Consider the following 55,831-nt stretch of genomic DNA (forward strand, 5'->3'; position numbering starts at 1 on the left):
CCAGGGCATCCCCGGCACCGAGTCGGCCGTGCCGGCGCAGGGCGAGCCCGCGTAATCCCGCCCGACTTTGCGCGCGAGTCGCAACGAGATGTCGGCGCCCGACCACCATCGGCGCCACCGTCACTAGGATGATGACTGTCCGCTCGGATCGCAGCGTGCGATGCCGAGAAACCGGCACGAAAGAGAAAGCGACTTATGGCTAAGTACACGCTTCCCGAACTCACCTACGACTACGCCGCGCTCGAGCCCCACATCAGCGCGCAGATCATGGAGCTTCACCACTCGAAGCACCACGCGACGTACGTCGCCGGCGCGAACACCGCGCTCGAGCAGATGGCGGAGGCCCGCGAGTCCGGCAACTTCGGTTCGATCAACAAGCTCGAGAAGGACCTCGCGTTCAACCTCGGCGGCCACACGAACCACTCCATCTTCTGGACGAACCTCACCCCCGAGGGCCAGGAGCGTCCCGAGGGCGAGATCGCCGCGGCGATCGACGAGCACTTCGGCTCCTTCGAGGGCTTCCAGGGCCAGTTCACCGCCGCCGCGCTGGGCATCCAGGGCTCCGGCTGGGCGGGCGTGTTCTGGGACTCGATCGGCAAGAACCTCGTCATCCAGCAGTTCTTCGACCAGCAGTCGCAGTTTGCGGCGGGCACGGTTCCCGTGCTGCTGCTCGACATGTGGGAGCACGCCTTCTACCTGGACTACAAGAACGTCAAGGCGGACTACGTCAAGGCGTTCTGGAACATTGTCAACTGGGACAACGTGAAGCTTCGCTTCGACACGGCGCGCGAGAAGACCGCGGGCCTGCTCGTCGCGAACTAAGTCCCCGGTCGGGCCGGTGGAGTGCGGATCCGCCGGCCCGACGCCCCCCACTTTTCTTCCAGACCCACCAATCGCCCCTCGGGGCATGCACATGAGGAGACACACAGTGTCCGCACGGATCGGTATCAACGGCTTCGGCCGCATCGGACGCAACTTCCTTCGGGCCGCCCTCGCCCAGGGCGCCGACATCGAGGTTGTCGCGGTAAACGACCTCACCGACAACAAGACGCTCGCGCAGCTGCTGAAGTTCGACTCGGTCGGAGGCCCCCTTGGCCGCGACGTCACGTTCGATGACGAGTCGATCACGGTGGACGGCACGCGGATCAAGGCGTTCGCGGAGCGCGACCCCGCCAACCTCCCGTGGGGCGACCTCGGCGTGGACATCGTCATCGAGTCGACCGGCTTCTTCACGAAGCCCGAGGCCGCCGAGAAGCACATCCAGGCCGGCGCGAAGAAGGTCATCATCTCCGCCCCGGCGAGCGGCCCGGCCCCGACGTTCGTCATGGGCGTCAACCACACGGACTACAACCCCGAGACCGACCACGTGATCTCGAACGCGTCGTGCACGACGAACGCGCTCGCCCCGCTGGCCAAGGTCTTCAACGACGCGTTCGGCATCGAGCGCGGCTTCATGATGACCGCGCACGCCTACACGGCCGACCAGAACCTGCAGGACGGCCCGCACAAGGACCTCCGCCGCGCGCGCGGCGCCGCGATCAACATCGTCCCGACCTCGACGGGCGCGGCGAAGGCGATCGGCCTCGTCCTCCCCGAGCTCAACGGCAAGCTGGACGGCACGAGCTACCGCGTTCCGGTCCCGACCGGCTCGATCGTCGACCTCACGCTCGTCACGAAGGACGGTCTGACCGCCGACGAGATCAACGCCGCCTACCAGGCCGCCGCGGAGGGCCCCCTCAAGGGTGTTCTGCAGTACTCGGACGACCCGCTGGTCTCGAGCGACATCCAGCTCAACGCGCACTCGTCGATCTTCGACTCTGGCCTCACGAGCGTCAGCGGCAACCTCGCCAAGGTGTCGTCCTGGTACGACAACGAGTGGGGCTACTCGAACCGCCTCGTCGATCTCGCCGTGTACGTCGGCGGGCAGCTCTGACCCAGACGCCCTCACGGCTCGCATCCCCGAGATGACCGGACGCCCGTCCGCCGCGCACACCGTGCGCGTGCGGGCGGGCGTTCGCGGTAGATTGGCGAACGATGACACTTCGAACTCTTGATTCCCTGGGCGACCTCGCGGGTAAGCGCGTCTTCGTCCGTTGCGACTTCAACGTTCCGCTCTCCGACGGGCGGATCACGGACGACGGGCGCGTGCGCGCGGCCCTCCCGACGCTGAAGGCCCTGCTCGACGCGGGCGCACGCGTCGTGACGTCCTCCCACCTCGGCCGCCCGAAGGGCGCGCCCGACCCCCAGTTCTCCCTCGCGCCGGTCGCCGAGCGCCTCGGCGAGCTCCTCGGGCGCCCCGTCGCGTTCGCGAGCGACACCGTGGGATCCGCCGCCCAGGAGGCCGTCGACGCGCTCGAGGACGGTCAGATCGCGGTCCTCGAGAACCTGCGTTTTAACGCGGGAGAGACGGCGAAGGACGACGCCGAGCGCCGCGCCTTCGCGGAGCAGCTCGCGGCCTTCGCCGACGTGATGGTGTCGGACGGCTTCGGCGTCGTCCACCGCAAGCAGGCGAGCGTCTACGACCTCGCACAGATCCTCCCGAGCGCCGCCGGAACGCTCGTCGCGCACGAGGTGTCCGTGCTCGAGCGCCTGCTGGAGGCCCCCGAGCGTCCCTACACGGTGGTTCTCGGCGGGTCGAAGGTGAGCGATAAGCTCGGCGTCATCGACAGCCTCCTGCCGCGCGTGAACAAGCTGCTCATCGGCGGCGGCATGGCCTACACCTTCCTCGCGGCCCAGGGGCACGCGATCGGGAAGAGCCTCGTGGAGACCGATCAGATCGAGACGGCCCGCGGCTACATCCAGGCGGCGAAGGAGAAGGGCGTCGAGCTCATCCTCCCCGTCGACTCCGAGATGGCCGCATCGTTCTCGGCCGATGCCGGGCACGCAGTCGCCCCGAGCGACGCGCTCGAGGGCACGGAGTTCGGCGCCGACGCGCTCGGCCTCGACATCGGGCCCGAGACGGCGCGCCTGTTCGCCGACGCGATCGCGTCGTCGACGACCGTGTTCTGGAACGGTCCGATGGGCGTGTTCGAGTTCCCGGCCTTCGCGGAGGGCACGCGCGCCGTGGCCGACGCCCTCACCCGCGCGAGCGGCCTCACGGTCGTCGGGGGCGGCGACTCGGCCGCGGCCGCGCGCACCCTCGGATTCGCCGACGACCAGTTCGGCCACGTGTCGACCGGCGGCGGCGCCAGCCTCGAGTTCCTCGAGGGCAAGAAGCTTCCCGGACTGGAGGTCCTCGGATGGGCGTGAGCCGTACCCCGCTGATTGCGGGCAACTGGAAGATGAACCTCGACCACCTGCAGGCGGTCGCGCTCGTGCAGAAGCTCCACTGGAGCCTCAAGGACGCCGGGCACGAGGCCGACTCGGTCGACGTCACGGTGTTCCCGCCGTTCACCGACCTGCGCAGCGTGCAGACGCTCCTCGACGCCGACAAGATCCCCTTCGGGCTCGGCGCCCAGGACCTGTCGACGCACGACTCCGGCGCGTACACGGGCGAGATCTCGGGCGAGTTCCTCGCGAAGCTGAACTGCGGATCCGTCATCATCGGGCACTCGGAGCGGCGCGAGTACCACGCGGAGGACGACGCGGTCGTCGCCGCGAAGGTGGCGCAGGCCCTGAAGCACGCGCTCGTCCCGGTCATCTGCGTGGGGGAGACGAGCGAGGACCTCGAGAAGTTCGGCGCGAGCGCCGTGCCGGTCGCGCAGCTCGAGAAGGCGCTGGAGTCGGCGTCGGCGACGTCCGAGATCGTCGTCGCATACGAGCCGGTCTGGGCGATCGGGTCCGGCCAGGCCGCGACGCCCGAGCAGGCGCAGGAGGTCTGCCAGAAGCTGCGCGACGTGATTCGGGAGAAGCTCGGCGCGGATGCGGCGGAGCGCACGCGCGTGCTCTACGGCGGATCCGTGAAGTCGGGCAACATCGCCGCCTTCATGCGCGAGCCCGACATCGACGGCGCGCTCGTCGGCGGGGGCAGCCTCAAGGTCGACGAGTTCAGCGCGATCATTCGCTACCAGAAGCACGTCGGCGTGTGAGGATCCGGCGGGGCGCGCCGCCGAGGCGCGCCCCGCCGGGCCCTTCCCGCCCCGTATACTGTTTGCTTGTGTGCGCCGACTGGCGGGCACGAAGGAAAGGCCACACCGTGCAGATTCTCGAGATCGTTCTGCAGGTCCTGCTCGGCATCACGAGCCTCCTGCTGACGCTGTTCATCCTCATGCACAAGGGCCGCGGCGGCGGCCTCTCCGACATGTTCGGGGGCGGCATGACGCAGGCGGTCAGCTCGTCCGGATCCGCCGAGCGCATGCTCAACTACCTGACGATCGTCCTCGCGCTCGTGTGGTTCCTCTCGATCGTCGGCCTCGGCCTGATCACGAAGTTCCAGGTCCTCTGATGGCCGGCGGCGCGAGCGCGATCCGCGGGACCCGCGTCGGGTCCGGCCCGATGGGGGAGCAGGACCACGGCCACCAGGCCGAGCGGGTGGCGATCACCTACTGGGACGGCCTGGGCAACGAGGTCGTGAAGTACTACTCGGCGGACATCCCCGACGAGGAGATCCCCGCGATCGTCGACCACCCCAAGAGCGGCCTCCCGGCCGGGCGCGACAAGGACAACCCGCCCGCGCCCGAGAAGAACGAGCCGTACAAGACGCACCTCGCCTACGTGAAGGAGCGCCGCACCGACGAGGAGGCCGACGGCCTGCTCGAGGAGGCCCTCCAGAAGCTCCGCGACAAGCGCGGGGCGTAGACCCGGCACACACACGACGACGCGGCCCCGCGGTATCCTCATCGGATCCGCGGGGCCGCGTCGTCGCGTCTCGTGGCCTACAGCGCGTCGCGCGCGACGAACATCACCGTCTCCGCGGTGCCGCGCACGGCCGCGGCGGGGGCGTCGGAGGCGTCGGCGCCCGAACGGACCTGCGCGACCGCCTCGGCCTTGTCCGCGCCCGAGACGACCAGCCAGACGCGAGCGGACGCGTTGATGACCGGCAGCGTGAACGTCACGCGCTCCGGCGGCGGCTTGGGGGAGTTCCGGACGGGGAGCACGGTCGCTCCCGTGACGTGGACCTCGTCGCGGCCGGGGAAGAGCGACGCGACGTGCGCGTCGGGCCCCATGCCGAGCAGGCACACGTCGAACGCGGGCGCCTGGGCCCCCTCGGCGGCGTGCGCCGCGAGCTCGTCCGCGTAGGCGCGGGCGGCGTCGTCGAGCGTGCCGTCCTCGGTCGCCCACGGCTCGTGCACGTTCACGTCGGGCAGATCGAGTGCGTCGAGCAACGCCACGCGGGCCTGGCGCGAATTGCGCTCGGCGTCGAAGCGGGGCACGAACCGCTCGTCGCTCCACCACAGGTGCACGCGCGACCAGGCGACGTCGGCTCGCTCGGGAAGGTCCGCGATGGCCTCGAGCGTGGCGATCCCGAGGGATCCGCCCGTCAGCGCGACGTGCGCCACGTTCTCGCTGGCGGTCAGCGGGATGAGCTCCGCGACGAGGCGCTCGGCCGCACGCTGCGCGACGTCGGCCTTGGTCGGCAGCTCGACGAACTCCACCTCGGCGCTCACTCTGCTGACTCCGCGTGGTCACTCGGGATCGTCGGGACCGCCGCGGTGCCGTGCGTCTCGGCGGGCGCGCGGAGCGCGTCCCATCCGTCGGTGATGACGCGGCCGTAGAGCCGGTCGGGGTCGAGGCGGCGCAGCTCCTCGGCGAGGCACTCGCGCAGCGAGCGGCGCGGCAGGAGGAGGTCGTGATCGGGCTGGCCCGGCTGCGTCAGCGTGGCGTGCGTCGGCGAGTGCCGCTCGAGGAGGATGTCGCCGCTCGGGCGCGCCAGGCGCACCGAGTGGATCCCGTGATCCCACGTGCTCGGGCGCTCGTACTGCCACGCGACCGGCACCTCGAGCGCGAGGCCGAGCCAGGCGGCCAGGAGCGCGGTCGACGGCGACGTGCTCGCGCCGCGCACCTCGACGGCCGTGACGTCCTCGTACGGGGGCTGGTCGAGCACGGAGGCCAGCTGCTCGCGCCACCTGGTCAGGCGGGTCCACGCGAGGTCCGTGTCGCCCGGGCGATACGTCTCGTCGAGGCGCTGCAGGCGATCCGCCGCCTCCGGCGAGGTCGACGAGTCGGTGATGCGGCGGTGGGCGATGCGACCGAGCGGATCGAGCGCGGGCGCGGCCGGCGGAGAATCGGGCCACCACACGACGACGGGAGCGTCGGGGAGCAGGAGGCCCGTCACGAGCGACTCGGGGTTGCTGCCCGCGTCGCCGTGGGCGCGGAGGATGACGACCTCGCTCGCACCGGCGTCGCCGCCCACGCGGATCTGCGCGTCGAGGCGCGAGGCGTCCTCGGGATGCGTCACGAGGACGATGACGCGCATGGGGTGCTCGCGCGAGGCGTCGTTCGCGGCCTCGATCGCCTCCTCGACAGGGCGGTAGTCGCTCTTGATGATGAGGGTCAGCACGCGGCCGAGGGCGACCGCGCCGCCCTCCTCGCGCACGCTGACGAGCTTGCGGGCCACCGTGCTGACGGTGGTCTCGTTGAGATCGATGATCACGGGCGCCTCCAGACGCGTCCATCCTGCTGCAGCAGGGCATCGGCCGACTGGGGACCCCAGGAGCCCGGCTCGTACTGTTCGAGGGGCTCGTTTAGCGAGGCCCAATATTTCTCGATCGGGTCGAGGATCCGCCAGGACAGCTCGACCTCCTCGTGGCGCGGGAAGAGCGGGGGGTCGCCCAGGAGGACGTCGAGGATGAGGCGCTCGTATGCCTCGGGGCTCGCCTCGGTGAACGCGTGCCCGTAGCCGAAGTCCATCGTCACGTCGCGCACGTGCGTGCCGTTGCCCGGGACCTTGGAGCCGAAGCGCAGCGTCACGCCCTCGTCGGGCTGCACGCGGATGACGAGCGCGTTCTGACCGAGCTCGGAGCGGTCGCGGCCGCGCGAGAAGAGGTGCTCGGGCGCGCGCTTGAACACGACGGCGATCTCGGTGACGCGGCGGCCGAGGCGCTTGCCCGTGCGGAGGTAGAACGGGACGCCGGCCCAGCGGCGCGTCTCGATGCCCACCTTGATGGCGGCGTAGGTCTCGGTCGTCGAGCGCGGGTTCATCCCGTCCTCGTCGAGGAACCCCGTGACCTCCTCGCCGCCCTGCCAGCCGCCGGCGTACTGCCCGCGCGCCGTGGCGGTCGAGAGGTCCTCTGGCAGGCGCACGGCGGCGAGCACCTTCTCCTTCTCGGCGCGCAGGTGCTCGGCCGAGAGGCTGATGGGCTCCTCCATCGCCGTGAGGGCGAGGAGCTGAAGGAGGTGGTTCTGGATGACGTCGCGGGCCGCGCCCACGCCGTCGTAGTACCCCGCGCGCCCGCCGACGCCGATGTCCTCGGCCATCGTGATCTGCACGTGGTCGATGTGGTTGCGATTCCACAGCGGCTCGTACAGCTCGTTCGCGAAGCGCATCGCGAGGATGTTCTGCACCGTCTCCTTGCCGAGGTAGTGGTCGATGCGGAAGATCGAATCGCTCGGGAAGGCGGCCTCGAGGGCGTCGTTCAGCTCGCGCGCCGACTCGAGGTCGTGGCCGAAGGGCTTCTCGATGACGACGCGTCGCCAGCGGTCCCCGCTCTCCGCGGACTCGTCGACGAGTCCGGAGTTCAGTAGCTGCTGGGCGACGTCGGGGAACGACTTCGGCGGGATCGAGAGGTAGAACGCGTGGTTCCCCATCGTGCCGCGCTCGCGGTCGAGCGTGTCGATCGTCTCGCGCAGGCGCGCGAACGCCGCGGCATCGTTGAACTCGCCCTGTACGAAGCGGATTCCCTGCACGAGCTGCTGCCAGGTCTCCTCGCGGAACTCGGTGCGCGAGTGCTGCTTGACGGCGTCGTGCACGACCTGCGCGAAGTCCTGGTCGTCCCAGTCGCGGCGGGCGAACCCCACGAGCGCGAAGCCCGGGGGGAGGAGCCCGCGGTTGGCGAGGTCGTAGACGGCGGGCATGAGCTTCTTGCGCGACAGGTCGCCCGTCACGCCGAAGATGACGAGGGCGCTCGGGCCGGCGATGCGGCTGAGGCGGCGATCGTCGCTGTCACGCAGCGGGTTCACGCCGCGCTGGATGGGAGCAGACATATTTCCCTTGAGAGGCGAGGTTAGGAAGCGGCTTCGAAGAGCGGGAGCACTTCGGCCTGGGGGTCGGTCAGGGTCAGCGTGACGACGGGGCGGCCGAGGCCGGCGAGGACGCCCGCGTCTCCGGCGGCCTGCGCCTCGATGAGCTGCCCAAACGTGAAGGGACGCCCGGGGATCTCGAGGTCCTTCTCGGAGCGCTCCGTCAGCTGGAGGAACACTCCCGTCCGGGGCCCGCCCTTGTGGAGCTGCCCCGTCGAGTGCAGAAAGCGCGGGCCCCACCCGAACGTTGTGGGGCGGCCCGAGTCGGCGGCCACCATCTCGCGCAGTCCGGCCAGGTGCGGCACGTCCGTGCGGTCGAGGTAGGCCTGGATGGCGACGTAGCCGTCCTCCCCGAGGCGCGCCCAGAGCGCGTCGAGGACGCCGGCGATCGTGCCGGACTCCGCGAGCAGCGGATCCGAGACGCGCACCTCGATGCCGCCCTCCGTGAAGGCGGGGGCCGCGAGCTCGGGGCGATCGTCCAGCAGCGCGCGCGTGGCGGCCTTGGCCGACTCGACGTCGGGCTGGTCGAACGGGTTGATGCCGAGGATCCGGCCCGCGATGGCGGTCGCGTGCTCCCAGACGAGGAACTGCGCGCCCAGCGTGCCGCTGACGAGGATCTCGCCGTGGTGGCGGCCCGCCGACTCGTGGGCGTCGTCGACGAGGCGGCACACGACGAGGTCGGCGGGCGGGTTCTCGACTTCGGGAGAGACGTCGAGGAGCGGCACGGGCAGGATCCCGGTGCCCTCCTTGCCGGTGGACTCGGCGATCAGCTGCTCGATCCAGGCGGGCAGTCCCACGATGTGCGTGCCGGCCTCGACGAGCGCGAGCTTGTCGCGACGCGGGGACGTGCCCGCGATCGCCGCGGCGAGGACGAGCGCCGGGTTGTCCGGGCTGTCGATGGCGACCTGCAGCATGCTCGCCTCGGCCTCGTCGAGGAGCTCGCCGATGTCGGCGCCCGCGAGGCCCGCGGGGACGAGCCCGAACGCCGTGAGCGCGGAGTAGCGGCCGCCGACGTTCGGGTCGGCGTGGAAAACCCGGTAGCCCTCCGCAGCCGCCGTCTCCTCCAGCGGGGAGCCGGGGTCGGTCACGACGACGATCCGGGTGGCGGGGTCGATGCCGAGGTCGCGGAAGGCGGCGGCGAAGGCCCGCCGCTGCGCGTCGGTCTCGACCGTCGAGCCGGACTTGGAGGACACCACCAGCACGGTGCGGGTGAGGTCGTCGTCGACCGCGTCGAGCACCTGGCTCGGCGCGGTCGAGTCGAGGACCGTGAGGTCGATGCCCGACGTCTGGGCAATCACCTCGGGGGCGAGTGAGGATCCGCCCATGCCGGCCAGCACGACGCGCGTCACGCCGTCGGCCGCGAGATCCTCGCGCAGCGCGAGGATCTGCGGCACGAGCGGACGCGACGTCGTGACGGCGTCGACCCAGCCGAGGCGCACGGTCGCCTCGGCCTTGGCGGCGGGGCCCCACAGGGTGGGGTCGCCCGCCGTGATCCCCGACGCCACGAGCTCGCTCGTGAGCGTCGGGAGCCACTGGTCGACGGCGCCGGCGACGGCGCCCGAGACATGGACGGAGAAGGTCACTTCGCGGCCTTGAGCGCCTGCTCGACCGTGGCCTGGAGCTCGTGCCAGGACGCGATGAACTTCTCGACGCCCTCGTCCTCGAGCACCTGCGTGACGTCCGCGAAGTCCACGCCGACGGCGGCCAGCGCCTCGAAGACGCCGTGCGCGTCCGCGTACTGCGTGGTAACGGTGTCGCCCGTGACCTCGGCGTGGTCGAACGTTGCCTCGAGCGTCTTCTCCGGCATGGTGTTGACGGTGCCGGGCGCGACGAGCTCCGTCACGTACAGCGTGTCGGGCAGCGCGGGGTCCTTCACGCCCGTCGATGCCCAGAGCGGACGCTGCGCGTTCGCGCCCGCCGCCACGAGGCCACGGGCGCGCTCGCCCGCGAACTTCTCCTCGTAGAGCTCGAACGCGAGCCGCGCGTTCGCGACGCCCGCCTTCGACTTGAGGGCGAGGGCCTCGTCCGTGCCGATGGCCGCGAGGCGCTTGTCGACCTCCGTGTCGACGCGCGACACGAAGAACGAGGCGACCGAGTGGATCCCGGCGAGGTCGATGCCCGCCTCGCGCGCCTTCTCGAGGCCCGCCAGGTATGCGTCGATGACCTCGGCGTAGCGCTCGAGGCTGAAGATCAGCGTGACGTTGACGCTGATGCCGGCGCCGATCACTTCGGTGATCGCGGGCAGGCCGGCCTTGGTAGCCGGGATCTTGATGAGCACGTTCTCGCGGTCGACGCGCGCGAACAGGTCCTTCGCCTGGGCGATCGTCGCCTCGGTGTCGTGCGCGAGGTCGGGGGAGACCTCGATCGACACGCGGCCGTCGAGCGAGCCCGTGGCGTCGTAGACCGGGCGGAAGATGTCGCAGGCGTCGCGCACGTCCTCCGTCGTGATCGAGAAGATCGCCTCGTCGATCGACGCGTCGGCGGACGCGAGGGCCGCGACCTTGCTCTCGTAGGAGGCGCCGTTGGACAGCGCGCCCGCGAAGATCGTCGGGTTCGTCGTGACGCCCGTGACGGTGCGCGACTCGATGAGCTCGGCGAGGTTCCCGGACGAGATGCGCTCGCGGGAGAGGTCGTCGAGCCAGATGCTGACGCCGGCGGCGGCGAGCTGGGCGGTGGGGGAGGTCATGCGTTCTCCTTGAGGGTCTCGCGTGCGGCCTCGACGACCGCGTCGGTGGTGACACCGAACTTCTCGAACAGGGTCTGGTAGTCGGCGGACGCGCCGAAGTGATCGATCGACACCGAGCGGCCCGTGTCGCCCACGATGGCGCGCCACGGCATCGCGATGCCCGCCTCGACGGAGACGCGCGCCCGCACGGCGGCCGGCAGGACGCTCTCGCGGTACTCCTCGCTCTGCTCGGCGAACCACTCGAGCGACGGGGCGGAGACCACGCGGGCGGAGACGCCCTCGGCCGCGAGCTTCTCGCGCGCCTCGACGGCGAGCTGGACCTCGGATCCCGTGGCGATGAGGATGACGTCGGGCGTGCCGCCCGGGGCCTCCTGCAGCACGTACGCGCCGCGCGCCGCGAGCGACGCCGACGCGAAGCCGTCCCCGGTCGCCTCGCCCTCGCCGCGCTCGAACGTCGGAACGCCCTGACGGGTGAGCGCGAGTCCGGCCGGCCCGCTGCGGCGGGCGAGGATCTCGAGCCACACGGCCGCGGTCTCGTTCGCGTCGGCGGGGCGCACGACGGCCAGGTTCGGGATCGCGCGGAGCGCCGCGAGGTGCTCAATCGGCTGGTGCGTCGGGCCGTCCTCGCCCAGCGCGACCGAGTCGTGCGTCCAGACGAAGATGGTCGGGATGTTCATGAGCGCGGCGAGGCGCACGGCCGGACGCATGTAGTCGGCGAACTGCAGGAAGGTGCCGCCGTAGGAGCGCGTCTTGCCGTGCAGCGTGATGCCGTTCAGGATCGCCGCCATGGCGTGCTCGCGGATGCCGAAGTGCAGCACGCGGCCGTAGGGGTTTCCGGCGAACTTCGCGGTCGAGCGCGCGGCCGGGATGAAGGACGCGGCGCCGTCGATCGTCGTGTTGTTGCTGCCCGCGAGGTCGGCGGATCCGCCCCACAGCTCGGGCAGCTCGGCGGCGAGGGCGTTCAGGACCTTGCCGGAGGCGGCGCGGGTCGCGATGCCCTTGCCCGCCTCGAACCGCGGCAGCGCGTCGGCGATGTTCTCCGGGAGCTCGCCGGCCTCGAGCCGGTCCCACAGCGCCTTGCGCTCGGGGTTGGCCGCGGCCCAGGCGTCGAACTTCTCCTGCCACGCGGCGTGCGCCGCGGCGCCCCGCTCGGCCAGCGAGCGGGTGTGCGCGATCACGTCGTCCGCGACGTCGAAGGACTTCTCGGGGTCGAAGCCCATGACGGACTTCGTCGCCGCAAGCTCGTCGCCGCCGAGGGCGGATCCGTGGATCCCGCCCGTGTTCTGCTTGCCGGGGGCCGGCCAGCCGATGATCGTCTTGAGCACGATGAGCGAGGGCTTGCCGGTCTCGGCCTTCGCGGCCTCGATCGCGGCGAACAGGGCGGCGGCGTCCTCGACATACTCGCCGGTCTTCTTCCAGTCGACCTCCTGGACGTGCCAGCCGTACGCCTCATAGCGGGCGGCGACGTCCTCGGTGAACGCCACGTCGGTGTCGTCCTCGATCGAGATCTGGTTGGCGTCGTAGAGGACGACAAGGTTGCCGAGCTCCTGGTGGCCGGCGAGCGACGAGGCCTCGCTCGTCACGCCCTCCTGCACGTCGCCGTCCGAGGCGATGACGTACACGAAGTGGTCAAAGGGGCTCTCGCCCGCGGGGGCCTCGGGGTCGAACAGCCCACGCTCGTAGCGCTGGGCGTAGGCGAAGCCGACGGAGGAGGCGAGGCCCTGCCCGAGCGGGCCCGTGGTGATCTCGACGCCGTCGGTCTCGCCGAACTCGGGGTGCCCGGGGGTCTTGGAGCCCCACGTGCGCAGCGCCTTCAGGTCGTCGAGCTCAAGCCCGAAGCCGCCGAGGTACAGCTGCACGTACTGGGTCAGCGAGGAGTGCCCCGCCGACAGGATGAAGCGGTCGCGTCCCGGCCAGTGGGTGTCGGCGGGGTCGTGGTTCATGACGCGCTGGTAGAGCAGATACGCCGCCGGCGCCAGGCTCATGGCGGTTCCCGGGTGCCCGTTGCCCACCTTCTCGACGGCGTCAGCCGCCAGCACTCGCGCCGTGTCGACAGCACGTCGATCAATCTCGTCCCAACGCAGTTCCGTCACCGGGTGCCTTTCTTGAGGGGGTGAATGCGCCGCGGTCCGTGTGACCTTCCGCCGGAGTCTCGGGCGAGGGCCCGCGAGCGTCGACGCGCTTTCCGGCCCCAGCATAGTGACTCGCCGGGGTACCCGCTCCAGGGTGTCGACCGATGACGACGGGGCGGTTCCCCGCGCGAGTCGGGGCCGTTTCGGGCTGCTCATCCCGCGGTGGGCGGTCACGTGAGGTTGTGAGGACGCTGGTCGTCTCGGCCGTGGGGCCTGGCCTAGACTGGGGTGGTTACGCGCAGAGTGAACAACCGGGAGGCCACAGCCGTGTCGACGACGTCTCGCCCCGATGCCGTGCCCGCGGGCGCCGAGCAGACTGGGCGGACCCGCGACATCCGCCGGACGATTGCGGCGTACGTCGCGCTGACGAAGCCGCGCGTGATGGAGCTCCTGCTCGTCTCAACGGTTCCCGTGATGTTCCTCGCGGCCGGGGGCGTGCCCAACCTGTGGCTCGTCGCGGCGACCGTCCTCGGCGGCGCGATGAGCGCGGGATCCGCGGCGGCCTTCAACATGTACATCGACCGCGACATCGACGCGAAGATGCGGCGCACGCGGAATCGCCCCATCGTGACGGGCGATGTGACGCCGCGCCAGGCCCTCGTGTTCGCCTGGTCGCTCGCCGTGATCCAGGCCGTGTGGTTCCTCGCCTTCACGAACCTGCTGACGACCGTCCTCTCCGTCGTCGCGATTTTCTTCTACGCCGTCATCTACACGATCCTGCTCAAGCGCCACACCGAGCAGAACATCGTGTGGGGCGGGATCGCCGGGTGCTTCCCCGTGCTCATCGGCTGGGCCGCCGTGACGAACTCGCTCGACTGGGCGGCCTTTGTGCTCTTCGCGCTCGTGTTCCTCTGGACGCCGCCGCACTACTGGCCACTGTCGATCAAGTACGCCGCCGATTACGACGAGACCGACGTGCCGATGCTCGGCGCGACGCGGTCCGGCGCGCAGGTCGGCCTGCAGGTCGTGCTGTATGCGTGGGCGACGGTCGCCTGCTCGCTCCTGCTGATCCCCGTGGCCGGCATGGGGCTCGTGTACACCGCGTGCGCGCTCGTGTTCGGCGCGTGGTTCCTCTACGAGTCCCACCGGATGTACACGATGTCGGTGCGCGCGGCGGCGGGCGTGGAGCAGGGATCCGAGGCGCGCCCCATGCGCGTCTTCCACGCGTCCATCACGTACCTCACGCTTGTGTTCCTCGCCGTGGCCGTGGATCCGCTCCTGCCGTTCTGACCCGGCCGGCTAGCCTGGTCACATCATGACGAGCGCCGGCGAACCCCCTCAGACCCGCGCGATCGACCTCGACCACGCCGGGCGCTGGCGCGCCTTCTGGGTGTGCGTCTCGGTCGCCGCGCTCACGATCCTCGACATCTCGAAGGTCAACGTCGGTCTCGCCTCGATCGAGAGCGCGCTCGGCGGCGGATCCACGGAGCTGCAGCTCGTCGTGTCGGGCTACATCCTCGCCTTCGGCCTGACGCTCGTGCCCTTCGGGCGCATCGGCGACCAGCGTTCGCGCCGCACGCTCATGATCGTGGGCCTGTCGTCCTTCATGGTGACGAGCATCGTGTGCGCGCTCGCGCCGAACATCTGGGTCCTCGTCATCGGGCGCTTCCTGCAGGGCATCGCCGCGGGAATCCAGATGCCCCAGGTGATGGGCACGATTCAGCAGGTGTTCCAGGGCAAGGAGCGCGGTGCCGCGTTCGGGCTGTTCGGCGCGGTCATCGGACTCTCGACGGCGTTCGGCCCGACCCTCGGCGGCCTCCTCATCGCGCTCGGCGGTCCCGAGGACGGCTGGCGCTGGATCTTCTGGATGAACGTGCCGCTGTGCCTCGCCGTGCTCATCCTCGCGGCGCGCGCGCTGCCCGAGGTGCGGCGCCCCAGCACCGCAGCCCTCACCCTCGACCCGGTCGGGCTCGCCCTGTTCGCGCTGGTCGTAGCGACGCTGATGCTGCCCTTCCTCTTCACGACCGGATCCCCGAGCGACGCCCCCGAGCGCTGGTGGCTGCTCGTGCCGTGCACGCTGTTCGCTGCGGCGTTCGTCGCGTGGGAGCGCCGATACGCCGCACGCGGTCGCTCGCCGCTCGTGCCGCTGCGGCTGTTCCGGATCATGTCCTGGCGCAACGGCACGGCGCTCCAGACCCTCTACTTCGCCGCCCTGCCGTCGGTTTTCCTGCTCACGGCGCTCTACCTTCAGGCCGGGCTGGGCCTCGAGGCGGTGTTCGCGGGCATGGTCACGATCGGCTTCGCCCTGATGAGCGCCGTCACCTCGTGGTACGGCGGGCGCATCGTCGCGCGGTACGGCCGCGCCCTGGTCGTGTTCGGCCTCGCGGTCGTCCTCGTCGCGATCGTCGCCCTCGTCGCCATCGCCCGGCTCGCCTCCGACGAGGTGACGCCCTGGCTCATGGTCGTGGCGCTCGCGCTCGGCGGCGTCGGCGGCGGGTTCGTCATCTCGCCGAACCAGACGCTGACGCTCGCGGAGATCCCGCCCTCGGAGGGCGGCCTGGCCGGATCCGTCGGTCAGCTGGGCCAGCGCGTGGGCAACGCCATCGGGGCGGCGATCGCGCTGTCGATGTTCTACTCGACGATTTACCGCGAGGACGGCACCCGCAGCGGGAGCGCGGTGTTCCACGACGCGTATGGGACGGGGCTCCTCGCGGCCGCCCTGTTCGTCGCGGCCGCGCTCGCGGTGTCCCTCGTCGACCTCGGCGCGCGCCGGCGGCGCGAGCGGTCGGGGGCGGGGGAGGCCTGAGGTTACGCCCGGGCGGGGCGCTTCAGTCGCAGGACGACGACGACGTACGCGGCGGACGTGAGGGCCGCGAGGACCATGTGGATCCCCACCAGCAGCGGTGGGAGAGCCGTGTTGGCCTGCCAGACGCCGACGAAGATCTGCACGGCGAGCGCGCCGAGGAACGCGAGCGACCAGCGCCGCGTCGGGAGCCGGCGCGCCCAGGCGATCCCGGCGATCGCGAGGGTCAGCGCGAGCAGGATGTATCCGGGCCAGGCGTGCACGTGGGCGAGGATCGTCGCGTCGAAGCCGTTGCGCACGACGTCGGCGTCCCCCGAGTGCGGGCCGTTGCTCGTCGTGAGCACGCCGAAGGCGATCGTGACGGCGAGCACGAGGGATGTCGCGTGCACGAGGGCGGCGTAGCCCCGCGGCACCGCGCGCTCGCGGGGGCCCGCGGGCTCGTACAGGCGTACGAGGAACGCGGCGGCCACGCACACGAGGACGAGGGACGCCGTGTAGTGGAACGCGACGAGAAAGGCGTTCAGGCCCGTCCAGACGGTCACGCCGCCCGCGACGGCCTGGGCGAGCACGCCGCCGAGGACGATCCAGGCCAGCACGAACAGGTCGCGCCGCTCGGCCCGCCGGCGCCACACCAGCACGAGCACGACCAGGGCGAGTACGCCCACGACCGTCGACATGAGCCGGTTGCTGAACTCGATGACGCCGTGGACGCCCATCGCCTCCGTCGGCACGAGCGAATCGGGGGTGCACAGCGGCCACTCGGTGCAGCCGAGCCCGGATCCGGTCAGGCGCACGGTCCCCCCGGTCGCGATGATGATGACCTCGGCGAGGAACGACAGCCACGCGAAGACGTACAACGCCGTCGAAAAGCGGGTGGGAGCGGACGTGACGGCGGTCATGGCGGGGCGCCTCCTCGGCCGCGGGCGCACATCGTCAGAGCCGACGACGGTCCGGGCGAAACCTGTAGAATCTGTGGTGAAGGATGCGGGCCCCATGGGCTCGAGTCGCATCCGAAAACAGTCTAGGCGCGAAACCTGCGCCGCCATGCAGGGTCCACCCACGCCGCCAGGTGCTCCGAGGCGGTGGGACAGATGACACTGGTCGAGACCCCTGAGGAGAGTGTGAGCCGTCATGTCTGAAGTGCTGATCGACCGCCCCGAACTCGAAGGGCTGGGGGTGTACGAGTTCGGCTGGCACGACTCCGACGTCGCCGGCGCGAGCGCCCAGCGCGGACTCAGCGAGGCCGTCGTCCGCGACATCTCCCGCCTCAAGAACGAGCCCGAATGGATGCTGAAGACGCGCCTGAAGGCGCTGAAGCTCTTCGGGAAGAAGCCGATGCCGACGTGGGGTGCCGACCTCAGCGACATTGACTTCGACAACATCAAGTACTTCGTCCGGACGACGGAGAAGCAGGCCCAGACCTGGGATGACCTGCCCGAGGACATTAAGAACACCTACGAGCGGCTCGGCATCCCCGAGGCCGAGCGCCAGCGCCTGGTCGCGGGCGTCGCGGCCCAGTACGAGTCCGAGGTGGTCTACCACCAGATTCGCGAGGACCTCGAGAGCCAGGGTGTCATCTTCATGGACACCGACACGGCCCTGCGCGAGCACCCCGAGTTCTTCGAGGAGTACTTCGGCACGGTGATCCCCGCGGGCGACAACAAGTTCGCCGCGCTCAACACCGCCGTGTGGTCCGGCGGATCCTTCGTCTACGTCCCGAAGGGCGTCCACGTCGAGATCCCGCTGCAGGCCTACTTCCGGATCAACACCGAGAACATGGGCCAGTTCGAGCGGACGCTCATCATCGCCGACGAGGGCAGCTACGTCCACTACATCGAGGGCTGCACGGCCCCGATCTACAAGAGCGACTCGCTGCACTCGGCCGTCGTCGAGATCATCGTGAAGAAGAACGCCCGCGTGCGCTACACGACGATCCAGAACTGGTCGAACAACGTCTACAACCTCGTCACGAAGCGCGCGATCGCCGAAGAGGGCGCGACGATGGAGTGGGTCGACGGCAACATCGGATCCAAGGTCACGATGAAGTACCCGTCGATCTTCCTTATGGGCGAGCACGCCAAGGGCGAGACGCTCTCGGTCGCGTTCGCGGGCCCGGGCCAGCACCAGGACGCGGGCGCGAAGATGATCCACATGGCGCCGTACACGCAGTCGTCGATCGTCTCGAAGTCGATCGCCCGCGGCGGCGGTCGCGCCGGCTACCGCGGCGAGGTGCGCGTCGACGAGAAGGCCCACCACTCGGCCAACTCGGTCGTCTGCGACGCGCTGCTCGTGGACACGCAGTCGCGCTCGGACACCTACCCGGCGATCGATATCCGCGTCGACGACGTCGTCCTCGGTCACGAGGCCACGGTGTCGAAGGTCAGCGAGGAGCAGCTCTTCTACCTGATGAGCCGCGGCCTCGAGGAGACCGAGGCGATGTCGATGATCGTGCGCGGCTTCATCGAGCCGATCGCGCGCGAGCTGCCGATGGAATACGCCCTGGAACTCAACAAGCTCATCGAAATGGGCATGGAAGGATCGGTCGGCTAGGAATGACGACCCACACCCAGGCGCCCGTCGAGGCGCAGGACGCGCACGCCCACGTGGACCCCGTGCGAGCCCTCATCGGCTCGCAGGAGGGATCCGCCGCCCCCATCCAGACCCGCTCCGAGCGGCCGCGCTCGGCGTCGCCCGCCGATTTCGGCGTGCCGACGGGGCGCGAGGTGAACTGGAAGCACACGCCGATCTCGCGGATCTCGTCGCTGTTCGAGCCGGCCGGTGACGAAGGTGGCGTCTCCTACTCCTTCGCCTCGGGCGGGGAGTACGGGCAGGCGACGCTCGCGGCGGGCGAGGCCCCGCGCGGGGAGTTCTTCGAGCCGGAGGACATCACGGCCGCGGTCGCCGGCCAGGGCGCGCGCGAGGCGTTGCACATTCGCCTCCCGCGCGAGGCGGAGATCGCCGAGCCCATCGTGCTCGACATCGCCGGGCTCGGCGCCGGGCGCCGGGCTGACGGCTACATCGTCATCGAGGCCGAGGCGATGTCGAAGGGCACGGTCGTGCTGCAGCACACCGGATCCGCCGACTACGCCCAGAACGTCGAGATCCTCGCGCGCGACGGATCCCAGCTCACGGTCATCTCGGTGCAGAAGTGGGCGGACGACGCGAACCACGCGGCGGCGCACCAGGCGCGCGTGGACCGCGACGCGTCGCTGACCCACTTCGTCATCACCTTCGGCGGCGGCGTCGTCCGCGTGAACCCGACGCTCGAGCTGTCGGGACAGGGCGCGAACGGCGAGATGTTCGGCCTGTCCTATAGCGACTCGGGCCAGCACTTCGAGAGCCAGGTCTACCTCTTCCACAAGGGTGCCGACACCACGGGCGACGTGCTCTACAAGAGCGCCCTGCAGGGCGAGTCGGCGCGCAGCGTGTGGATCGGCGACGTGCTCATCGGGCCGGACGCGACCGGAACCGACTCCTACGAGGCCAACCGCAACCTCGTGCTCACGAACGGCGCGCGCGCGGATTCGATCCCGAACCTCGAGATCAAGACGGGCGACATCAAGGGCGCGGGGCACGCCTCCGCGACCGGCCGGTTCGACGACGAGCAGCTCTTCTACCTGCAGGCCCGCGGCATCAGCGAGGAGGAGGCCCGTCGACTCATCGTCCTCGGCTTCCTCGCCGAGATCCCGCAGCGGATCCAGGTGCCCGAGCTGCAGGCGACGCTCATCGCCGACATCGAGCGCGAGATCGCCGAAGGGGTCCGGTCGTGAGCGCGACGCGCGTGTGTGCGCGCGGAGAGCTCGTCCAGGACGAGCCGATGCGCGTCGAGGTCGACGGCGTTCCGATCGCCCTCGTCCTCGACAGCAACGACGAGATCCACGCGATCGGCGACACCTGCACGCACGGCGACATCTCCCTCTCGGAGGGTTTCGTGGAGGGCGAGACGCTCGAGTGCTGGGCGCACGGATCCGCGTTCTCGCTCAAGACGGGCAAGCCCCTCAACCTCCCCGCTTACGAGCCCGTCCCGGTCTACGCCGTCGAGATCGACGGCGACGACGTGCTCATTGACATCAACGTGAAGAAGGAAAACTGACATGGCTGTTCTCGAGATCCGCGACCTGCACGTCACGGTCGAGACCGATGAGGGCACGACGCCGATCCTTAACGGCGTGAACCTCACGATCCGCAGCGGCGAGACGCACGCGATCATGGGCCCGAACGGTTCGGGCAAGTCCACGCTCGCGTCGACCATCGCCGGTCACCCGAAGTACACCGTCACGGGCGGATCCATCACGCTCGACGGCGAGGACGTCCTCGAGATGAGCGTCGACGAGCGCGCCCGCGCGGGCCTGTTCCTCGCGATGCAGTACCCCGTCGAGATCCCCGGCGTGACGGTGACGAACTTCCTGCGCACCGCGAAGACGGCGATCGACGGCGAAGCGCCCTCGATCCGCACGTGGACGAAGGACGTCAAGGAGGGCATGAAGAACCTCCGCATGGACCCGAAGTTCGCGCAGCGCAATGTCAACGAGGGCTTCTCGGGCGGCGAGAAGAAGCGCCACGAGATCCTTCAGCTCGAGCTCCTGAAGCCGCAGATCGCGATCCTCGACGAGACCGACTCGGGCCTCGACGTCGACGCGCTGAAGATCGTCTCCGAGGGCGTCAATCGCGCGAAGGACACGTCGGGGCTCGGCGTGCTGCTCATCACGCACTACACGCGGATCCTGCGGTACATCACCCCCGAGTTCGTGCACGTCATGGTCGCGGGCCAGGTCGTCGAGGAGGGCGGCCCGGAGCTCGCCGAGCGGCTCGAGAGCGAGGGCTACGCCGCGTACCTGCCGGCGGACGCCCCGCTCGAGGCGTAAGGTCGCACCCATGACCGCCACCCTCACGTCGGAGAAATACGACGAGGTCACGGAGGCGCTCAAGGACGTCATGGACCCCGAGCTCGGGGTGAACGTGGTCGACCTGGGGCTCATCTACGACCTCGCGTGGGACGAGGAGAACGACGCGCTCGTCATTCACATGACGCTGACGAGCGCCGGGTGCCCGCTCACGGACGTCCTCGAGGAGCAGACCGCCCAGTCGCTCGACGGCGTCGTGGAGCGCTTCCGCATCAACTGGGTGTGGATGCCGCCGTGGGGCCCCGAGCGCATCACGGACGACGGGCGCGACCAGATGCGCGCGCTCGGCTTCGCGATCTGAGCCCCTGCCGCGGGCCCCGGGATTCCTCCCGGGGCCCGCGGTGCGTTGTCGGGGAGGGGTATTAGGGTCGAAACCGTGACCACGCCGCTCGACGCCCTGCCCCTCGATGTCCTCCGCACCCGCACGAGCACGAAGTGGGCGACGCACGACGCCGACGTCCTGCCGTTGTTCGTCGCCGAGACCGACTTCGCGCTCGCCGAGCCCATCGAGCGGGTCCTCGCGGAGGCCCTGCGGGTGGGCGATACGGGCTACGTGCCCCCGCGCACGCGCTATCCGGAGGCCTTCGCGGGCTTCGCCGCCCGGCGGTTTGGCTGGGACGTGGATCCGGCCGACGTGCGCACGACGTGCGACGTGATGATGGGCGTCGCGGAGCTTGTGCGCGCCGTCGCGGCGCCGGGCGACCGGGTCGTCGTGACGCCCCCGGTGTATCCGCCGTTCTTCATGGTGCACGACGAGGCACACACCCAGGCCGTCGAGGTCCCTCTCCTGGAGGAGGGCGGGGTGTGGCGGCTTGATCTCGGCGGCATCGAGCGCGCGTTCGCGGACGGCGCCGTCGCGATGCTGCTGTGCAACCCGCACAACCCGACCGGTACGGCGCACTCCGCCGCCGACCTCGCCGAGCTCGCGCGCATCGCCGAGCGGCACGGCGCGACGGTCATCAGCGACGAGATCCACGCGCCCCTCGGTATGCCGGGCACGGAGATCACCCCCTTCCTCTCGGTCTCCCCGGAGGCGGCCGAGGTCGGCGTCGCCGTGCTCTCTGCCTCGAAGGCCTTCAACCTCGCCGGCCTGAAGTGCGCCCACATGGTCTCGGCCTCGCCCGCGAAGCGGGAGCTCGTGCGGGCCATCCCCGCGGAGGTCGAGTGGCGCACGGGGCTGTTCGGCATCAGGGCCGGGATCGCGGCCTTCGAGGAGGGCGACGCGTGGCTCGACGCGCTCATCGCGCGCCTCGCGCTGAACCAGCGCCTCCTCGTCGATCTCCTGGCGGAGCACGTGCCGGGCGCGCGGTACACGCCGGGCGACGCCGGATTCCTCGCGTGGGTCGACCTGGCGGGCGCGGGATTCGGACACGACGCGGCGGCGCGGATCCTCGCGGGCGCGCGCGTCGCGCTTAACCCGGGGCCGTCGTTCGGCGCGCCGGGCGCCGGCCACGTGCGCATCAACTACGGCACGGGCCCCGAGATCCTCACCGAGGCTGTGCGCCGCATCGGCCGGGTCGCGTCCTCGTGACCCACGCCGACCCCGGGAGCTACTCGGGGCCGCTGCCCATTCAGCCGCCGCGGCAGGGCGCCTCGATCTGGGGCCGCGCGTACGTGTGGACGACGGCCGGCGCGATCGCGCTGGTGTTCCTCGCGGCGATCCAGTCGCTCGCGGTCACGACGGTCATGCCGGCCGTGGCCGACGACCTGGACGGCCACGCGCTCTACGCCGTCGCGTTCTCCGGGATGTTCGCGACGAGCGTCGTGGGCATGGTCGTCGCCGGCGCGTGGTCCGACCGGCGCGGCCCCGTGTGGCCCCTGCTCCTCGCGACCGCGGCCTTCGTCGCCGGGCTCGTGATCGACGCGGCGGCCGGATCCATGGAGGTTCTCGTGGCGGGTCGCCTCGTGATGGGGCTCGGGTCGGGCGGGCAGATCGTCTCGCTGTACGTCGTCGTCGCGCGCGTGTTCCCCGCGAACCTGCACGGCCGCGTCATGGGCGCGTTCTCGGCCGCGTGGGTCGTGCCGTCGCTCGTCGGCCCCGCGCTCGCGGGCGCCGTGACGGAGTTCTTCCACTGGCGGTGGGTGTTCGGCGGCGTCGCGGCCCTGGCGGTCGTCGCGATCGCCATGCTCGCCCCGGCGCTCCGCAGTCTCGACCCCGGAACGCCGGGAGAGAAGACCGGCGGGATCGGCCAGCGGGTGGGGCTCGCGATCGCCGTCGCCGCGGGCGCGCTCGTGCTCAGCATCGCGGGGGAGGGCGCGGGGGAGTCGGCCGGCTCGGGTCCGGCGGGCGTGCTCGTCGCCGCCGTCGCGCTCGCGGTCGTGCTCCTCGCCATGCGTCCGCTCCTGCCGCGGGGCGCCTACCGCCTCGGGCGCGGGCTCCCGAGCGTGATCGTGGCGCGGGGTCTCGTCGCCGGCAGCGTCTTCGGCGCCGAGATCTACGTGCCCTACCTGCTCCGAGAGCATTACGGCTTCGGCCCAACGTGGGCGGGCCTCGGGCTGACCGTGTCCGCCCTGACCTGGGCCGTCAGCGCGAATCTCATCGGCGCGCGGGGCGACCGCCTCGGGAACGCGCGGATCGCCGTCGGCGGCGCGGTGCTTCTGATCCTCGCCTGCGCGATCGTCGGGGCCTCCGCCGTGCTCGACGTCCCGGCGTGGGTGCCGATCCTCTCCTGGGGTTTCGCGGGGCTCGGCGCGGGGGCGGTCTACCCGCGCCTGACCGTCCTCTCGCTCGCGTACTCCACCCGGCAGAACCAGGGCTTCAACTCGGCCGCCCTGCAGATCGCGGACGCCGTCGGCACGGCCTCGACGATGGCCATCATGGGGCTCGTGTTCGTCGCGCTGGGCGGCATGACGAGCGCGGGCGCCTTCGTCGCGATGTTCGCGCTCGCCGCCGGGCTCGCGGCGCTCTCCGTCGTGCCGGGGCTCCGGCTGGGGCACGCCGCCGAGCTGCGCGGCTGAGCTAGTCCGCGCCGCGGTGACCGCCCCCGCGCAGCGCGCGGATCCCGGCGTCGAAATCCGCGAGCGCCTCTCGATCGATCGCGCCCGGATCCTGGTCGTACGCGCCGATCACGGCGGCCTGCATGCGCTGCTGCACGAGCGAGGCGTGCCCGAGGAGGAACTGCGCGAGAACCGTCGCCCCGCGCTCCGGATCCGGATGCGCCTCCCGCGCCAGCGCGTCGCGGAGCAGCCCGTGCACCGCGTTCTCGCCGAGCGCGAGGGCGGCCGAGGAAAGGACGACCTCGGCGCCGTCGCGGTGGGCGAGCAGCGCCCGGCGCACGGCGCGCGCGGTGTCGGCGAGGCCGCCCGCGGAGCCGGCCTCGGACACGATGCGGTCGGCGACCGCGGCGAGCAGGGACTGCTTGTTCTCGACGTGCCAGTACAGCGCGCTGGGGCGCACGCCGAGGTCGGCGGCGAGACGGCGCATCGACAGGTCGGGCAGGCCGTACTCATCGAGGAGCCGGAGGGCTGCGGTCACGATCTCCGCGCGCCCGAGTCCGCGTTCGCTCATGTGTATGACTATACTGAACGGCGTTCAATGAACGGTGTTCAGGAGGAGTAGACGTGGCGGAAGAACGGCAGTGGGAGGCGCGCGATATCGCGCGGATCGCGGTGTTTGCGGGCATCATCGTCGCGCTCGGGTTCGTCGCGCCCATCCCGGTACCGGGGCTCGTCCCCATCACCGCCCAGACCCTCGGCGTCATGCTGGCCGGAACCGTGCTGGGCGCGCGCCGCGCGGGCGCCGCCGTCGGTGTCGTGTTCCTGCTCGCCGCCATCGGGCTCCCCGTGCTGTCCGGCGGGCGCGGCGGGCTCGGGGTGTTCCTGGGCCCGGCGTCGGGGTACCTCATCGGGTGGCTCCCCGGCGCCATGGTCGTCGGCCTCATCGTGCACGCCGGCGCCCGCCGTATCACCTGGTGGCGCACGGCGCTCGGCGCCGTCGTGGGCGGCATCGCGGTGGTCTATGCATTCGGGATTCCCGTTCAGGCCGTCTCGACGGGCCTCGGCCTGGGGGAGACGGCGCTGACCTCCCTGGCGTTCCTGCCGGGCGACGTGATCAAGGCGGCCGTCGCGACCGCGCTCACCCTCGGGCTGTACCGCGCCTACCCGCCCGCCTTCCCCGCGCCCGTGCGCCGCGCGCGGGCCGTCGCACCGTGATCGAGGCGCACGGCCTGGGCGTCGAGATCGACGGTGCGACGATCCTCGCGGACGTCACGGTCGCCCTCTCCGAGCCGCGCGTCGCGGTCATCGGGCGCAATGGTTCCGGCAAGTCCACCTTCGCGCGCACGCTCAACGGCCTCGTGCGCCCCACCGCGGGGCGCGTGGAGGTGGACGGGGTGGACGTCGGGCGCGCGCCGAAGCGCGCCCGCGAGCGGGTCGGTTTCCTCTTCACCCAGCCCGAGGCTCAGATCCTCATGCCCACCCCCGCCGAGGACCTCGCGCTGTCGGCCCGCGCCGCCGGGGTCCCGCGCGCGGAGGTCGCGGGCCGCGTCGCGGCGCACCTCGAGGCGTTCGGCCTCGCCGCGCACGCGAACCAGCCGGCTTACAGTCTGTCGGGCGGCCAGAAGCAGCTCTTGGCGCTCGCCGCGGTCCTCCTGGGCGCGCCGCGGATCCTCGTCGCGGACGAGCCGACGACACTCCTCGACCTCCACAACGCCCGGCGGATCGGGGACCTCCTGCTGTCCGGCGCCGGCGCCCGACAGGTCGTCCTCGTCACCCACGACCTCGACCTCGCCGCGCGGTGCGACGTCGCGCTCCGGTTCGACGAGGGGCGCCTCGCGGCGGTCGGCGCGCCGGACGAGATCATCGCCGCCTATCGCGCGGAGGCCGCGTGATCGGGCTCTACCGCCCGGGAACGAGCGCGCTCCACCGCGCGCCCGCCGGCGCGAAGGTTGCGGCGCTCGCGGTCCTCGCGGTCGCCGCGACCCTCCTCGTCCGCACGCCCCTCGCCGGGGCCGCGGCCCTCGCGGCGACCCTCGTCGCCTTCGCCGCCGGGGCGCTCGGCGTCGCCGCGTGGGCCGCGCAGGTCTGGGCGATGCGGTGGCTCGTGGTCCTCGTCGCCGGATCCCAGTGGATCTTCCTCGGCCCCGCGGAGGCGGCCGCCGGCACCGCGCGGGTGGTCACGGTGCTCCTGCTCGCCGCCGTCGTCACGATGACGACGCCGACCAGCGAGATGATCGACGCCCTCGAGCGCGCGCTCGCGCCGCTCGCCCGCGTCGGCGTGGATCCGTGGCGCGTGGCGTTCGTCGTGCAGCTGACCATCGCCGTCGTCCCCGTCGTCGGGTCGCTGTGGCACCGCGTCGCGGAGGCGCGGCGGGCGCGCGGGGTCCGGCTCGGGCCGCGCGCCGTGGTCACGCTCCTCGTGCTCGCGCTGCGGTACGCCGACGAGGTCGGCGACGCGCTCACCGCTCGCGGGATCGCCCCAGCCGCGCGGCGATAGGATGGGGGGTTGGCGCGCCCCGCGCCGACAGCCGTGAGAGAGGGATCCCGATTCGTGCTTGCCGTCAGTGACCTCGAGATCCGCGTGGGCGCACGCCTCCTCATGAGCGGCGTCAGCTTCCGCGTGGGCGACGGCGACAAGGTGGGTCTCGTCGGGCGCAACGGCGCCGGGAAGACCACGCTCACGAAGGTGCTCTCGGGGGATCTCCCGCCGGCCGACGGCACGGTGACGCTCTCCGGCGAGCTCGGGTATCTGCCCCAGGATCCGCGATCCGGGGATCCGGAGGAGCTCGCGCGCACGCGGATCCTCAACGCGCGCGACCTGGGCGACCTGCAGGCGGGCATCGCGCAGGCGACCGAGGAGATGGGATCCGCGGATCCCGCCATCGCCGAGAAGGCCATGCGGCGCTTCGGGCGCCTCACGGAGCGCTTCGAGGCCATCGGCGGCTACGCGGCCGAGGCGGAGGCCGCGACGATCGCGCACAACCTCTCGCTGCCGGACCGGATCCTGGACCAGCCCCTCAAGACGCTGTCGGGCGGCCAGCGCCGCCGCATCGAGCTCGCGCGGATCCTCTTCAGCGACGCCGACACGATGATTCTCGACGAGCCGACCAACCACCTCGACGCCGACAGCGTCGTGTGGCTGCGGGAGTTCCTGAAGACCTATCGCGGCGGGCTCATCGTCATCAGCCACGACGTCGATCTCGTCGGCGAGACGGTCAACCGGGTGTTCTACCTCGACGCCAACCGCCAGGTCATCGACACCTACAACATGGGCTGGAAGCACTACCTCCGCCAGCGTGTGGCGGACGAGGAGCGACGCAAGAAGGAGCGCGCGAACGCCGAAAAGAAGGCCAGCGCGCTCCAGCAGCAGGCCGCGAAGTTCGGCGCGAAGGCGACCAAGGCCGCGGCCGCCCACCAGATGCAGGCGCGGGCGGAGAAGCTGCTCGCCGGCCTGGACGAGGTGCGGCAGGAGGACAAGGTCGCGAGCATCCGGTTCCCGAAGCCGGCCGCCTGCGGCAAGACGCCGCTCATGGCCTCCAGCCTCTCGAAGTCCTACGGCGCGCTCGAGATCTTCGCGGGCGTCGACCTCGCCATCGACCGCGGCTCGAAAGTCGTCGTGCTGGGGCTGAACGGCGCCGGCAAGACCACGCTGCTGCGGATCCTCGCGGGCGTCGACGCCTCCGACACGGGCCAGATCGAGCCGGGCCACGGGCTCAAGATCGGCTACTACGCCCAGGAGCACGAGAACCTCGACGTCGATCGCAGTGTGCTCCAGAACATGATGTCGTCGGCGCCCAACCTGAACGAGACCGAGGCGCGCAAGGTGCTCGGATCCTTCCTCTTCACGGGCGACGACGTGCACAAGCCGGCCGGCGTGCTCTCGGGCGGCGAGAAGACGCGGCTCTCGCTCGCGACGCTCGTCGTCTCCAGCGCGAACGTGCTGCTCCTGGACGAGCCGACCAACAACCTCGATCCCGCCAGCCGCGACGAGATCCTCGGCGCGCTCGCGCACTACGAGGGCGCCGTCGTTCTCGTCTCGCACGACGAGGGCGCGGTCCAGGCGCTGAACCCCGAGCGGGTGCTCCTGCTGCCGGACGGCGTCGAGGACATCTGGAACAAGAGCTACATCGACCTCATCACCCTCGCCTGAGAAGGCTCAGGCGCGCGCGTCGAGCAGCGCGTCCTCCGCGTCCGCATCGGCGTCGCGACGGCGGCGCCGACGCGGGGGAGCCGGCTCGTCGTCCTCGTCCTCGTCCGGCCGCTCGTCCTCGCTCCGCGCGCGGATCTCCGTCCGGATCATGTACCCGATGAACACGAACCCCATCACCGCGAACAGGATCCACTGGATCGCATACGACAGGTGGGGGCCGGGATCCTCCTCGGGCGCCGCGAGCGCCGCGGGCGCCTCGGCGGGTGCGGGATCCTCGCTCACCATGAGGGCGTAGGCCGTCGTGATCGTGCCCTCGCCCGCGACCTCGGCGACGCTCGGTGCGTGGATCGTCGGCAGCTGCCCCTCGGGCGCGCTGCGCCCCGACGTGGGGAGCGCCTCGCTCGGCCGGAGCCGCGCGACGACCGTGACGGTGCCCGTCGGCGCCTCGGGCACGGCCTCCGCGCCGCCGTCGTACGCGGGGGGCACCCAGCCGCGGTCGACCGCGAGGATCCGCCCGTCGGTGAGCTGGAAGGGCACGATCACCTCGTAGGCGCTCGTGCCGCCCTGGGCGCGGTTGCGCGCGAGGAGCTGGTCGTCCGTCAGGTACGTGCCTTCGAGGATCACGGGGCGCCACTCGTCGCCCGCGTCGAAGTCGTCCGTGCCCGCGACGAGGTCCGCGAGCGGCACGGGGGCGGCGTCGTAGTTGTCCGCGATGAGCTGGTTGGCGGCCTCGCGCTGTTCGTTCCGCTCGAACTGCCAGTGCGAGAGGAACCCGCACACGGCCGCGAACGCGATCGCGACGACGACGTACGCCGACCACCGCCCGGCGCGCGGCCACCGCTTCACGCCGCCGCCTCGGGCAGCTCGACGTCGGCGCCGTCGGTGAGGCCCTCGCGGACCACCACGGGGAAACCGCGGGACGCGAGAAAATCGCGCAGGTACGGGGCGTGCTCCGCGCAGGCGAGCCAGACCTTGCGGCGCTCGGCGGTGTGGATCCGCGGGTTGCGCCACACCACGCTCGAGGCCGCCTCCTCGCGGCACCCCGCGCGCGAGCACTGCGGTGTGGCCGGATCCATTCCGAGGATCACGGGCGCTCCTCGACGCGGCCGCTCTCGTTCATGCGGAAGACGGCCGGATCCTCGTCGCTCGCCGTGGGCTCGGCGGGCCGCGCGGCCTCGATCGCGATCTCGGGACGCTCGGCGGCGGGGGAGAGCGCGGACTGCGCCTGGTTGGCGATCACGACGGCGAAATAGGGCAGGAAGATCGCGCCGATGCCGAGGACGGCCGTATGCCACCCCCAGGGCTGGATCGCGAACATCAGCACGACGCAGACGGTGCGGATCGCCATCGTAATGACGTACTGCCGCATCCGCGCGGTCTCGTCGGCCTCGGGAGAGGCGGGGATCGAGGTCGCGGTCTGCGAGCGGGTGTGGCGGGTCTTCACGATCGTCCCATTCTACGCCACGGATCCGCCGCGATAGGCTGGCCGGCGGCCGTTTCGTCGACACAGGAGATCCCATGAGCACAGCCGCAGCAGACCGCGTCGCCCTCGTGACGGGAGGCAACCGCGGTATCGGCCGCGCGATCGCCGAGCGCCTTGTCGCCGACGGCTATCGCGTCGCGGTGACGGCGCGATCCGGATCCGGCCCCGCGAACACCCTGACCGTCACGGCCGACGTCACGGATGGGGCGTCGCTCGACGAGGCCGTGCGCACCGTCGAGGCCGAGCTCGGGCCCGTCACGACCGTGGTCGCGAACGCCGGGATCACGAAGGACACGCTCCTCATGCGCATGAGCGACGACGACTTCTCCGCCGTCGTCGACACGAACCTCGGCGGCGCCTTCCGCACCGTCAAGCGTGCGATCAAGTCGATGATCAAGGCCCGTCGCGGCCGCATCATCCTCGTCTCGAGCGTCTCCGGGCTGTTCGGCGTGGCGGGCCAGGCGAACTACTCGGCGTCCAAGGCCGGGCTGGTCGGATTCGCGCGCGCGATCACGCGCGAACTCGGCGGGCGCGGCATCACGGCCAACGTCGTCGCGCCCGGCTTCATCGAGAGCGACATGACCGCGGAGCTCGACGACGCGACCCAGGCCACGTACAGGAAGCAGATCCCCGCGGGCCGCTACGGCTCGCCGGAGGAGATCGCCGCGGTCGTCTCCTGGCTCGCGAGCGATGAGGCGGCGTACATCTCGGGTGCCGTGATCCCCGTCGACGGCGGCCTCGGCATGGGCCACTGACCCCACGTCCACTGACCGCAAGTCCACATTTCTCCGGTAAGTCTCCCCGCTCCGCGGGGAGACTTACCGGAGAAATGTGGACTTAGGGGGTTAGGGGAGCAGCGGGATGAGCTGCGCGAGGTCGACCGGGCCGATCGCGAGCGGGGCCGCGGCGCGCACGCGGGGCTTCGCGTTGAACGCCACGCCGAGGCCCGCCGCCGCGATCATGCGCAGGTCGTTCGCGCCGTCGCCGATCGCGAGGGTGCGCGACATCGGCACGCTCCGCTCACCCGCCCACTCGGCGAGTTGCGCGGCCTTGGCCTCGGCGTCGACGATGGGCCCGGACACCCGCCCGGTCAGCGCGCCGCCTTCGACCTCGAGCCGGTTCGCGCGCCACACGTCGACGCCGAGCGACGGGGCGAGGTCGTCGAGGATCTCGTGGAATCCGCCCGAGACGACGCCGACCTCGCCGCCGCGGTCGTGCACGGCGTCGATGAGTGCGGTCACGCCCGGGGTCGGCTCGATCCGCGCGCGGACCCGCGCGAACGCCGCGACCGGCACGCCGGCCAGGGCCTCGACGCGCGAGCGCAGGCTCGCGGCGAAGTCGACCTCGCCGCGCATGGCCGCCTCGGTCGCCCGGGCGACCTCGGCGCCGCGGCCGGCCTCATCGGCGATCAGCTCGATGACCTCGTTGCGGATGAGGGTGGAGTCGGCGTCGAGCACGACGAGAAAACGCGCAGTCACGTTCACCGACCCTACTGACTCCGCTCGGTAGGCTCATACCCATGACCACCGTGCTCGAGATGACCGACGTCGTCGTGCGTCGAAACGGCCGCAACATCGTCGATGGCGTCACGTGGAAGGTGGGCGCGGACGAGCGGTGGGTGGTGCTCGGCCCGAACGGGGCCGGCAAGACGACGCTCCTCCAGATGGCGGATACGCTGCTGCACCCCACGGCGGGCACGGTCGACATCCTGGGCGAGCGCCTCGGGAAGACCGACGTTTTCGGCCTTCGCCCCCTGATCGGATTCGCGTCCACGGCCCTCGGGCGGCGGATCCCCGCCGACGAGACGGTGCGCAACGTGGTCATGACCGCCGCCTACGCGGTCACGGGGCGCTGGAACGAGGAGTACGAGAGCATCGACGAGCGCCGCGCGCTGCGGGTGCTCGAGCAGTGGCAGCTCGCGCACCTCGCGGATCGCACCTTCGGCACGCTGAGCGACGGCGAGCGCAAGCGCGTCGAGATCGCCCGCGCCGTCATGACGGATCCGGAGCTCCTCCTACTCGACGAGCCCACGGCGAGCCTCGACCTCGGCTCCCGCGAGGTCCTCCTCCAGCTGCTCGGCGGTTTCGCCCAGTCGGCGGCGACGCCCGCCATGGTGATGGTCACGCACCACGTCGAGGAGATTCCCGTCGGATTCACGCACGTCCTGCTCGTCCGCGACGGTCGCGCGGTCGCGCAAGGGCCGCTGGCGGCGACGCTCACGCGGGAGAATCTCCGGGCGACGTTCGGGATCCCGATCGCCGTGGCGGAATTCGGCGGTCGCTGGGTGGCGCGCGCGGAGTCTCCGACACCCGCGTGACGCGGTCTGGTAGAATAGTCCGCTGGCGCTCGAGGTGCGCCGGCGCGGATCCGATCCGCGCGCTTCCCTCCTCACACGATCTTCCCGCAAGGACATCCCATGAAGACTGACATCCACCCCACGTACCAGGCGATCGTTTTCCGTGACCTCGGCTCGGGCGAGACGTTCCTCACGCGCTCGACCGCGACGAGCGACAAGACGATCGAGCTCGACGGCGTCACGTACCCCGTCATCGACGTCGAGATCTCGTCCGCATCGCACCCGTTCTACACGGGCAAGCAGCGCATCATGGACTCGGCCGGTCGCGTCGAGAAGTTCAACCAGCGGTTCAAGAACTTCGGCAAGTAAGCCCGTTCACGACGAAAGCCCCCGCCGCGGCGGGGGCTTTCGTCGTGTCAGCGCACGGGCCAGGCTCCGTCGATCGTCTCGCCGGGCTGCAGCCGGCCGATCCGCAGGAAGTACTCCTCGAGGCTCGCGGCCTGATCGGCCGACCAGCCGACCTGGGCGGCGTGGAGCGCGGACACGTCCGCGGGCAGCTCCGAACGGAAGCGCTCGGCTTGCACGAGCGCGACGCGGCCCGCGGCGATCGCGTCGGCCGATGCCTCATGGGCGTCGGTGAGCGGGACCCCGTAGTGTGCGGCCACGGCGTCGAGCGTGCGCTTCCCGCGCCGGAACCGGTCGTGCTGCTTGTCGATCACGAGCGGGTCGATCACGGGCGAGGGGCCGTCCAGCGGCGCGAGTTTGTGCCGCGCGAGTTCGTGGCGCAGGACGGAGAAGTCGAAGGCCGCGTTGTACGCGACGACGGGGATCCCGGCGGAAAGCAGCGTGCCGAGCGCGTGGGCGATCTCCGCGACCACCTCGCGGGCCGGGCGCCCCTCCGCGCGGGCGCGCGCCGTGGTGAAGCCGTGGACGGCGGCCGCGCCGCGGGGAATCTCGATCCCGGGATCCGCAACCCACGCGCGGGAGAGGAGCACCTCGCCGGCGGCGTCGAGCACCGCGACGCAGGCCGTCACGATGCGGTCCTGACCGACGTCGACTCCGGTCGTCTCGAGGTCGAAGACCCCGACACGCGTCAAAAGGCGGCTCCGGTCCGGCGCGAAGCCGGCGGCGATGTCGGAGAAGGTCATGCGAGAATCCTCGAGGTCCAGGGGGAGGGGCGTGGCGTCGGCGAAGGCGGGGCGAGGCCGCGGGCCGGCGGCGGCGGAGCGTCGGCGGGTCACTCGGGGGACCCAGCTCGGGCGCTCGCCCGGCTGTTCGAGCTCCGCGAGCCCGAACAGCGGCGGCGGATCCGGCCACGACGTCTTCATAGACCCGACGGTAAGGGTCGTCGCGGCGCGGCCCCGGGTGCCACGCCACATACACTCGGATGGTGCCCGCATCCTCGCCCTACAACGCGCTGCTCGCCCGGGTCCCCGTGGCGCGACGGGCGCACGACGGCGCCCAGGCCCGCACGGCGTACTGGGAGTACGGCGACGCCGCGGCGCCGGTGACGATCCTCGCGGTGCACGGCTTCCGAGGGGATCACCACGGCCTCGAGCCCGTCGTCGCGCACCTGCCGGAGGTGCGCTGGATCATGCCGGACCTGCCCGGCTTCGGCGAGACGCCCGCCCTCGCCTCCGGCGCGCACGACCTCGCGACGTACGCGGCGTGGCTGCGGGAGTTCGCCGCCGCGGTCGCCCCCGGCGCCGTCGTGCTGGGACACTCGTTCGGCTCGATCGTCGCGGCGGGCGCCGTCGCCGACGGGCTCGACACGCCCCGCCTCATCCTCGTGAACCCCATCGGGGCCCCCGCGCTGGAGGGGCCACGCGGCGTCCTGACGCGGCTCGCCGTGGCGTACTACGCCGCGAGCGCGTGGCTCCCGCGCCGCCTGGGGTCCTGGCTCCTGCGCTCGCGCGCCATCGTGCGCGTGATGAGCATCGTGATGGCGTACACGCGCGACCGCACCCTGCGCCGGTTCATCCACGACCAGCACGACCGATACTTCTCACTCTTCAGCGACCGCGACACGCTTCGGCAGGCGTTCGTCACGAGCGTCGCGAACGACGTCCGCGCGTCGGCGCCGCGCATCGCGCAGCCGACGCTCCTGATCGCCGCGGTGCAGGACGACATCACGCCGATCGCGGCCGAGCGCCGGCTCGCGACCCTGTTCCCCGACGCGCGGCTCGTGGAAATCGACGGGGTCGGGCACCTCATCCACTACGAAAAGCCCGCCGAGGCCGCGGACGCGATCCGGGAGTTCCTCGGCGCGTGACGCGCTCTCAGCGGCGCGGTTCGCGGCGGGCGAGCTCGAGCAGCCCCGACACCCGGTAGGGGATCGAGTCGCTCATAACGAGCTGCGTCTCCGTGCGGACGACCCCGCCGATCGCGAGGATTCGGGCGTCGACGTCGAACAGGTGGCGGGCATCGCGGCAGGCGACGAGCGCGAGCAGGTCCACCTGCCCGGAGACGCCGTGCACCTGGATGACCTCGGGCACCCGTCGCAATTCGTCCGTGATCGACGGCAGGGAGGCCTGGCTGACGCCGATGGAGACGAACGCCTGGAGCGGAAAGCCGAGCGCCGCCGGCGAGATCGATCGCTCGAACGACTGAAACACGCCCGACTTCTCGAGTCGGCTCATGCGCGCCTGCACGGTGTTCCGCGACATGCCCAGCTTCTCCGCGAGCGCGACGACGGTCGCGCGCGGATCGGCGGAGAGCGCCGCGATCAGCTCGAGGTCGACGTGGTCCAGGGATGCCATAGTGCCCGAGGTTACCAGCGTCGATCGCGGCGTGTGGTCAATATGCTCAATTGTTACGGGGGGCACTGCGCGTCGTGCCGAGGGGGTGGAAATCCCGCCCGCGGGCCCGGTAAAGGGGATGGCGCACGGGTCAGGATCCGATGTAGGACACGACCCGGATGCCGGATCCCGTGACCTCGATCACCTGCTGCGACCCGTTGCCGATGCGCTCGCCCGCGCGCGGGTAGCGGCCGTCCGAGACGTGCCGGAGCAGCCGCGAGATGAGCCCCCCGTGGGTGACGGCGATGAGCGGATCCTCGCTTTCCGCGGCGAGGTCGGCGACGACGTCGAGCGCGCGCTGAACGACCTCGTCGTCGGTCTCCGCGCCGGGGATCGCGATCCCTCCCGGGAAGCGCTCGAGGTACTCGGCCTGCTGCATGCCCTCCGCCTCGCCGTACGCGCGCTCCCGGAGCCGGGCGTCGACGGCCGGGGCGCCGAGCCCCAGCGAGGCCCCGATGATCTCGGCGGTCTCGGCCGCGCGCGAGAGGGGGCTCGCGACGAGCCGGGCGTAGTCGCCGCCGCGGAGCGCCGCCGCCGCCGCGCGGGCCTGCGCGCGACCCGTGTCGTTGAGGGGGATGTCGCTGCGTCCCTGGATCCGCCCGTCGCGGTTCCAATCGGTCTGTCCGTGCCGTACGAGGGCGATAATCGTCACCCGTCGACCCTAGCGCGGGGATCTACGCCAGGCGCTCCGCGAGGTGGGCGAGCGCCTCGCTCGTGCCCCCGTCGATCTTCACGGTCGCGCGCGCGTCACCCTTGGTGGCGCCCCGATTGACGATCACGACGGGAAGACGTCGGCGCCGCGCCCGTTCGACGAGCCGGATCCCGCTGTTCACGACGAGCGACGAGCCCGCGATGAGGAGCGCCTCGGCCGAGGCCACGATCTGCTCCGCCTCGCGAAATCGCTCGGCCGGGATGAACTCGCCGAAGAACACGACGTCGGGCTTCAGCATGCCCCCGCAGACGGTGCAGTCGGGGATCGCGAGCGGGGCGGCTGCGTCGGGCTCGACGTCCCCGTCCGGGCCGAGGGGCACCTCGTCCGGAACAGCGAGCCACGGATTCTCGCGCTCGAGGCGCGCGCCGATGTCGCGCCGGTCGAAGACCTGGCCGCAGGCGGTGCACAGGACGCGCCGCATCGTGCCATGCAGCTCGACGACCCGCGAGGAGCCCGCCCGCAGGTGCAGGCCGTCCACGTTCTGGGTGACGACGCCCGTGGACACGCCTGCGCGTTCGAGGCGCGCGAGGGCGCGGTGGCCGTCGTTCGGCTCCGCAGCCGAGAACGCCTGCCAGCCGAGATGGGATCCGATCCAATACCGCCGCCGGGCCGCCTCGTCGGCGAGGAACGTCTGGGCCGTCATGGGTGTGCGCCGCGGCGCCCCCTGGCCGCGGTAGTCGGGGATCCCGGAGTCCGTGGACACGCCCGCTCCCGTGAGGACGGCCAGCCGCCTCCCCGTCAGGGCCCGAACGGCGCGGTCCACGTCGGCCTCGAGGGCGTCGTCGGAGGGGTGCGCGATCGTCACGGGCTCGATCCTACGGCCCGATCTGAGCGTGGGCGTGCGCGAGGATGGGGGAATGCGTCTCGTGCCCCTCTCTGACCCCGCGGATCCGCGGCTCGCCGACTACCGCGACCTGACCGACGTCGCGCTCCGGCGGGTGCTCGAGCCCGAGGGCGGGCTGTATATGGCCGAATCCGCGAAGGTGCTCGGCCGTGCCCTCGCCGCGGGGCATCTACCGCGTTCGGTCATGACGGCCGCGAAGTGGCTGCCCGACGTCGAGGGCCTCGTCGCCGAGCTGGACGTGCCGGTCTACGTCGTGCCGGACGCGGTCGCCGAGTCCGTCACGGGCTACACGGTGCACCGCGGCATGCTCGCAGCGATGCACCGGCCGGAGCTCCCCGACCCCGCGGTCGTCCTTCGCGACGCCCGAACCGTGCTCGTGCTCGACGGGCTCGTGGACCACACGAACGTCGGGGCGGCGTTCCGCGGCGCGGCGGGACTCGGCGCGGACGCGGTGCTGACGGGCCCGACGTGCGCGGATCCGCTCTACCGCCGCAGCGTGCGCGTCTCGATGGGCACGGTCTTTCAGGTGCCGTGGACGCGGCTCCCGGCCTGGCGTGGCGACGGCGGAGCCGGCGATGTCCTGCGCGCCAGCGGTTTCCACGTCGCCGCGCTCGCGCTCTCCGACGACGCCGTCTCGCTCGAGAGCTTCGCCGCCACGCGCCCCGAGCGGGTGGCGTTCGTCATGGGGTCCGAGGGGCCGGGCCTCGGCCGCGACGCGCTCGCCGCGGCCGACTCGATCGTGACGATCCCCATGGCCGGCGGGGTGGACTCCCTCAACGTCGCGGCCGCGAGCGCCGTCGCGCTGTGGGCGCTGGCGCACCCGCCGGCCTGAGTCAGGCGCCGTTGTCCGGCCCGGCGTACGGCGCGGCGTCGGGGCGCTTGGGCGCCAGGCCGTCCCCCGAGGACTGATGGCGGAGCCGGCGCAGCACCCACGGCACGAGGTGCGCGCGCGCCCACACGAGGTCCTCGCGGCGCGCCGCGCGCCAGGTGCGCGGCGGCAGCGGATCCGGGCGGAGCGGCTGCAGGTCGCTCTCGGCGTTGAGGCTGCGCAGCACCATGCGCGCGACCTCGTGGTGCCCCAGGGGGTTGAGGTGGAGGCGGTCGTCCGACCAGAACCGCGGATCCTGGATCTCGCGGAGCGCCCAGAGGTCGGCGACCAGCGCGTCGTTCTCCTCGGCGATCCGGCGGATGTTCTCGTTGTAGATCGCGATCTTGCCCCGGAACGCGCGGAAAACGGGGTTCCAGCCGACGTCGAAGCCGGGGAAGACGACCACCGCCGCACCCTCGGCGCCGAGGCGCCGCACGAGCGTCTCGAGGATCGCGGCGATCTCGTCGGGATCCGTGCCCGGCCGGAGGACGTCGTTCCCGCCCGCGCAGATCGTCACGAGATCGGGCTGGAGCGCGAGCGCCGCGTCGATCTGGTCGTCGCGAATCTGGCGGATGAGCTTGCCGCGCACGGCGAGGTTCGCGTACGCGAAGTCGTCGACCTGTCGCGAGAGCACCTCGGCGACGCGATCGGCCCAGCCGCGGTGGCCCCCGGGCGCGCCGGGCTCCGGGTCGCCGATGCCCTCGGTGAACGAGTCGCCGACGGCGACGAATCGCCGCCAGGGGTGGGGTTCGGCGTTTCCGACGAACGGGGTGCGGGGGTCGGTGGACATCTCTCTAGCTCCTCACATATGCGCCCCGGCGAATATAGTCCGTCGCCCCGGGCGGCGCCATCGGCTGAGAGGATCCACCGCGACGGTGTCTGCGCCCCCCGCTATCGTGGGAGGAATGCTCAGCCCGTCTTATCCGCAGCGCGCGCCGAGGGGGACCGCGGGCCGGCTCCGGGCCTGGCAGCAGGAGGCGCTCGACCAGTTCTTCGCCGAGGACAAGCGCGACTTCCTCGTCGCCGCCACCCCGGGCGCCGGCAAGACCACCTTCGCGCTCACGGTGGCGCGCGAGCTCCGCCAGCGCGGCGAGATCGATCGGATCGTCGTGGTGTGCCCGACGGAACACCTTAAGACGCAGTGGGCCGATGCGGCGGCGCGCACGAGCATTCGGCTCGATCCCGACTTCAGCAATCAGCACCCGTTCCTCGCTCGGCACTATCACGGGGCCGTTGTCACCTACGCGCAGGTGGCGGTGAAATCGAGCGTGCACCGCGCGCTCGTCGCCGAGGGACGCACCCTCGTCATCCTGGACGAGGTACACCACGGCGGCGACGCCCTGAGCTGGGGGGACGCGATCCGCGACGCGTACCAGCCCGCGGCCCGGCGGCTCCTCCTCAGCGGGACGCCGTTCCGGAGCGACGACGCTCCGATCCCGTTCGTGGACTATGCCCCCGACGAGCAGGGCCTGCGCACCTCCGTCACCGACTACGCCTACGGATACGGCCGCGCGCTCGCCGACGGCGTCGTCCGCCCCGTGCTGTTCCACGTGTACTCGGGGCACATGAAGTGGCGCACGAAGATGGGCGACGAGCTCGAGGCGCACCTCGGTCAGGACAACACCAAGGACGTCACGAGCCAGGCCTGGCGGACCGCGCTGGACCCGGAGGGCGACTGGATGCCCGCCGTGCTGAAGAGCGCGGATCAGCGCCTCACCGAGATCCGGCACCACGTGCCGGACGCGGGCGGACTGGTGATCGCGACCGACCAGACGAACGCGCGCGCGTACGCCGAGCTCCTGCGCCAGCTCACGGGGCAGCGCCCGACCGTCGTGTTGAGCGACGAGGCCGAGGCGTCGAGCCGCATCGAGCAGTTCGCCGAGAACACCTCGCGGTGGATGGTGGCGGTGCGGATGGTGTCGGAGGGGGTCGATGTCCCGCGACTCGCGGTGGGCGTCTACGCGACGAGCTCGTCGACGCCGCTGTTCTTCGCGCAGGCCATCGGGCGGTTCGTCCGCGCCCGCCGCAAGGGCGAGGCGGCCAGCGTCTTCCTGCCGCAGGTGCCCGTCCTCATGGCCCTGGCGCACGAGATGGAGAAGCAGCGCGACCACGTGCTCGACCGCGGCGAGAAGGACGCCGACGGGCTCGACGACTCGCTCCTCGCCCAGGCCGAGCGCGAGGACAAGGCGAGCGAGGACCTCCTCCAGGACGAGGAGTTCTCGTTCCAGTCGCTCGGGTCGACCGCACACTTCGACTCGGTCGTCTTCGACGGCCAGCAGTTCGGCCAGCTCGCCGTCCCGGGGACGGAGGAGGAGCTCGAGTTCATCGGGATCCCGGGCCTGCTTGAGCCCGAGCACGTCCACGACCTGCTGATGCAACGCCAGGCGCGGCAGTCGCGTCACCGTCAGGCGCGCGAGGCGCGGGAGGAGAGCGCGGGCCAGGATCCCGGCCTCCCCGAGCCGCTGCACCGGACCCTCAAGGAGCAGCGCCAGCTGCTCAACAGCCTGGTCGGCGTCTACGCGAAGCAGACGGGGGATCCGCACGGCCAGGTGCACGCCTGGCTGCGGCGCACGTGCGGCGGTCCCGCGGTCGCGCAGGCCACGGTCGCCCAGCTACAGTCGCGCATCGACGTCCTGCGCCGCCGCGTGCACAGGTAGGAGGGGCGGGTTCGGGGCTCCGAAAGGCTCCGAATCCCGCTCTGGAGTCGGGTTTCGCGCGCGCCGCGCCCTAGCCTCGATGAGGCCGCGACCGATCGCGCGGTCGCCCCCGCACTGAGGAGACGCATGACCGCCCCCGCACCCCTGGACCCCCGCGAGGCGCCCGCCCGCGCCCGCCGCATGTGGGCGCAATACCTTGCGGACGAGCGCGCCGAGGCCGCCGTCTATCACCGCCTCGCGCGCACCCGCACGGGCGGCGAGCGGGAGATCCTCGAGCAGCTGGAGGCCGCGGAGCGTCGGCACGAACGCCACTGGCTCGAGCTCCTCGGCGGCGAGCCCGATCGCATGCCTCGCGCGCGGTGGCGCATGCGGATCCTGGCGTTCCTCGCCGCGCGGTTCGGAACCATCTTCACCCTGGCCCTCGCGCAGCTCGCCGAGGCGCGTTCGCCGTATGACGACGACCCCTACGCGACGCCCGCGATGCGCGCCGACGAGAGGATTCACCACGAGGTTGTGCGCGGACTCGCGGCCCGGAGCAGGCGCCGGCTCTCGGGCACGTTCCGCGCGGCGGTGTTCGGTGCGAACGACGGCCTCGTGAGCAACCTCGCGCTCGTGATGGGCATCGGCGCGACCGGGGTCTCTGGATCCTTCGTGCTCTTCAGCGGCGTGGCGGGCCTGTTGGCGGGCGCACTGTCGATGGGCGCGGGCGAGTACGTGTCCGTCAAGTCGCAGCGCGAGCTGCTCGACGCCACGCACCCGGGCGGCTACGCCGACGCGCACCTGCCGGACCTGGACCTCGACCAGAACGAGCTCGCGCTCGTGTACCGCACACGCGGGCTGGGGGAGGAGGCCGCCCAGGAGAAGGCCCAGGCCGTCCTCCGCGGCGCGCACGCGGGCGGCGGGGGTGCCGCGACCGGACCGATCGATACGCACGAGGTCGTCGGGGGAGCGTGGCGCGCCGCGATCTCGAGCTTCTGCTTCTTCGCGACCGGGGCGATCATCCCCGTGCTGCCGTGGATCTTCGGGCTCTCCGGCGTGGCGGCGGTCGTCGTGGCCCTCGTCCTTGTGGGCGTCGCGCTCGTCGTCACGGGCGGCGCCGTCGGCCTCCTGTCCGGCGCCTCGCCGCTTCCGCGCGCGCTGCGCCAGCTCGCGATCGGGTTCGGGGCCGCGGCGGTGACATACGTGCTGGGGCTCGCGTTCGGGGTGTCCGCGGCGTGACGCGCCCGGGATCCGCGCCCGATTCGCGCGCGGGGTGGGGCGATGGTAACGTTGTCTCTCGGTTCGGAAAACGGTTCGCAAGGGCCCGAAGCTGAATCGACACCCATGCGCGGGTGGCGGAATAGGTAGACGCGCTAGCTTGAGGTGCTAGTGCCCGTATTAGGGCGTGGGGGTTCAAGTCCCCCCTCGCGCACAGAAATGCAAAGGCCGGACCCTTCAGGGTCCGGCCTTTGTCGCGTCCCCGCCGTGCCAGGATGGTCGCGATGAGCCCCCAGGATTCGCGCGGCCGTCGCCGCGGCGCGCAGCACGTGTTCGATGTCGTCCGCCGCGAGCAGGTCTCGCCGCACCTCGTGCGCCTGCACTTGGGTGGTCCCGCGTTCGCGGAGTTCGCGGCGGGGATCGGCGAGGCCCAGGCCGCCGCGACCGATAAATACGTCAAGCTCCTCTTCGCCCGGCCGGGCCTCGGCCTGGAGCCGCCCTACGACATGGACGCGCTGCGGGCGCGGCTCGCGCCCGAGGACATGCCGTCGCGCCGCACCTACACGGTCCGATCGATCGACGCCGCGTCCGGCACGATCGCGGTCGACTTCGTCGTGCACGGCGATGAGGGGATCGCGGGCCCGTGGGCGGCCGCGGCGGGCCCGGGCGATCGCGTCGCGCTGTCGGGTCCCGGGGGCGGATACGCGCCGGCGCACGACGTCGATGCCCACGTCCTCCTCGGCGACGAGTCCGCGCTCCCGGCAATCGCGGCGGCGCTCGAGTCGCTACCCGCCGACGCGCGCGGCCTCGTCGTCATCGAGGTGGCGGGACCGGAGGAGGAGGTGGCGCTCGCGAAGCCCGCGGGCGTCGCGGTGACGTGGGTCCACCGCGGAACGGCCGCGTACGGCGCGCTCCTGACGGCCGTCGTGGAGAACCTCGAGGTGCCGGCCGGCACGTTCGATGTGTTCGCGCACGGAGAGCGCGAGGCCATGAAGCGCCTGCGCCCGCTGCTCACGGGCGCCTGGGGCGTGCCGCGCGATCGCCTGTCGCTCTCGGCGTACTGGGCGTTCGGCCGCGCGGAGGACACGTTCCAGGCCGAGAAGCGCGAGCCGGTCGGGCAGATCTTCGAGCCGGGCCCCGCGTAGGGCGCGCGGGGGCTGCCCCCCCGAACGACGCGGCGCGGGCGGCGTTCCGCCGCGGCGCGGGTAGCGTGGAGCCCATGCCCACCGACTCCCTCCCCGAGGTCGTGCGCCTCGCGCGCGACCTGATCCGCTTCGACACGACGAACTTCGGCGGCGGCAATGCGAAGGGCGAGCGCGAGGCTGCGGAGTACGTCGGCGCGCACCTCTCCTCGCTCGGCCTCGAACCGCAGTTCTACGAGCCGGTGCCGCGGCGCACCAACGTCGCGGCGCGGGTCGCGGGCAACAACCCGGACAAGCCGGCGCTCGTCCTCCACGGGCACCTCGACGTCGTCCCCGCGATCGCGGAGGACTGGTCGGTGGATCCGTTCGCGGGCGAGATCCGCGACGGCATGCTGTGGGGGCGCGGCGCCGTGGACATGAAGAACATGAACGCCATGATTCTCGCGGCCGTCGGCGACCTCCTGCGCGCCGGCGAGCGCCCCGAGCGCGACCTCGTGCTCGCGTTCTTCAGCGACGAGGAGAACGGCGGCGTCGAGGGATCGGCGCGCGTCGTGGCGGACCGCCCCGAGTGGTTCGCGGGCGCGACGGAGGCGATCAGCGAGGTCGGCGGCTATTCGATCCCCGTCGGCGACGGATCCGCGTACCTCCTGCAGGTGGGGGAGAAGGCGCTCATGTGGCTGACGCTGCGGGCGAGGGGGCGCGCGGGCCACGGGAGCCGGGTCCACCCCGATAACGCGGTCACGCGGCTCGCGGACGCCGTCGCGCGCCTCGGCGCGACGGCGTGGCCGGTCGAGCTCACGGACACGACCCGGCAGCTGCTCGCCGGGATGCGCGGCATCTGCGGCGACGCGGGCGGCTCGCCCGACGACATCGCGCGCGCGGCCGGCCCGGCGGAGGCCTTTCTCGCCTCCACCTGGCGCACGACCGCGAACCCGACGGGGCTCACCTCGGGCTACAAGCACAACGTGATCCCCGACGCGGCCTCGGCCACGGTCGACGTGCGCGTGCTGCCGGGGCAGGAGGAGCGGGTCCTCGCGGAGATCCAGCGCACCGTCGGCGACGACATCGAGATCGAGATGTTCCACCGCGACATCGGGCTCGAGGTCCCGTTCGCGGGGGCGCTCGTGGACGCGATGGTGGGCGCGCTCGGATCTCACGACCCGGGCGTTCCGGTCCTGCCGTACCTCCTCGGCGCCGGGACGGACAACAAGTCGCTCGCGACCATCGGGATCACGGGCTACGGCTTCGCGCCCCTGAAGCTGCCGCGCGAGCTCGACTTCACGGGCATGTTCCACGGCGTCGACGAGCGCGTCCCGCTCGATGCGCTCGTCTTCGGCCAGCGCGTGATCGCCGACCTGATCCGTACGTACTGACCCCTTCGCCCGCGAGAGAGAATCCCGTCACCGCATGCACATCATCGAGGCCATCATCCTCGGGCTCGTCCAGGGCCTGACCGAGTTCCTGCCAATCTCCTCCAGCGCGCACATCCGCGTCGTCGGCGAGTTCCTCCCGTCGGCGGCGGATCCCGGCGCGACCTTCACCGCGATCACGCAGATTGGCACGGAGCTCGCCGTGCTCGTGTACTTCTGGGGCAAGATCGTGCGGATCATCCGCCGCTGGGCGGGCTCGCTCGTCGGGCGGGTGCCGCGGAACGACCCGGACGCGCGCATGGGGTGGCTCGTGATCGTCGCCTCGATCCCCATCGGCGTGCTCGGATTCGCCCTGCAGGACTACATCCGCGACGTGTTCCGAAACCTCTGGCTGGTCGCCGTCGTGCTCATCGTGTTCGGGCTCGTCCTCGGCGCCGCCGACCGCTGGGGCGCCAGGCGGCGCGAGATGGACGACGTGACGTACCCGCACGGCATCACGATCGGCGTGGCCCAGGCGCTCGCCCTCGTGCCCGGCGTGTCGCGCTCCGGCGCGACGACGACGGCCGCTCGCCTCCTGGGATACCAGCGCACCGCGGCGGCCGAGTTCGCGTTCCTCATGGCGGTTCCCGCCGTCTTCGGATCCGGGCTCTACGAGCTCATGCACGGGCTCGAGGAGGGCGACGCCGGCCCGTACGGCTGGAGTGGCACGATCGTCGCCACGATCGTCGCCTTCCTCGTCGGCTGGGTCGTGATCGCGTACCTCATGCGGTATCTCAAGACCGGCAGCTTCCTGCCGTTCGTGATCTACCGCGTCCTGCTCGGCGCCGTGATCATGGCGCTGCTGGCCGCGGGCGTGCTCACGCCGCTCGGGACCGCCTGAGGCGCCCCGCGGCTCAGCGCGGCGGCCGGCCCTTGCCGGGGCCGTCGCCGCGAAGGTAGCGCTCGAACGCCTGGGCGATGGCGTCGCCGGACGCCTCGGGGGAATCCCAGGTGTCGCGCGTCTCCTCGAGCTGGCGAATGTAGTCCCGCATCTCGTCGTCGTCGGCGGCGGCCGCGTCCACCGTGGCCTCCCACGTCGCGGCCTCGGTGGGGAGCGAGCCGAGGTCGATCTCGCGCACGGCGATGTCGCTGAGCTTCTCGAGCAGCGCCAGCGTGGCCTTGGGTGACGGCGTCGCTCCCGCGACGTAGTGCGGCACGCTCGCCCACATCGACAGGGTCGGGATCCCCGCGTCCGCCGCCGCCTGGGTGAGCACCCCGAGGATCCCCGTGGGCCCCTCGTACCGGCTCCGGTCCACCTCGAGCTGGTTGCGCAGCAGTTCGTCGTCGCTCGTCGTGTGCACCGCGATCGGGCGGGTGTGCGGGACGTCGCTCATCATCGCCCCGATCGTGACGAAGCCCGTCACGTCCTCGGCGAGGAGGGCGTCGACGAACTCGGAGACGAACCCCTTCCACGCGCGCGCGGGCTCGACGCCGCTCAGGGTCCAGAACCCGCGCGGATCCGCGGGGCGGTGCAGCGTCGCCTCCGGCCACTCGATGACCCGGCGGCCCTCGCCGTCGGTGCGCACGGAGGGCCGCGTGTACTGGTAATCGAAGTACAGCTCCGGGTCGACGTCGGCGACCGGCGTGCTCGGGTACGCGTCGCGCAGGGCCTGGACGGCGGCCGTGGCCGCCTCGCCCGCGTCGTTCCAGCCGTCGAAGGCCGCGACCGCGATCCGCGGCCCCAGCGCCTGCTGCCTGCTCTCCTCCACCGGGCTCCCTCCTGGTCGGTGTCCGTCCAGGCTAGCCCCCTTGCCCACCGCCTAGGCTGGTGCGGTGACTCTCACCGACACCGCGTGGCCCCAGGCCGTGCTCTGGGACATGGACGGCACGCTCGTGGACACCGAGCCGTACTGGATGGCGGCGGAGACCCCGCTCGTCGAGCGATTCGGCGGGACCTGGACCCACGAGGACGCGCTGCGGCTCGTCGGGAACTCTCTTGAGAGATCCGCCCGGATCCTCCAGGAGGCCGGCGTCGACATGCCGGCCCAGGACATCGTCGAGCACCTCACGGACGAGGTGCTGCGGCAGATGGCCGAAGAGGGCGTTCCCTTCCGACCCGGGGCGCAGGAGCTCCTGCGCGAGCTGCGCGCGGCGGGCGTGCGCACGGCGATCGTGACGATGTCCCGCCATCGCATGGCGGAGAAGATCGCGGGCCTCATTCCCTTCGACGCGTTCGACGCGATCCTCGGCGGGGACGACGTCGCGCGCCCCAAGCCGTTCCCGGATCCGTACCTCGCGGGCGCCGCGGCGCTCGGTGTGGACATCGCCGACTGCGTCGCGCTGGAGGACTCGCCCACCGGCCTGACCGCCGCCGTCGACTCCGGCGCCGCGGCGATCGGCGTCCCGCACTTCGTCCCGCTGTCGAACCCGGGCGCGGCCGGTATATGGCCGACGCTTGCGGGGCGCGGCGCGAGCGACCTCGCGCAGGTCTGGCGAACCCACCGGGCCGGCGCGGGGGAGGCGCGATGACGGCGCCGCGCGGGCCGTTCCGGTACGGCGACCGCGTCCAGCTCACGGGCCCGAAGGGCAAGCTCCAGACGATCACGCTGCGCGAGGGCGGCGAGCTGCACTCGCACCTCGGCATGATCGCGCACGCCCAGATCGAGGGGCAGCCCGACGGATCCGTCATCGCCAACTCCGGCGGCCACGAGTTCCTCGCGCTCCGGCCTCTCCTGAAGGACTTCGTGATGTCGATGCCGCGCGGCGCGGCGATCGTTTACCCGAAGGACGCCGCCCAGATCGTCCAGCAGGCCGACATCTTCCCGGGTGCGGTCGTCGTCGAGGCGGGCGTCGGCTCCGGCGCGCTGTCGATGTCGTTGCTGCGCGCGGTCGGGGCGTCGGGTCGCCTGATGTCCTTCGAGCGCCGGGAGGAGTTCGCGGAGGTCGCCCGGGCGAACGTCGAGACCTTCTTCGGCGGGCTGCCCGAGCAGTGGTCGATCCACTTCGGCGACCTCGCCGATGCGCTGCCGCGCGACGCGGAACCCGGGTCGGTGGACCGCGTGGTGCTCGACATGCTCGCGCCCTGGGAGGTCATGCCCGCGGTCGCCGACGCGCTCGCCCCGGGCGGCGTCGTGCTCTGCTACGTTGCCACGGCCACGCAGCTGAGCCGCGTCGCCGAGTTTCTGCGTGAGATGGGGGACTTCACGGAGCCGGAGGCGTCTGAGACGATGGTGCGCGGGTGGCACGTCGACGGGCTGGCCGTGCGCCCGGATCACCGCATGGTGGCGCACACGGGCTTCCTCATCACCGCGCGCCGGCTCGCGCCCGGGTCCATCCCGCCCGAGGTCAAGCGCCGCGCCTCCAAGCGCAGCTACGGCGACGCGGACCAGGAAATCTGGACGCCGGGAGCCGTTGGCGACCGCGAGATCACCGACAAAAACCTCCGCAAGCGGATCCGCGAGGCGGAGAAGGCCGCCGGCGGCGCGCGGCACGCCGCTTCCCTGCGCGACGCGGACGCCTCCGAACCGTCGTTAGACTGACCCGGTGCGCAAGACGACTGCCGTAGCGACCCTCATCGGCCTGACGACCCTCGCCCTCGCCGGGTGTAGCTCCGCCCCGGAGACCCCCGAGGCGTGCGGGCGCGACGCCGCGACGAATGAGGCGCTCCTCGGCGCCGTCGACGTGTCGGGCGCGCTGGGGCAGTCGCCCACCGTCGACTTCCCCCTGCCGTTCGTCGCCACCGACGCGGATCACCTCGACCTCGTCACGGGTGACGGGCCCGTCATCGAGAGCACCGCTCAGGGCGTGGTCTTCGACGCGACCCTCTACGACGGCGCGACAGGGACGCCGATCCCCATGACGGCGTACTCGGGGGACGAGACGCAGGTGCTCGGGCTCACGAACGTGGTCGCGCAGCTGCCGGGCATGGAGGACGCCTTCCTCTGCGCGAGCGAGGGATCCCGCGTCGTCGCCGCCCTCGGCGAGGACGGCATCTCCGAGTCGTTCGCGAGCCAGATCGTGCAGTTCGGCGCGCAGTACGGCCTCGACATCGACACCTCGAGCATGGTCGCGGTCATCGACATCACGCGCGTCCTGCCCGCGTCGGCCGACGGATCCCCCGTCTATAACGAGGGTCACGGGCTTCCGAGCGTCGTGCGCACCCCCGATGGTGTCCCGGGCATCATCATCCCCGACGGCGATGCGCCGACGGAGCCGGCGACGCTGACGCTGTTGCAGGGCGACGGGCCTGAGCTTTCCGGCGACGAGGCCGTGACGCTGCAGTACACGTCGGTCAGCTGGGGCACCCGCACGGTGACGACCTCCACCTGGGAGAGCGGCGCGCCGGCGACGGCGACGCTCGACCAGCTGCCCGAGGGCTTCGCGGACGCGCTCGCGGGCGCGACGGTCGGCTCGCAGGTCATGGTCGTCGTGCCGGACGGCGACGGCGGGGCCACGGTCTCGGTCATCGACGTGCTCGGCGCGGTCGACCAGCCCTAGGATGGCCGCGTGGTAGCGCGGATCCCCGCCGAGGAGCGGCTGTTGAACCTCACGGTCGCCCTCCTCGGCACCGAGGTGGGGCTGACCCGGGCGCAGATCTTTCGCACCGTGACGGGGTACGCGGAGCGCACGCGGGACGGCGTCGGCGAGGACACCCTCGGGCGCATGTTCGAGCGCGACAAGGACACGCTGACGGGGCTGGGCACGCGCATCGAGGTCATCGGCGACGCGTCGAACCCCGACGACCTGCGCGACGCGCGCTACCGGATCCCGCGCGAGGCGAACACGCTCCCGGAGGACCTCGCGTTCAGCCCCGCCGAGGTCGCGCTGCTCGCCCTCGCCGCGCAGGCGTGGGGGGAGGCCTCGACGTCGCGCGAGGCGCGCGCGGGCCTGCGGAAGATCCGCGCGCTCGGGCTCGACGTCGACGAGCCGATCCTCGGGTTCTCGCCGCGCGTGCGCGCGACCGACGCGGCGTTCCCCGCGCTCCGGGACGCGATCGACCGGGCGGTCGAGGTGCGCTTTTCCTACCTGCGGCCGGGGTCCGCGCGCGTGCGCGAGCGCCGCGTGCGGCCACTCGCGCTCGTGCAGTTCGAGGACCGCTGGCACCTCCACGGCGAGGACCTCTCGCTCGGGGAGCCGCGGACCTTCCTGCTCAGCCGCATCGTCTCGGCCGTGACGATCGCCGGCACGCCTTTCCCGCCCGAGCTGCGCGAGGGGGCCGCGGAGCGGGCCCTCGCCGCGCTCCGCGCGCTCGCCGAGTCCCAGAGCGCCGTCGTCGAGGTGACGGCGGGCTCCGAGGCGGCGCTCCGGCTGGGGCAGCGCGCCGCGCGGGAGGCGGGCGGCGCGCTCCGCGTCCCGATGACCGACGCGTACGTCCTGGCCGACGAGCTGGCCTCGTACGGCCCCGAGGCGCGGGTCGTGGATCCGCCGGAACTGCGCGACCTCGTCCTCGAGCGGCTGCGCGCGACGCGCGCGGCTCACGAGGGGCCCGCACGCCCGGCCCCGCCGCTCGCGGACGCGCGTCCGGCGCGCTCGCGCGCCGCGACGATCACGGCGGACCGCGTGCGGACGGTGCTGACGCTCGTGCCCTGGCTCCTGGAGCGCGGCGAGGTGCCGGTCTCGGCGATTGCGGAGGAGTTCGAGCTCGCGCCCGCCGAGGTGCGGCGGCTGCTGTCGACCCTGACGCTCGTCGGCGAACCGGTCGGTGGAATGTACACGGGCGAGATGTTCGACCTCGACTGGGCGCTGTTCGACGAGCGCGACGTCGTGTCGCTGACGCACACCGTCGCGATCGAGCGCGCCCCGCGGTTCACGGCGCGCGAGGTCGCGGCGCTTGTCGCAGGCCTGCAGCTCGTCGCCGCGCTGCCGGGGGCGGCCGACGCAGCGGCCCTGGCGGAGCTGCGCGCGAAGCTGTCCCGGGGCGCGCCCGACGCCCTCGCCGACATCGTGCTCGTGGATCCGCCCACCTCCCACCAGCGCGCCGAGCTTGCGACCGCCGTGCGGGAGGGGCGGGCCGTGCGCTTTCGCTATCGACGCCCCGGGGGCGAGAGCACTGAGCGCACGGTCGACCCGTTCGGGCTCGTCCTCGCGGGCGGGGAGTGGTACCTCAAGGGCTGGTGCCACCTGCGGCGCGCGGAGCGCACCTTCCTCGTCGCGCGCATGACCGACCTCGCGGTGACGTCCCAGGCGGCGTCGCACCGGGCCCCGGTCACGCCCGAGCTCTTCGCGCCGGGCGGCGAGGACCTCCTGGCGACCGTGCGCCTGCCGACGTCCCTCGTGCCGCTCGTGGCCGACTTCCTCGAGCACGCCGAGACGGTCGCCGACGGATCCGACACGGTCGCCCGGTTCCCGATCGCCGACGTCGGCGTGGTCAGCCGCCTCGCGGCGCGCGGGGGCGGGCGCATCGAGGTCCTGGACCCGGCCGCCGCGCGCGAGGCCGCGCGGACCTGGGCCGTGGCGGGGGAGAATCTTCACCTCGCGGCGTTACACTGACTGCGTCCGTCCGCCCAACCAGGGAGTACCTATGCCTTTCGGGAACGCCGGCATCTGGCAGATTCTGCTGATCCTCGTGATCGTGCTGCTCATCTTCGGCGCGTCCCGTCTGCCGGCGCTCGCCAAGAGCCTGGGCCAGTCGGCCCGCGCGTTCAAGGGCGAGATGAAGCAGATGAAGGACGAGGGCCAGCAGGATCAGCGCCCCGCGGACGCGGCCGACACGTCGGGTTCCGCGCCGTCGGAGGCCCCGCGTCCCTCGGACTCGTCGCCCGACGTCAAGCCGTAACCGCCCGTGACGCGCCCTCATATCGACGAGGGGTCCGCGGGCGAGCCGGATCTGCCGCGCGAGCGCCGCATGACGCTCGGCGGCCACTTGCGGGAGCTTCGGCGCCGCCTCGTCTTCGCCGTCCTCGGCCTCGCGGCGGGCATGATCGTCGCCGCGTTCCTCACGGACTGGATCATTGGCTGGCTGACGTATCCGATCGAGGCGGTCGCCTCCGAGATCGGCGACGAGAGCTTCACGCGGCTGACGTTCACGACCGTGACGGGTCCGTTCGACATGCGGCTGCGGATCTCCTTCGTCGCCGGCCTCGTCCTCTCCTCGCCCGTCTGGCTGTGGCAGCTGTGGCGATTCGTGACGCCGGGGCTGACCCGGCGCGAGTTCTGGTATGCCTTCGGGTTCATGGCCGCGGCGATCCCGCTGTTCCTCGGCGGCGTCGTGCTCGCGATATTCCTGCTGCCGAACATCATCACGATCATGGCCTCGTTCTTCCCGGACGACGTTCAACAGGTGGGCCAGATCTTCACGGCCACGGAGTACTACAACTTCGTCTTCCGCACCCTCACGATCATCGGCGTGGGGTTCGTTACCCCCGTGTTCCTCGTGGCGCTCAACCTCGCCGACGTGGTGCGGGCGAAGCAGATCGCGAAGGCGTGGCGCTGGGTGCTCCTCCTCTGCTTGGTCTTCGGCATGTTCGCCTCCCCGCCCGCCGACATGGTGACCTTCTTCCTCGTGAGCGCGATCATGTTCGTCCTCTACGCGCTCGCGGCCGGCGTGTGTTGGGTGTTCGACTGGTCGAAGAAGCGCCGTCACCCGGACCTGTTCGTCGAGTACGCGTAGCGCGCCGCGGCCCGCGGGCCCCGGCGGGATGATGGGATGGGAGCCATGACCTCCGCGAGTCCCGCAGAACGCTACGCCGCCGCGCGCGAGGAGCGCGCGCACCCGGAGACGGCCGCGTTCGCCGGCCGCCAGCGGTTCGAGCTGGATCCGTTCCAGGTGGCGGGGTGCCGCGCGCTCGAGCGCGGATCCAGCGTGCTCGTCGCGGCGCCGACGGGCGCGGGCAAGACGATCGTCGGCGAGTTCGCGATTCACCTCGCGATGTCGACCCCCGGCGACAAGGCGTTCTACACGACGCCGATGAAGGCGCTGTCGAATCAGAAGTTCCGCGAGCTGCAGGACGTCTACGGGGAGGGCGAGGTCGGGCTCCTCACGGGCGACACGAACATCAACGCGCACGCCCGCGTCGTCGTCATGACGACCGAGGTGCTGCGCAACATGATCTACGCGGGCTCCTCCGCGCTCGACGGGCTGCGGTACGTCGTGATGGACGAGGTGCACTACCTCGCCGACCGGTTCCGCGGCGCCGTGTGGGAGGAGGTCATCATCCACCTCCCTGAGAGCGTCCGGCTTGTCGCGCTGTCGGCGACCGTCTCCAACGCCGAGGAGTTCGGCGATTGGCTCGGGACCGTGCGGGGCGGCACGGAGGTCATCGTCTCGGAGACCCGCCCCGTCCCGCTCGAGCAGCACGTCCTAGCGCGCGGCGAGCTCCTCCCGCTGTTCGACGAGCAGGCCGGGGGATCCGAGGTCAACGGCGACCTCCTGCGGCTCGGGCGCGCGCTCCCCGGGGGATCGGGGCGCGGCCGCGGGAGGCGCCACGCCCCGCGCCCGCCGCGGGGCGCGGGGCGCCTCGACCGCGCCGCCGCGATCGACCTGCTCGCGCACCGCAACCTGCTGCCCGCGATCTTTTTCATTTTCAGCCGGGTCGGCTGCGACCAGGCTGTCGTGCAGGCGCGCCGGGCCGGCGTGCGGCTGACCACCCCGGAGGAGCGGGCGCGGATCCGCGACATCGTCCGCGAGCGCACCGCCGCACTCGCCGACGAGGACCTCGGCGTGCTCGGCTACTTCGAGTGGGCCGAGGACCTCGAGCGCGGCATCGCCGCCCACCACGCGGGGATGCTGCCCGCGTTCAAGGAGGTCGTCGAGGAGCTGTTCCAGCGCAAGCTCGTCAAGGTCGTCTTCGCGACCGAGACGCTCGCGCTGGGCATCAACATGCCCGCCCGCACGGTCGTCCTGGAGAAGCTCGAGAAGTTCAACGGCGAGGCGCGCGTGCCGATCACCTCGGGGGAATACACGCAGCTCACGGGGCGCGCGGGCCGGCGGGGTATCGACGTTGAGGGCCACGCCGTCGTGCACTGGACCGACGGGCTGGACGCCCGGCAGGTCGCGTCCCTCGCGTCGCGGCGCACCTATCCGCTGAACTCCTCTTTCCGGCCGACATACAACATGGCCGTCAACCTCATCGATCAGTTCGGGCGCAGCGTCGCGCGCGAGATCCTGGAGTCCTCGTTCGCGCAGTTCCAGGCGGACCGGGCCGTGGTCGGGCTCGCCCGAGAGGTGCGGCAGGCCGACGAATCGCTCGAGGGGTATCTCTCGGCGATGCGGTGCCACCGCGGCGACTTCGCGGAGTACGCGGGGATCCGGCGCGAGCTCAGCGACCTCGAGAAGAAGGCGCGCCAGGACGTGTCGGCGTCGAAGGCGCGCCAGGAACAGCGTCGCCAGAAGATGGCGAGCCTACGCCGCGGCATGCAGCGCCACCCCTGTCACCGGTGCGAGGACCGCGAGCAGCACGCGCGCTGGGGCGAGCGGTATTACCAGCTGCGGCGGCGGACGGACAAGCTGCGCCGCCAGATCGAGCAGCGCACGGGCACCGTGGCGCGGCAGTTCGACCGCATCGTCGACGTGCTCGTCGCGCTCGACTACGTCGCGATCGACGGATCCGCGGCGGCCCTCACGGACGCGGGGCGCCGGATGAAGCGGATCTACGGCGACCGCGACCTGCTGGTGGCCGAGGCGCTCCGGCGCGAGCTCTGGACGCGACTCGACGCCCCGGCGCTCGCGGCGCTCGCCTGTACGCTCGTCTACGAGCCGCGGCGGGGAGAGGCCGGAGGCGAGGCGCCGCTCCCGCGAGGCCCGTTCCGCGAGGCGCTCGACGCGACGGAGCGGCTCTGGGCCGAGCTCGACGACCTCGAGGAGGACCACCGCCTGCCCGGCACCCAGCCCGTGGCTCCCGGGCTCGCGCAGGCCATGCACATGTGGGCGCGCGGGCAGCTGCTGGACCGCGTCCTCGGCGCGGCCGACATGGCGGCGGGCGACTTCGTGCGCTGGGCGAAGCAGACGATCGACCTGCTCGACCAGATCTCCCTCGTCGCCGACGGCGAGCTTGCCCGCACCGCCCGCCGCGCGCTCGAGGCGGTGCGCCGCGGCATCGTCGCCTATACCGGCGTCTAGGGAGACACACCCGAGGCGGGCGCGAGCGTCACGACGGTGTTCTTAAACTCGGGCATCGCGCTGATCGGATCCGTCCGGGCGCTCGTGAGCAGGTTCGCGCTCTCCTGGCCCGGGTAGTGGAACGGGAGGAAGACGGTGTCCGGGCGGATGTCGCGGCTGAGGCGCGCGCGGGCGGTCACGACGCCCCGGGCGCCCGCCACGCGCACCGGCTCGCCGTCCGCGATTCCGCGATCGCGCGCCGTGACGGGGTGGATCTCGGCGACGAGGCTCGGGGCGGCGTCCGCGAGCTCCGGCACGCGCCGGGTCTGCGCCCCGGACTGGTAGTGGCCCATCAGGCGCCCGGTGATCAGGCTGAGCTCGCGCCCCGCGGGCGACTCCGGCGCGCGCGGGCGCACCGGGACAAGCCGGGCGCGCCCGTCGTCATGCCAGAAGCGATCGCGGAAGAGGTGCGGCGTGCCGGACCGGCTGCCTGCGGGGAACGGCCAGTGCGCCGCGACGCCCGTGTCGAGGAGCGCGTGCGAGAGGCCCGAGTAGTCGGCGGCCCCGCCGGCGCTCGCCCGGGCGAGCTCGTCGAACACGGCCGCGGGGTCCGTCGGCCACGCGCTCGGCGCGCCGAGGCGCTCGGCAAGCTGGGCGAGGATCCACAGTTCGCTGCGCGCCTGTCCGGGCGCCGGAAGCGCTCGCCGCCGCCGGATCACGCGCCCCTCGAGGTTCGTCATGGTGCCCTCCTCCTCGGCCCACTGCAGCACGGGGAGGACGACGTCGGCGCGCTCCGCCGTCTCGGAGAGGAAGAAGTCGCTGACGACGAGAAGGTCCAGGCGGCCGAGCGCCTCGCGCACCCGGCCCGCGTCGGGCGCCGAGACGACGACGTTGGAGCCGTGCACGAGCAGCGCGCGCACGCCGCCCGGGCGGCCGCACGAGTCCAGCAGCTCGACGGCGGGGATCCCCGGTCCGGGGAGCGCATCGGGCGAGATTCCCCACACGCCGGCCACGTGGGCGCGCGCTGCCGGGTCGGTGATCTTCCGGTACCCCGGTAGCTGGTCGGACTTCTGGCCGTGCTCCCGGCCGCCTTGGCCGTTGCCCTGCCCCGTGAGCGTGCCGTATCCGGATCCGGGGCGCCCGACGAGGCCCAGGACGAGCGCGAGGTTGATCGCCGCGGTCGCGGTGTCGGTGCCGTCCGCGTGCTGCTCGACGCCGCGGCCCGTGAGCACGTAGGCGCTCTCGGCGCCGGCCAGACGGTGCGCGATCTCCCGCACCGTCTGTGCGGGCACGCCCGTTACGGCCTCCGTGCGCTCGGGCCACCAGGTCGACACGCTCCGGCGCAGCGCGTCGATTCCCGTCGTGCGGCGCGCCACGTACGCCTCGTCCGCGAGGCCGTCGCGCAGGACGACGTGGGTGATCCCGGCCAGCAGGGCGAGATCGGTGGCCGGCGCCGGCTGTACGTGGAGGCCCGCCCCGTCGTCCGCGAGTCGGGCGGTCGAGGAGCGCCGCGGATCCACGACGAGCAGGCCGCCGCGCGCGCGGGCGCCCTGCAGGTGCTGGACGAACGGCGGCATCGTGTCCCCGACGTTGCTGCCGAGCAGGAGGACGACGTCGGCCGTATCGAGGTCCGACACGGGGAAGGGCAGGCCGCGGTCGAGCCCGAAGGCGCGATTCGCCGCCGCGGCGGCGGACGACATGCAGAATCGTCCGTTGTAGTCGATGCGGCTCGTGCCGAGCGCGACGCGCGCGAACTTGCCGAGGAGGTACGCCTTCTCGTTCGTGAGGCCCCCGCCGCCGAAGACGCCGATCGCGTCCGCGCCCGACGCGTGGCGGATCTCGCGGAGCCGGCCGGCGATCGTCTCGAGCGCCTCGTCCCACGTCGCCTCGCGCAGCGCGCCCTGTTCCCGGATGAGCGGCGAGGTAAGGCGATCGCCGCGGCCGAGGAGCTCCGCGGAGGTCCACCCCTTGCGGCACAACCCGCCGCGATTGGTCGGGAAGTCCCGGCCGCGGACCTCGACCGCGGGACCGCCCGGCACCCCGGGGGCGAGGGTCATGGCGCACTGCAGCGCGCAGTACGGGCAGTGGGTGTCGCTCATGCGGCCGGCTCCCACGCCGCGAGCATCTCGTCGATCCGCGCGCGGCAGCCCCCGCAGCCGGTGCCGGCGCGCGTTGCGCGGCCGACGTCCTCGACGCTTCGGCACCCGTCTTCCGCGATCGCCTGCTCGATGCGCCCCGCCGTGACCGCGTTGCACATGCACACGGTGCGGTCCGCGCCGGAGGCGGGCGGGGCCTCCTCAGCCGCGTCGCGCCGGAGCAGGAGCGATCGGTCGCTCGGCAGCTCCGCGCCGCGCTGGTAGAGCAGAGCCAACTCGGCCGCGGCGCGCGGCATTCCCACGGCGACGAACCCCGCGAGCACGCCGCCCGTCGTCTGCATGGACAGGTAGGTGCCGTGCGCGGGATCCGCCCAGAGCGCGACCTCGGGGGCCTGTTCCCCGGAGGGAACCGGGGCGAACGGGTCGGCGGGCGCGGATCCCGCGGCGACGAGGTCGAGCTGACTCGCCTTGAGGAGGACCACCCCGGGCGCCTCCTCGACGAACGGGGCGTGAGGCCGCCCCTCCAGGGCGCCCAGGATGTCCGACGCGAGCCACTCCGCCTGACGCCACCCGGGCCCGACCAGGCCGCTGGGGCCGCCCGGCACGTCCCGGGCGTGCGCGAACTTCTCCGGGGCGGCCACGTGCGCGACGTCGCCGATGGCGTGGATCCGCGGATCCGTCCA

The 55,831-nt window shown here is 72.1% G+C and carries 56 protein-coding genes and 1 tRNA gene (1 of these 57 cut by a window edge); 37 read left to right on the forward strand and 20 right to left on the reverse strand.

The features are described from left to right. Positions 1-195 precede the first annotated feature (195 nt). The 6 genes from GJQ66_RS05080 to GJQ66_RS05105 all read left to right on the forward strand — a co-directional run bounded on the left by GJQ66_RS05080 (position 196) and on the right by GJQ66_RS05105 (position 4,737). Entirely contained in the window at positions 196-822 is a 627-nt protein-coding gene (locus GJQ66_RS05080; protein WP_155048281.1) for a superoxide dismutase, read from the forward strand. A 106-nt stretch (positions 823-928) separates the two neighbouring features. Continuing rightward, a complete protein-coding gene (gap, locus tag GJQ66_RS05085; RefSeq protein ID WP_368732685.1) occupies positions 929-1,933 on the forward strand; it encodes a type I glyceraldehyde-3-phosphate dehydrogenase in 1,005 nt (334 codons plus the stop codon). A 101-nt stretch (positions 1,934-2,034) separates the two neighbouring features. Further along, entirely contained in the window at positions 2,035-3,249 is a 1,215-nt protein-coding gene (gene pgk / locus GJQ66_RS05090) for a phosphoglycerate kinase (protein ID WP_155048283.1), read from the forward strand. Beyond that, the gene (gene tpiA / locus GJQ66_RS05095; protein WP_155048284.1) at positions 3,240-4,028 is read left to right on the forward strand and encodes a triose-phosphate isomerase; all 789 of its coding nucleotides are present in this window, start codon (positions 3,240-3,242) and stop codon (positions 4,026-4,028) included. The genes pgk and tpiA overlap by 10 nt, the downstream gene beginning before the upstream one ends. Before the next feature lie 107 nt (positions 4,029-4,135). Beyond that, positions 4,136-4,384 carry a preprotein translocase subunit SecG gene (gene secG / locus GJQ66_RS05100; RefSeq protein WP_338100754.1) on the forward strand — a complete coding sequence of 83 codons (249 nt, stop codon included), beginning with the start codon at positions 4,136-4,138 and terminating at the stop codon, positions 4,382-4,384. After that, positions 4,384-4,737, forward strand: a complete 354-nt coding sequence (locus tag GJQ66_RS05105) for an RNA polymerase-binding protein RbpA (protein ID WP_155048286.1) — start codon at positions 4,384-4,386, stop codon at positions 4,735-4,737. Before secG ends, GJQ66_RS05105 begins: the two co-directional genes overlap by 1 nt. 77 nt (positions 4,738-4,814) lie before the next feature. Here GJQ66_RS05105 and pgl read toward each other — a convergent pair whose 3' ends face one another. From pgl to tkt, 6 genes are read right to left on the reverse strand one after another with little or no spacing between them, the layout of a single operon-like run. Next, positions 4,815-5,546 (reverse strand): 6-phosphogluconolactonase, encoded by a 732-nt coding sequence (gene pgl / locus GJQ66_RS05110; protein ID WP_368732686.1) that lies wholly within the window; start codon positions 5,544-5,546, stop codon positions 4,815-4,817. Beyond that, positions 5,543-6,532, reverse strand: a complete 990-nt coding sequence (locus GJQ66_RS05115) for a glucose-6-phosphate dehydrogenase assembly protein OpcA (RefSeq protein WP_368732687.1) — start codon at positions 6,530-6,532, stop codon at positions 5,543-5,545. The genes pgl and GJQ66_RS05115 overlap by 4 nt, the downstream gene beginning before the upstream one ends. After that, positions 6,529-8,082: a glucose-6-phosphate dehydrogenase gene (zwf, locus tag GJQ66_RS05120; RefSeq protein WP_155048287.1), complete on the reverse strand. Its 1,554-nt coding sequence runs from the start codon at positions 8,080-8,082 to the stop codon at positions 6,529-6,531. Before zwf ends, GJQ66_RS05115 begins: the two co-directional genes overlap by 4 nt. A gap of 20 nt (positions 8,083-8,102) precedes the next feature. Beyond that, the gene (locus GJQ66_RS05125; protein WP_368732688.1) at positions 8,103-9,701 is read right to left on the reverse strand and encodes a glucose-6-phosphate isomerase; all 1,599 of its coding nucleotides are present in this window, start codon (positions 9,699-9,701) and stop codon (positions 8,103-8,105) included. Beyond that, complete coding sequence (gene tal, locus GJQ66_RS05130) at positions 9,698-10,804, reverse strand: transaldolase (RefSeq protein WP_155048288.1); 1,107 nt, start codon at positions 10,802-10,804, stop codon at positions 9,698-9,700. Before tal ends, GJQ66_RS05125 begins: the two co-directional genes overlap by 4 nt. After that, positions 10,801-12,897, reverse strand: a complete 2,097-nt coding sequence (tkt, locus tag GJQ66_RS05135; RefSeq protein WP_368732689.1) for a transketolase — start codon at positions 12,895-12,897, stop codon at positions 10,801-10,803. The genes tal and tkt overlap by 4 nt, the downstream gene beginning before the upstream one ends. A gap of 333 nt (positions 12,898-13,230) precedes the next feature. On the opposite strand from tkt, the gene GJQ66_RS05140 reads away from it, so the two are divergent. Both GJQ66_RS05140 and GJQ66_RS05145 read left to right on the forward strand, forming a co-directional pair. Beyond that, positions 13,231-14,166, forward strand: coding sequence for a heme o synthase (locus GJQ66_RS05140; protein WP_368732739.1), 936 nt, complete (start codon positions 13,231-13,233; stop codon positions 14,164-14,166). A 25-nt stretch (positions 14,167-14,191) separates the two neighbouring features. Continuing rightward, positions 14,192-15,682, forward strand: a complete 1,491-nt coding sequence (locus tag GJQ66_RS05145) for an MFS transporter (protein WP_155048290.1) — start codon at positions 14,192-14,194, stop codon at positions 15,680-15,682. A 2-nt stretch (positions 15,683-15,684) separates the two neighbouring features. On the opposite strand, the gene GJQ66_RS05150 is transcribed toward GJQ66_RS05145, so the two are convergent. Next, a complete protein-coding gene (locus GJQ66_RS05150) occupies positions 15,685-16,578 on the reverse strand; it encodes a heme A synthase (RefSeq protein ID WP_155048291.1) in 894 nt (297 codons plus the stop codon). A gap of 232 nt (positions 16,579-16,810) precedes the next feature. On the opposite strand from GJQ66_RS05150, the gene sufB reads away from it, so the two are divergent. From sufB to GJQ66_RS05185, 7 genes are all read left to right on the forward strand, one after another. Then, complete coding sequence (gene sufB / locus GJQ66_RS05155; protein WP_155048292.1) at positions 16,811-18,229, forward strand: Fe-S cluster assembly protein SufB; 1,419 nt, start codon at positions 16,811-16,813, stop codon at positions 18,227-18,229. A gap of 2 nt (positions 18,230-18,231) precedes the next feature. After that, positions 18,232-19,449: a Fe-S cluster assembly protein SufD gene (gene sufD / locus GJQ66_RS05160; RefSeq protein ID WP_155048293.1), complete on the forward strand. Its 1,218-nt coding sequence runs from the start codon at positions 18,232-18,234 to the stop codon at positions 19,447-19,449. Further along, positions 19,446-19,772: a non-heme iron oxygenase ferredoxin subunit gene (locus GJQ66_RS05165; RefSeq protein WP_338100755.1), complete on the forward strand. Its 327-nt coding sequence runs from the start codon at positions 19,446-19,448 to the stop codon at positions 19,770-19,772. Before sufD ends, GJQ66_RS05165 begins: the two co-directional genes overlap by 4 nt. A 1-nt stretch (position 19,773) precedes the next feature. Beyond that, positions 19,774-20,544 (forward strand): Fe-S cluster assembly ATPase SufC, encoded by a 771-nt coding sequence (sufC, locus tag GJQ66_RS05170; protein ID WP_155048294.1) that lies wholly within the window; start codon positions 19,774-19,776, stop codon positions 20,542-20,544. 10 nt (positions 20,545-20,554) lie between these two features. Then, positions 20,555-20,884 carry a metal-sulfur cluster assembly factor gene (locus GJQ66_RS05175; RefSeq protein WP_155048295.1) on the forward strand — a complete coding sequence of 110 codons (330 nt, stop codon included), beginning with the start codon at positions 20,555-20,557 and terminating at the stop codon, positions 20,882-20,884. A 75-nt stretch (positions 20,885-20,959) separates the two neighbouring features. Next, positions 20,960-22,114 carry a MalY/PatB family protein gene (locus GJQ66_RS05180; RefSeq protein ID WP_368732690.1) on the forward strand — a complete coding sequence of 385 codons (1,155 nt, stop codon included), beginning with the start codon at positions 20,960-20,962 and terminating at the stop codon, positions 22,112-22,114. Then, positions 22,111-23,541 (forward strand): MFS transporter, encoded by a 1,431-nt coding sequence (locus GJQ66_RS05185; RefSeq protein ID WP_368732691.1) that lies wholly within the window; start codon positions 22,111-22,113, stop codon positions 23,539-23,541. The genes GJQ66_RS05180 and GJQ66_RS05185 overlap by 4 nt, the downstream gene beginning before the upstream one ends. Position 23,542: 1 nt before the next feature. Here the strand turns inward: GJQ66_RS05185 and GJQ66_RS05190 are convergent, their stop codons facing one another. Next, positions 23,543-24,091, reverse strand: coding sequence for a TetR family transcriptional regulator (locus GJQ66_RS05190; RefSeq protein ID WP_155048296.1), 549 nt, complete (start codon positions 24,089-24,091; stop codon positions 23,543-23,545). Positions 24,092-24,144: 53 nt separating this feature from the next. Here GJQ66_RS05190 and GJQ66_RS05195 point away from each other — a divergent pair, with 53 nt between their 5' ends. The 4 genes from GJQ66_RS05195 to abc-f are packed head-to-tail and all read left to right on the forward strand — an operon-like array spanning position 24,145 to position 27,670. Further along, entirely contained in the window at positions 24,145-24,735 is a 591-nt protein-coding gene (locus tag GJQ66_RS05195) for a biotin transporter BioY (RefSeq protein ID WP_368732692.1), read from the forward strand. Further along, complete coding sequence (locus GJQ66_RS05200; RefSeq protein ID WP_368732693.1) at positions 24,732-25,412, forward strand: energy-coupling factor ABC transporter ATP-binding protein; 681 nt, start codon at positions 24,732-24,734, stop codon at positions 25,410-25,412. The genes GJQ66_RS05195 and GJQ66_RS05200 overlap by 4 nt, the downstream gene beginning before the upstream one ends. Then, entirely contained in the window at positions 25,409-26,017 is a 609-nt protein-coding gene (locus GJQ66_RS05205; protein ID WP_166317282.1) for an energy-coupling factor transporter transmembrane protein EcfT, read from the forward strand. Before GJQ66_RS05200 ends, GJQ66_RS05205 begins: the two co-directional genes overlap by 4 nt. Before the next feature lie 54 nt (positions 26,018-26,071). Continuing rightward, positions 26,072-27,670, forward strand: a complete 1,599-nt coding sequence (gene abc-f / locus GJQ66_RS05210; RefSeq protein ID WP_368732694.1) for a ribosomal protection-like ABC-F family protein — start codon at positions 26,072-26,074, stop codon at positions 27,668-27,670. A 6-nt stretch (positions 27,671-27,676) separates the two neighbouring features. Here abc-f and GJQ66_RS05215 read toward each other — a convergent pair whose 3' ends face one another. Genes GJQ66_RS05215 through GJQ66_RS05225 form a run of 3 tightly spaced genes read right to left on the reverse strand, consistent with a single transcriptional unit; the run spans position 27,677 to position 29,114 of the window. Further along, complete coding sequence (locus GJQ66_RS05215; RefSeq protein ID WP_368732695.1) at positions 27,677-28,516, reverse strand: SURF1 family protein; 840 nt, start codon at positions 28,514-28,516, stop codon at positions 27,677-27,679. Then, a complete protein-coding gene (locus GJQ66_RS05220) occupies positions 28,513-28,746 on the reverse strand; it encodes a hypothetical protein (protein ID WP_155048499.1) in 234 nt (77 codons plus the stop codon). The genes GJQ66_RS05215 and GJQ66_RS05220 overlap by 4 nt, the downstream gene beginning before the upstream one ends. An 8-nt stretch (positions 28,747-28,754) precedes the next feature. Beyond that, the gene (locus GJQ66_RS05225) at positions 28,755-29,114 is read right to left on the reverse strand and encodes a DUF3099 domain-containing protein (protein ID WP_368732696.1); all 360 of its coding nucleotides are present in this window, start codon (positions 29,112-29,114) and stop codon (positions 28,755-28,757) included. A gap of 74 nt (positions 29,115-29,188) precedes the next feature. On the opposite strand from GJQ66_RS05225, the gene fabG reads away from it, so the two are divergent. Next, positions 29,189-29,908 (forward strand): 3-oxoacyl-ACP reductase FabG, encoded by a 720-nt coding sequence (fabG, locus tag GJQ66_RS05230; RefSeq protein ID WP_155048297.1) that lies wholly within the window; start codon positions 29,189-29,191, stop codon positions 29,906-29,908. 90 nt (positions 29,909-29,998) lie between these two features. On the opposite strand, the gene serB is transcribed toward fabG, so the two are convergent. Next, positions 29,999-30,637 (reverse strand): phosphoserine phosphatase SerB, encoded by a 639-nt coding sequence (gene serB, locus GJQ66_RS05235; RefSeq protein ID WP_368732697.1) that lies wholly within the window; start codon positions 30,635-30,637, stop codon positions 29,999-30,001. 35 nt (positions 30,638-30,672) lie between these two features. On the opposite strand from serB, the gene GJQ66_RS05240 reads away from it, so the two are divergent. Together GJQ66_RS05240 and GJQ66_RS05245 are read left to right on the forward strand one after the other, a co-directional pair. Further along, on the forward strand, positions 30,673-31,470 hold the full coding sequence (locus GJQ66_RS05240) for an ABC transporter ATP-binding protein (RefSeq protein ID WP_155048298.1): 798 nt from the start codon (positions 30,673-30,675) through the stop codon (positions 31,468-31,470). A gap of 99 nt (positions 31,471-31,569) precedes the next feature. Beyond that, positions 31,570-31,818, forward strand: coding sequence for a type B 50S ribosomal protein L31 (locus tag GJQ66_RS05245; RefSeq protein WP_155048299.1), 249 nt, complete (start codon positions 31,570-31,572; stop codon positions 31,816-31,818). 47 nt (positions 31,819-31,865) lie between these two features. On the opposite strand, the gene GJQ66_RS05250 is transcribed toward GJQ66_RS05245, so the two are convergent. After that, positions 31,866-32,777, reverse strand: a complete 912-nt coding sequence (locus tag GJQ66_RS05250; RefSeq protein WP_230379320.1) for an exonuclease domain-containing protein — start codon at positions 32,775-32,777, stop codon at positions 31,866-31,868. A gap of 62 nt (positions 32,778-32,839) precedes the next feature. On the opposite strand from GJQ66_RS05250, the gene GJQ66_RS05255 reads away from it, so the two are divergent. Then, complete coding sequence (locus tag GJQ66_RS05255) at positions 32,840-33,721, forward strand: alpha/beta fold hydrolase (RefSeq protein ID WP_368732698.1); 882 nt, start codon at positions 32,840-32,842, stop codon at positions 33,719-33,721. A 7-nt stretch (positions 33,722-33,728) separates the two neighbouring features. On the opposite strand, the gene GJQ66_RS05260 is transcribed toward GJQ66_RS05255, so the two are convergent. From GJQ66_RS05260 to GJQ66_RS05270, 3 genes are all read right to left on the reverse strand, one after another. Next, on the reverse strand, positions 33,729-34,208 hold the full coding sequence (locus GJQ66_RS05260) for an Lrp/AsnC family transcriptional regulator (RefSeq protein ID WP_155048301.1): 480 nt from the start codon (positions 34,206-34,208) through the stop codon (positions 33,729-33,731). A gap of 130 nt (positions 34,209-34,338) precedes the next feature. Beyond that, entirely contained in the window at positions 34,339-34,899 is a 561-nt protein-coding gene (locus tag GJQ66_RS05265) for a histidine phosphatase family protein (RefSeq protein ID WP_155048302.1), read from the reverse strand. Positions 34,900-34,921: 22 nt separating this feature from the next. Next, positions 34,922-35,764, reverse strand: coding sequence for a Sir2 family NAD-dependent protein deacetylase (locus tag GJQ66_RS05270; protein ID WP_368732699.1), 843 nt, complete (start codon positions 35,762-35,764; stop codon positions 34,922-34,924). Between the two features lie 52 nt (positions 35,765-35,816). Here GJQ66_RS05270 and GJQ66_RS05275 point away from each other — a divergent pair, with 52 nt between their 5' ends. Further along, a complete protein-coding gene (locus tag GJQ66_RS05275; protein WP_155048303.1) occupies positions 35,817-36,635 on the forward strand; it encodes an RNA methyltransferase in 819 nt (272 codons plus the stop codon). Between the two features lies 1 nt (position 36,636). Here GJQ66_RS05275 and GJQ66_RS05280 read toward each other — a convergent pair whose 3' ends face one another. Continuing rightward, positions 36,637-37,461, reverse strand: coding sequence for an SGNH/GDSL hydrolase family protein (locus GJQ66_RS05280; protein ID WP_155048304.1), 825 nt, complete (start codon positions 37,459-37,461; stop codon positions 36,637-36,639). 115 nt (positions 37,462-37,576) lie between these two features. Here GJQ66_RS05280 and GJQ66_RS05285 point away from each other — a divergent pair, with 115 nt between their 5' ends. The 6 genes from GJQ66_RS05285 to GJQ66_RS05310 all read left to right on the forward strand — a co-directional run bounded on the left by GJQ66_RS05285 (position 37,577) and on the right by GJQ66_RS05310 (position 43,917). After that, the gene (locus tag GJQ66_RS05285) at positions 37,577-39,328 is read left to right on the forward strand and encodes a DEAD/DEAH box helicase (protein WP_155048305.1); all 1,752 of its coding nucleotides are present in this window, start codon (positions 37,577-37,579) and stop codon (positions 39,326-39,328) included. Between the two features lie 126 nt (positions 39,329-39,454). Continuing rightward, complete coding sequence (locus tag GJQ66_RS05290) at positions 39,455-40,546, forward strand: VIT1/CCC1 family protein (protein WP_155048306.1); 1,092 nt, start codon at positions 39,455-39,457, stop codon at positions 40,544-40,546. Between the two features lie 107 nt (positions 40,547-40,653). Then, positions 40,654-40,739 (forward strand) — tRNA-Leu (locus GJQ66_RS05295). 70 nt (positions 40,740-40,809) lie between these two features. After that, entirely contained in the window at positions 40,810-41,670 is an 861-nt protein-coding gene (locus GJQ66_RS05300) for a siderophore-interacting protein (protein ID WP_155048307.1), read from the forward strand. 74 nt (positions 41,671-41,744) lie between these two features. Beyond that, positions 41,745-43,040, forward strand: coding sequence for a M20/M25/M40 family metallo-hydrolase (locus GJQ66_RS05305; RefSeq protein ID WP_155048308.1), 1,296 nt, complete (start codon positions 41,745-41,747; stop codon positions 43,038-43,040). Between the two features lie 34 nt (positions 43,041-43,074). Further along, a complete protein-coding gene (locus GJQ66_RS05310) occupies positions 43,075-43,917 on the forward strand; it encodes an undecaprenyl-diphosphate phosphatase (protein ID WP_155048309.1) in 843 nt (280 codons plus the stop codon). 13 nt (positions 43,918-43,930) lie between these two features. Here the strand turns inward: GJQ66_RS05310 and GJQ66_RS05315 are convergent, their stop codons facing one another. Then, positions 43,931-44,785, reverse strand: coding sequence for a PAC2 family protein (locus GJQ66_RS05315; protein ID WP_368732700.1), 855 nt, complete (start codon positions 44,783-44,785; stop codon positions 43,931-43,933). Between the two features lie 64 nt (positions 44,786-44,849). On the opposite strand from GJQ66_RS05315, the gene GJQ66_RS05320 reads away from it, so the two are divergent. From GJQ66_RS05320 to GJQ66_RS05350, 7 genes are read left to right on the forward strand one after another with little or no spacing between them, the layout of a single operon-like run. Further along, a complete protein-coding gene (locus GJQ66_RS05320; RefSeq protein ID WP_368732701.1) occupies positions 44,850-45,545 on the forward strand; it encodes an HAD family hydrolase in 696 nt (231 codons plus the stop codon). Next, positions 45,542-46,555 carry a tRNA (adenine-N1)-methyltransferase gene (locus tag GJQ66_RS05325; protein ID WP_155048310.1) on the forward strand — a complete coding sequence of 338 codons (1,014 nt, stop codon included), beginning with the start codon at positions 45,542-45,544 and terminating at the stop codon, positions 46,553-46,555. Before GJQ66_RS05320 ends, GJQ66_RS05325 begins: the two co-directional genes overlap by 4 nt. A gap of 4 nt (positions 46,556-46,559) precedes the next feature. Then, positions 46,560-47,513 (forward strand): FKBP-type peptidyl-prolyl cis-trans isomerase, encoded by a 954-nt coding sequence (locus tag GJQ66_RS05330; protein ID WP_155048311.1) that lies wholly within the window; start codon positions 46,560-46,562, stop codon positions 47,511-47,513. 9 nt (positions 47,514-47,522) lie between these two features. After that, on the forward strand, positions 47,523-49,505 hold the full coding sequence (locus GJQ66_RS05335; protein ID WP_155048312.1) for a WYL domain-containing protein: 1,983 nt from the start codon (positions 47,523-47,525) through the stop codon (positions 49,503-49,505). A 31-nt stretch (positions 49,506-49,536) separates the two neighbouring features. After that, on the forward strand, positions 49,537-49,791 hold the full coding sequence (gene tatA, locus GJQ66_RS05340; protein ID WP_155048313.1) for a twin-arginine translocase TatA/TatE family subunit: 255 nt from the start codon (positions 49,537-49,539) through the stop codon (positions 49,789-49,791). Positions 49,792-49,797: 6 nt separating this feature from the next. Next, complete coding sequence (locus tag GJQ66_RS05345) at positions 49,798-50,625, forward strand: twin-arginine translocase subunit TatC (protein ID WP_155048314.1); 828 nt, start codon at positions 49,798-49,800, stop codon at positions 50,623-50,625. 45 nt (positions 50,626-50,670) lie between these two features. Further along, positions 50,671-53,073 (forward strand): RNA helicase, encoded by a 2,403-nt coding sequence (locus GJQ66_RS05350; RefSeq protein WP_155048315.1) that lies wholly within the window; start codon positions 50,671-50,673, stop codon positions 53,071-53,073. Here the strand turns inward: GJQ66_RS05350 and GJQ66_RS05355 are convergent. Both GJQ66_RS05355 and GJQ66_RS05360 read right to left on the reverse strand, forming a co-directional pair. Further along, positions 53,070-55,151 (reverse strand): molybdopterin oxidoreductase family protein, encoded by a 2,082-nt coding sequence (locus GJQ66_RS05355; protein WP_155048316.1) that lies wholly within the window; start codon positions 55,149-55,151, stop codon positions 53,070-53,072. The genes GJQ66_RS05350 and GJQ66_RS05355 overlap by 4 nt on opposite strands. Beyond that, positions 55,148-55,831 carry the 3' portion of an FAD-dependent oxidoreductase gene (locus GJQ66_RS05360; RefSeq protein WP_155048317.1) on the reverse strand. 861 nt of this gene lie beyond the right edge of the window, so only the last 684 of its 1,545 coding nucleotides appear in the window; its start codon lies beyond the right edge, outside the window; it ends in the stop codon at positions 55,148-55,150. Before GJQ66_RS05360 ends, GJQ66_RS05355 begins: the two co-directional genes overlap by 4 nt.

It is taken from the genome of Microbacterium sp. ZXX196 (assembly GCF_009709595.1).
Classification (GTDB): domain Bacteria; phylum Actinomycetota; class Actinomycetes; order Actinomycetales; family Microbacteriaceae; genus Microbacterium; species Microbacterium excoecariae.

What these genes read in the sequence shown, in the direction of transcription:
- GJQ66_RS05080 (WP_155048281.1), top strand. Translation starts at nt 196, where the DNA reads ATGGCTAAGTACACGCTTCCCGAACTCACCTACGACTACGCCGCGCTC.
- pgk (WP_155048283.1), top strand. Translation starts at nt 2,035, where the DNA reads ATGACACTTCGAACTCTTGATTCCCTGGGCGACCTCGCGGGTAAGCGC.
- tpiA (WP_155048284.1), top strand. Translation starts at nt 3,240, where the DNA reads ATGGGCGTGAGCCGTACCCCGCTGATTGCGGGCAACTGGAAGATGAAC.
- GJQ66_RS05105 (WP_155048286.1), top strand. Translation starts at nt 4,384, where the DNA reads ATGGCCGGCGGCGCGAGCGCGATCCGCGGGACCCGCGTCGGGTCCGGC.
- zwf (WP_155048287.1), bottom strand. Translation starts at nt 8,082, where the DNA reads ATGTCTGCTCCCATCCAGCGCGGCGTGAACCCGCTGCGTGACAGCGAC.
- tal (WP_155048288.1), bottom strand. Translation starts at nt 10,804, where the DNA reads ATGACCTCCCCCACCGCCCAGCTCGCCGCCGCCGGCGTCAGCATCTGG.
- GJQ66_RS05145 (WP_155048290.1), top strand. Translation starts at nt 14,192, where the DNA reads ATGACGAGCGCCGGCGAACCCCCTCAGACCCGCGCGATCGACCTCGAC.
- GJQ66_RS05150 (WP_155048291.1), bottom strand. Translation starts at nt 16,578, where the DNA reads ATGACCGCCGTCACGTCCGCTCCCACCCGCTTTTCGACGGCGTTGTAC.
- sufB (WP_155048292.1), top strand. Translation starts at nt 16,811, where the DNA reads ATGTCTGAAGTGCTGATCGACCGCCCCGAACTCGAAGGGCTGGGGGTG.
- sufD (WP_155048293.1), top strand. Translation starts at nt 18,232, where the DNA reads ATGACGACCCACACCCAGGCGCCCGTCGAGGCGCAGGACGCGCACGCC.
- sufC (WP_155048294.1), top strand. Translation starts at nt 19,774, where the DNA reads ATGGCTGTTCTCGAGATCCGCGACCTGCACGTCACGGTCGAGACCGAT.
- GJQ66_RS05175 (WP_155048295.1), top strand. Translation starts at nt 20,555, where the DNA reads ATGACCGCCACCCTCACGTCGGAGAAATACGACGAGGTCACGGAGGCG.
- GJQ66_RS05190 (WP_155048296.1), bottom strand. Translation starts at nt 24,091, where the DNA reads ATGAGCGAACGCGGACTCGGGCGCGCGGAGATCGTGACCGCAGCCCTC.
- GJQ66_RS05220 (WP_155048499.1), bottom strand. Translation starts at nt 28,746, where the DNA reads ATGGATCCGGCCACACCGCAGTGCTCGCGCGCGGGGTGCCGCGAGGAG.
- fabG (WP_155048297.1), top strand. Translation starts at nt 29,189, where the DNA reads ATGAGCACAGCCGCAGCAGACCGCGTCGCCCTCGTGACGGGAGGCAAC.
- GJQ66_RS05240 (WP_155048298.1), top strand. Translation starts at nt 30,673, where the DNA reads ATGACCACCGTGCTCGAGATGACCGACGTCGTCGTGCGTCGAAACGGC.
- GJQ66_RS05245 (WP_155048299.1), top strand. Translation starts at nt 31,570, where the DNA reads ATGAAGACTGACATCCACCCCACGTACCAGGCGATCGTTTTCCGTGAC.
- GJQ66_RS05250 (WP_230379320.1), bottom strand. Translation starts at nt 32,777, where the DNA reads ATGAAGACGTCGTGGCCGGATCCGCCGCCGCTGTTCGGGCTCGCGGAG.
- GJQ66_RS05260 (WP_155048301.1), bottom strand. Translation starts at nt 34,208, where the DNA reads ATGGCATCCCTGGACCACGTCGACCTCGAGCTGATCGCGGCGCTCTCC.
- GJQ66_RS05275 (WP_155048303.1), top strand. Translation starts at nt 35,817, where the DNA reads ATGCGTCTCGTGCCCCTCTCTGACCCCGCGGATCCGCGGCTCGCCGAC.
- GJQ66_RS05280 (WP_155048304.1), bottom strand. Translation starts at nt 37,461, where the DNA reads ATGTCCACCGACCCCCGCACCCCGTTCGTCGGAAACGCCGAACCCCAC.
- GJQ66_RS05285 (WP_155048305.1), top strand. Translation starts at nt 37,577, where the DNA reads ATGCTCAGCCCGTCTTATCCGCAGCGCGCGCCGAGGGGGACCGCGGGC.
- GJQ66_RS05290 (WP_155048306.1), top strand. Translation starts at nt 39,455, where the DNA reads ATGACCGCCCCCGCACCCCTGGACCCCCGCGAGGCGCCCGCCCGCGCC.
- GJQ66_RS05300 (WP_155048307.1), top strand. Translation starts at nt 40,810, where the DNA reads ATGAGCCCCCAGGATTCGCGCGGCCGTCGCCGCGGCGCGCAGCACGTG.
- GJQ66_RS05305 (WP_155048308.1), top strand. Translation starts at nt 41,745, where the DNA reads ATGCCCACCGACTCCCTCCCCGAGGTCGTGCGCCTCGCGCGCGACCTG.
- GJQ66_RS05310 (WP_155048309.1), top strand. Translation starts at nt 43,075, where the DNA reads ATGCACATCATCGAGGCCATCATCCTCGGGCTCGTCCAGGGCCTGACC.
- GJQ66_RS05325 (WP_155048310.1), top strand. Translation starts at nt 45,542, where the DNA reads ATGACGGCGCCGCGCGGGCCGTTCCGGTACGGCGACCGCGTCCAGCTC.
- tatA (WP_155048313.1), top strand. Translation starts at nt 49,537, where the DNA reads ATGCCTTTCGGGAACGCCGGCATCTGGCAGATTCTGCTGATCCTCGTG.
- GJQ66_RS05350 (WP_155048315.1), top strand. Translation starts at nt 50,671, where the DNA reads ATGACCTCCGCGAGTCCCGCAGAACGCTACGCCGCCGCGCGCGAGGAG.
- GJQ66_RS05355 (WP_155048316.1), bottom strand. Translation starts at nt 55,151, where the DNA reads ATGAGCGACACCCACTGCCCGTACTGCGCGCTGCAGTGCGCCATGACC.